46 protein-coding genes, 2 pseudogenes and 4 other annotated features (1 of these 52 cut by a window edge) are annotated in these 56121 nt (G+C 35.5%); of the genes and pseudogenes, 17 read left to right on the top strand and 31 right to left on the bottom strand.

From position 1 onward, the window contains the following. Nucleotides 1-381: the 5' portion of an ABC-F family ATP-binding cassette domain-containing protein gene (locus ACQVV1_RS24535; RefSeq protein ID WP_063225373.1), read on the bottom strand. It extends 1245 nt beyond the left edge of the window; only the first 381 of its 1626 coding nucleotides appear in the window; its start codon is at nt 379-381; its stop codon lies off the left edge, out of view. A 217-nt stretch (nt 382-598) separates the two neighbouring features. Here ACQVV1_RS24535 and ACQVV1_RS24540 point away from each other — a divergent pair, with 217 nt between their 5' ends. Beyond that, nucleotides 599-1054 (top strand): stress protein, encoded by a 456-nt coding sequence (locus ACQVV1_RS24540; RefSeq protein ID WP_396022991.1) that lies wholly within the window; start codon nt 599-601, stop codon nt 1052-1054. A 28-nt stretch (nt 1055-1082) separates the two neighbouring features. Here the strand turns inward: ACQVV1_RS24540 and ACQVV1_RS24545 are convergent, their stop codons facing one another. From ACQVV1_RS24545 to ACQVV1_RS24585, 9 genes are all read right to left on the bottom strand, one after another. Beyond that, complete coding sequence (locus ACQVV1_RS24545) at nt 1083-4199, bottom strand: MMPL family transporter (protein WP_431169639.1); 3117 nt, start codon at nt 4197-4199, stop codon at nt 1083-1085. A gap of 245 nt (nt 4200-4444) precedes the next feature. Further along, nucleotides 4445-5011, bottom strand: coding sequence for a TetR family transcriptional regulator (locus tag ACQVV1_RS24550; protein WP_001107293.1), 567 nt, complete (start codon nt 5009-5011; stop codon nt 4445-4447). 216 nt (nt 5012-5227) lie between these two features. After that, nucleotides 5228-6385 (bottom strand): GNAT family N-acetyltransferase, encoded by a 1158-nt coding sequence (locus tag ACQVV1_RS24555; RefSeq protein WP_242252871.1) that lies wholly within the window; start codon nt 6383-6385, stop codon nt 5228-5230. Nucleotides 6386-6521: 136 nt separating this feature from the next. Then, nucleotides 6522-7811 carry a 3-phosphoshikimate 1-carboxyvinyltransferase gene (gene aroA, locus ACQVV1_RS24560; protein WP_431169640.1) on the bottom strand — a complete coding sequence of 430 codons (1290 nt, stop codon included), beginning with the start codon at nt 7809-7811 and terminating at the stop codon, nt 6522-6524. 16 nt (nt 7812-7827) lie between these two features. Continuing rightward, nucleotides 7828-8928: a prephenate dehydrogenase gene (gene tyrA / locus ACQVV1_RS24565; RefSeq protein WP_098557150.1), complete on the bottom strand. Its 1101-nt coding sequence runs from the start codon at nt 8926-8928 to the stop codon at nt 7828-7830. After that, nucleotides 8921-10021: a histidinol-phosphate transaminase gene (hisC, locus tag ACQVV1_RS24570; protein WP_431169641.1), complete on the bottom strand. Its 1101-nt coding sequence runs from the start codon at nt 10019-10021 to the stop codon at nt 8921-8923. Before hisC ends, tyrA begins: the two co-directional genes overlap by 8 nt. An 18-nt stretch (nt 10022-10039) precedes the next feature. Further along, complete coding sequence (gene aroC, locus ACQVV1_RS24575; RefSeq protein WP_242252868.1) at nt 10040-11212, bottom strand: chorismate synthase; 1173 nt, start codon at nt 11210-11212, stop codon at nt 10040-10042. Between the two features lie 53 nt (nt 11213-11265). Continuing rightward, nucleotides 11266-11485: a binding site (T-box leader), on the bottom strand. Between the two features lie 10 nt (nt 11486-11495). After that, the gene (locus ACQVV1_RS24580; RefSeq protein ID WP_001273580.1) at nt 11496-12572 is read right to left on the bottom strand and encodes a bifunctional 3-deoxy-7-phosphoheptulonate synthase/chorismate mutase; all 1077 of its coding nucleotides are present in this window, start codon (nt 12570-12572) and stop codon (nt 11496-11498) included. Nucleotides 12573-12767: 195 nt separating this feature from the next. Then, nucleotides 12768-13004, bottom strand: a binding site (T-box leader). A gap of 54 nt (nt 13005-13058) precedes the next feature. Further along, nucleotides 13059-13295, bottom strand: a binding site (T-box leader). Between the two features lie 107 nt (nt 13296-13402). Then, complete coding sequence (locus ACQVV1_RS24585) at nt 13403-16915, bottom strand: DUF4020 domain-containing protein (RefSeq protein ID WP_431169642.1); 3513 nt, start codon at nt 16913-16915, stop codon at nt 13403-13405. A gap of 151 nt (nt 16916-17066) precedes the next feature. On the opposite strand from ACQVV1_RS24585, the gene ACQVV1_RS24590 reads away from it, so the two are divergent. After that, nucleotides 17067-17504, top strand: coding sequence for a YndM family protein (locus tag ACQVV1_RS24590; protein ID WP_016717788.1), 438 nt, complete (start codon nt 17067-17069; stop codon nt 17502-17504). 128 nt (nt 17505-17632) lie between these two features. Here ACQVV1_RS24590 and ACQVV1_RS24595 read toward each other — a convergent pair whose 3' ends face one another. Further along, nucleotides 17633-18163 carry a cysteine hydrolase family protein gene (locus ACQVV1_RS24595; RefSeq protein ID WP_431169644.1) on the bottom strand — a complete coding sequence of 177 codons (531 nt, stop codon included), beginning with the start codon at nt 18161-18163 and terminating at the stop codon, nt 17633-17635. A gap of 42 nt (nt 18164-18205) precedes the next feature. Further along, nucleotides 18206-18745: a GNAT family N-acetyltransferase gene (locus tag ACQVV1_RS24600; protein WP_242252865.1), complete on the bottom strand. Its 540-nt coding sequence runs from the start codon at nt 18743-18745 to the stop codon at nt 18206-18208. A 218-nt stretch (nt 18746-18963) separates the two neighbouring features. Between ACQVV1_RS24600 and ACQVV1_RS24605 the strand changes: the two are divergent. Then, a pseudogene (locus ACQVV1_RS24605) lies at nt 18964-19482 on the top strand (kinase). A gap of 51 nt (nt 19483-19533) precedes the next feature. Here the strand turns inward: ACQVV1_RS24605 and entB are convergent. Then, on the bottom strand, nt 19534-20820 hold the full coding sequence (entB, locus tag ACQVV1_RS24610) for a cell wall-binding protein EntB (protein ID WP_431169645.1): 1287 nt from the start codon (nt 20818-20820) through the stop codon (nt 19534-19536). A gap of 277 nt (nt 20821-21097) precedes the next feature. On the opposite strand from entB, the pseudogene ACQVV1_RS24615 reads away from it, so the two are divergent. Together ACQVV1_RS24615 and ACQVV1_RS24620 are read left to right on the top strand one after the other, a co-directional pair. Next, nucleotides 21098-21361: pseudogene (locus ACQVV1_RS24615) on the top strand (GNAT family N-acetyltransferase); the annotation flags it as partial. Beyond that, complete coding sequence (locus ACQVV1_RS24620) at nt 21355-21549, top strand: hypothetical protein (RefSeq protein WP_242252862.1); 195 nt, start codon at nt 21355-21357, stop codon at nt 21547-21549. The pseudogene ACQVV1_RS24615 and the gene ACQVV1_RS24620, both read left to right, overlap by 7 nt. Here ACQVV1_RS24620 and ACQVV1_RS24625 read toward each other — a convergent pair. Next, nucleotides 21546-22592, bottom strand: a complete 1047-nt coding sequence (locus ACQVV1_RS24625) for a DUF2332 domain-containing protein (protein ID WP_431169646.1) — start codon at nt 22590-22592, stop codon at nt 21546-21548. The two genes, ACQVV1_RS24620 and ACQVV1_RS24625, sit on opposite strands and share 4 nt — an antisense overlap. A 380-nt stretch (nt 22593-22972) precedes the next feature. Here ACQVV1_RS24625 and ACQVV1_RS24630 point away from each other — a divergent pair, with 380 nt between their 5' ends. After that, nucleotides 22973-24475 (top strand): malate:quinone oxidoreductase, encoded by a 1503-nt coding sequence (locus ACQVV1_RS24630; RefSeq protein ID WP_242252859.1) that lies wholly within the window; start codon nt 22973-22975, stop codon nt 24473-24475. Nucleotides 24476-24523: 48 nt separating this feature from the next. Here the strand turns inward: ACQVV1_RS24630 and lsrB are convergent, their stop codons facing one another. The 4 genes from lsrB to ACQVV1_RS24650 are packed head-to-tail and all read right to left on the bottom strand — an operon-like array spanning nt 24524 to nt 28987. After that, nucleotides 24524-25567: an autoinducer 2 ABC transporter substrate-binding protein LsrB gene (gene lsrB, locus ACQVV1_RS24635; protein WP_431169648.1), complete on the bottom strand. Its 1044-nt coding sequence runs from the start codon at nt 25565-25567 to the stop codon at nt 24524-24526. Then, entirely contained in the window at nt 25564-26553 is a 990-nt protein-coding gene (locus ACQVV1_RS24640; RefSeq protein WP_242252855.1) for an ABC transporter permease, read from the bottom strand. Before ACQVV1_RS24640 ends, lsrB begins: the two co-directional genes overlap by 4 nt. Continuing rightward, entirely contained in the window at nt 26550-27503 is a 954-nt protein-coding gene (locus ACQVV1_RS24645; RefSeq protein WP_309258956.1) for an ABC transporter permease subunit, read from the bottom strand. Before ACQVV1_RS24645 ends, ACQVV1_RS24640 begins: the two co-directional genes overlap by 4 nt. Continuing rightward, nucleotides 27500-28987 carry a sugar ABC transporter ATP-binding protein gene (locus ACQVV1_RS24650; RefSeq protein WP_309258957.1) on the bottom strand — a complete coding sequence of 496 codons (1488 nt, stop codon included), beginning with the start codon at nt 28985-28987 and terminating at the stop codon, nt 27500-27502. The genes ACQVV1_RS24645 and ACQVV1_RS24650 overlap by 4 nt, the downstream gene beginning before the upstream one ends. Before the next feature lie 349 nt (nt 28988-29336). On the opposite strand from ACQVV1_RS24650, the gene ACQVV1_RS24655 reads away from it, so the two are divergent. The 4 genes from ACQVV1_RS24655 to lsrF are packed head-to-tail and all read left to right on the top strand — an operon-like array spanning nt 29337 to nt 33008. Then, nucleotides 29337-30269 carry a sugar-binding transcriptional regulator gene (locus tag ACQVV1_RS24655; protein WP_242252850.1) on the top strand — a complete coding sequence of 311 codons (933 nt, stop codon included), beginning with the start codon at nt 29337-29339 and terminating at the stop codon, nt 30267-30269. Continuing rightward, complete coding sequence (gene lsrK / locus ACQVV1_RS24660; RefSeq protein ID WP_431169649.1) at nt 30269-31831, top strand: autoinducer-2 kinase; 1563 nt, start codon at nt 30269-30271, stop codon at nt 31829-31831. The genes ACQVV1_RS24655 and lsrK overlap by 1 nt, the downstream gene beginning before the upstream one ends. Nucleotides 31832-31856: 25 nt before the next feature. Then, complete coding sequence (locus tag ACQVV1_RS24665; RefSeq protein ID WP_000909986.1) at nt 31857-32219, top strand: cupin domain-containing protein; 363 nt, start codon at nt 31857-31859, stop codon at nt 32217-32219. A 6-nt stretch (nt 32220-32225) separates the two neighbouring features. Then, a complete protein-coding gene (lsrF, locus tag ACQVV1_RS24670) occupies nt 32226-33008 on the top strand; it encodes a 3-hydroxy-5-phosphonooxypentane-2,4-dione thiolase (RefSeq protein ID WP_309258959.1) in 783 nt (260 codons plus the stop codon). Between the two features lie 125 nt (nt 33009-33133). Here lsrF and ACQVV1_RS24675 read toward each other — a convergent pair whose 3' ends face one another. From ACQVV1_RS24675 to ACQVV1_RS24700, 6 genes are all read right to left on the bottom strand, one after another. Further along, nucleotides 33134-33637 carry a GNAT family N-acetyltransferase gene (locus ACQVV1_RS24675; RefSeq protein ID WP_431169651.1) on the bottom strand — a complete coding sequence of 168 codons (504 nt, stop codon included), beginning with the start codon at nt 33635-33637 and terminating at the stop codon, nt 33134-33136. A 261-nt stretch (nt 33638-33898) separates the two neighbouring features. Beyond that, nucleotides 33899-34591, bottom strand: a complete 693-nt coding sequence (locus ACQVV1_RS24680; RefSeq protein WP_431169652.1) for a DNA polymerase subunit beta — start codon at nt 34589-34591, stop codon at nt 33899-33901. An 82-nt stretch (nt 34592-34673) separates the two neighbouring features. After that, nucleotides 34674-35261, bottom strand: coding sequence for a hypothetical protein (locus ACQVV1_RS24685; RefSeq protein WP_431169653.1), 588 nt, complete (start codon nt 35259-35261; stop codon nt 34674-34676). 106 nt (nt 35262-35367) lie between these two features. Then, a complete protein-coding gene (gene hmoA / locus ACQVV1_RS24690) occupies nt 35368-35694 on the bottom strand; it encodes a heme-degrading monooxygenase HmoA (RefSeq protein ID WP_000469503.1) in 327 nt (108 codons plus the stop codon). A gap of 96 nt (nt 35695-35790) precedes the next feature. Further along, entirely contained in the window at nt 35791-37011 is a 1221-nt protein-coding gene (locus ACQVV1_RS24695) for an MFS transporter (protein ID WP_309258961.1), read from the bottom strand. 51 nt (nt 37012-37062) lie between these two features. Further along, the gene (locus ACQVV1_RS24700; protein WP_309258962.1) at nt 37063-38106 is read right to left on the bottom strand and encodes an ArsR/SmtB family transcription factor; all 1044 of its coding nucleotides are present in this window, start codon (nt 38104-38106) and stop codon (nt 37063-37065) included. A gap of 292 nt (nt 38107-38398) precedes the next feature. Between ACQVV1_RS24700 and ACQVV1_RS24705 the strand changes: the two genes are divergently transcribed. Together ACQVV1_RS24705 and ACQVV1_RS24710 are read left to right on the top strand one after the other, a co-directional pair. Next, entirely contained in the window at nt 38399-38890 is a 492-nt protein-coding gene (locus ACQVV1_RS24705; protein WP_431169654.1) for a DinB family protein, read from the top strand. Nucleotides 38891-39103: 213 nt separating this feature from the next. After that, on the top strand, nt 39104-40297 hold the full coding sequence (locus ACQVV1_RS24710) for a NupC/NupG family nucleoside CNT transporter (protein WP_309258964.1): 1194 nt from the start codon (nt 39104-39106) through the stop codon (nt 40295-40297). Nucleotides 40298-40345: 48 nt separating this feature from the next. Here the strand turns inward: ACQVV1_RS24710 and ACQVV1_RS24715 are convergent, their stop codons facing one another. Beyond that, nucleotides 40346-41593 carry a glutamate-5-semialdehyde dehydrogenase gene (locus ACQVV1_RS24715; RefSeq protein ID WP_309258965.1) on the bottom strand — a complete coding sequence of 416 codons (1248 nt, stop codon included), beginning with the start codon at nt 41591-41593 and terminating at the stop codon, nt 40346-40348. Between the two features lie 30 nt (nt 41594-41623). Continuing rightward, complete coding sequence (gene proB, locus ACQVV1_RS24720) at nt 41624-42727, bottom strand: glutamate 5-kinase (protein WP_242252838.1); 1104 nt, start codon at nt 42725-42727, stop codon at nt 41624-41626. A gap of 146 nt (nt 42728-42873) precedes the next feature. Next, nucleotides 42874-43084, bottom strand: a binding site (T-box leader). 340 nt (nt 43085-43424) lie between these two features. Here proB and proC point away from each other — a divergent pair. After that, nucleotides 43425-44243: a pyrroline-5-carboxylate reductase gene (gene proC, locus ACQVV1_RS24725; protein ID WP_431169656.1), complete on the top strand. Its 819-nt coding sequence runs from the start codon at nt 43425-43427 to the stop codon at nt 44241-44243. A 204-nt stretch (nt 44244-44447) separates the two neighbouring features. On the opposite strand, the gene ACQVV1_RS24730 is transcribed toward proC, so the two are convergent. After that, nucleotides 44448-46088 (bottom strand): M20/M25/M40 family metallo-hydrolase, encoded by a 1641-nt coding sequence (locus tag ACQVV1_RS24730; protein ID WP_431169658.1) that lies wholly within the window; start codon nt 46086-46088, stop codon nt 44448-44450. A gap of 75 nt (nt 46089-46163) precedes the next feature. Continuing rightward, nucleotides 46164-46913 carry an IclR family transcriptional regulator gene (locus ACQVV1_RS24735; RefSeq protein ID WP_431169659.1) on the bottom strand — a complete coding sequence of 250 codons (750 nt, stop codon included), beginning with the start codon at nt 46911-46913 and terminating at the stop codon, nt 46164-46166. 267 nt (nt 46914-47180) lie between these two features. Between ACQVV1_RS24735 and ACQVV1_RS24740 the strand changes: the two genes are divergently transcribed. Together ACQVV1_RS24740 and ACQVV1_RS24745 are read left to right on the top strand one after the other, a co-directional pair. Next, nucleotides 47181-48605, top strand: coding sequence for an amino acid permease (locus tag ACQVV1_RS24740; RefSeq protein WP_063225335.1), 1425 nt, complete (start codon nt 47181-47183; stop codon nt 48603-48605). A 299-nt stretch (nt 48606-48904) separates the two neighbouring features. Beyond that, nucleotides 48905-49252: a VOC family protein gene (locus tag ACQVV1_RS24745; RefSeq protein ID WP_063225334.1), complete on the top strand. Its 348-nt coding sequence runs from the start codon at nt 48905-48907 to the stop codon at nt 49250-49252. A gap of 140 nt (nt 49253-49392) precedes the next feature. Here the strand turns inward: ACQVV1_RS24745 and desA are convergent, their stop codons facing one another. The 3 genes from desA to ACQVV1_RS24760 all read right to left on the bottom strand — a co-directional run bounded on the left by desA (nt 49393) and on the right by ACQVV1_RS24760 (nt 55037). Next, nucleotides 49393-50424: a Delta(5) desaturase DesA gene (gene desA / locus ACQVV1_RS24750; RefSeq protein WP_242252828.1), complete on the bottom strand. Its 1032-nt coding sequence runs from the start codon at nt 50422-50424 to the stop codon at nt 49393-49395. Nucleotides 50425-50720: 296 nt separating this feature from the next. Next, nucleotides 50721-53105, bottom strand: a complete 2385-nt coding sequence (locus ACQVV1_RS24755) for an immune inhibitor A domain-containing protein (RefSeq protein ID WP_431169661.1) — start codon at nt 53103-53105, stop codon at nt 50721-50723. Between the two features lie 258 nt (nt 53106-53363). Next, complete coding sequence (locus tag ACQVV1_RS24760; RefSeq protein WP_309258968.1) at nt 53364-55037, bottom strand: alkaline phosphatase; 1674 nt, start codon at nt 55035-55037, stop codon at nt 53364-53366. Between the two features lie 284 nt (nt 55038-55321). Between ACQVV1_RS24760 and ACQVV1_RS24765 the strand changes: the two genes are divergently transcribed. Both ACQVV1_RS24765 and ACQVV1_RS24770 read left to right on the top strand, forming a co-directional pair. Further along, complete coding sequence (locus tag ACQVV1_RS24765; RefSeq protein WP_063225330.1) at nt 55322-55804, top strand: DUF2975 domain-containing protein; 483 nt, start codon at nt 55322-55324, stop codon at nt 55802-55804. 10 nt (nt 55805-55814) lie between these two features. Further along, the gene (locus tag ACQVV1_RS24770) at nt 55815-56030 is read left to right on the top strand and encodes a helix-turn-helix domain-containing protein (protein WP_000974619.1); all 216 of its coding nucleotides are present in this window, start codon (nt 55815-55817) and stop codon (nt 56028-56030) included. The last annotated feature ends 91 nt before the right edge of the window (nt 56031-56121 follow it).

A 56121-nucleotide genomic window follows, 5' to 3' on the forward strand; every position in this document is an offset into this window, starting at 1 on the left:
GTTAAGCTCAGCGAACTCACCTTCAAGTTCAGCAGCCCGCATACCATCTTCATCACTAAAGTCTTCTTTCATGTAAATGGCATTTTTCTCTTGCATTACTTTGTAAAGTTGCGTGTGACCCATAATTACTGTTTCTAATACTGGAAACTCTTCATATTCGAAGTGGTTCTGTTTTAATACTGCTAGACGCTCACCCGGCGTAATATGTATATCACCTGTTGATGGTTCAATTTCTCCAGATAAAATCTTTAGAAATGTCGATTTACCAGCACCGTTCGCTCCGATTAAACCGTAGCAGTTACCTGGCGTGAATTTTATGTTAACATCTTCAAATAATTTGCGATCCGCGAAACGCAAACTAACGTTACTTACTGTAATCATTTGTGTCCTCCTACTAATACCGCTTATTTCAGCGTTTTCTCACCGATTGTCTTAAAAATCGCATATAACGACTCAATTATTGTAGACTATAGCTATTATATAGTAGAAGCTGGATGAATAGCAACGGTTGATTGCTATTCCTTTCTTTTCAAACTTGAATAAAACCTTTATTTTTAATTATATTAAAGTTACATACACACTTTAAGGTAGTTTTATTTTGAAGAAAATATTTATAATTGGAGCATTATGTTTGTCAATTACTTCCTTAACTGCATGTAGTAGTAACAATACAAAAACACCCACTGAATCAAAACAAGAGAAAAAAGAAACAAAAGTAACTGTCGATTCGATTATCACTGAGTTTAAAAATGCTGGTCTCCAAGTAGAAAATCCAACTGATCTTCCGCAAAAAGAATTTGGTAACCTTCAAAAAGAAGGAAAACGTATTGTCGTACCAGCTCTTGGTGAAGATAAAGGCGGTCGATTATTCGAAATTACAAAGAAAGAAGACCTAGAAAAAGTTAAGAAATATTACGATGAATTAGGAAACTCTGCTCCTATGTTATTCTCTCATACACACGGAAAAGGCAATTTTCTTTTACAAATGAATGGCGATATGAAAGATGAAGAGTTTGCAAAATATAAAGACGTGATGGACAAATTTATTAAATAAAAGAATCCCCTTTTAAAAGGGAATTCTTTTATTTTCTTTTGCTTAATTTCTTTGTATAACTTTTCATTTTACTCGTTAACCCTATTAAAGCAGGTAACAATATTGGCATAACAATTATAGCTAATAGTAACAACGCAACGCCAACTACGGATGCTACTTGTATAAGCGTCAATACACCTGAAGGGATTAATGCAGCAAATGTACCACCTAAAATAAGTGCCGCTGATAATACAACTCCCCCTATGTGACGAGATGCATTTACAATTTTCGTCGCTGGGTCCCCTTCTAACTCATTGTATCTCATCATTACAAAAATACTATAATCCACTCCTAAAGCGACAATCATTATGAAACTAAAGAATGGAACATTCCAGCTTAATGAATCTACATTTAAAATATGCGTACTAATTTGTTCACTTATACCTAGCGATGCAAAGTACGCTAATATTAGCGATCCAATAATAAAGATTGTGTTTAATAATGAACGTGTAATCACGATTAATACGATCGCAATTCCAATTAACATAATTGTAGCTGTACGTAAGAAATCTTGCCCATTTACTTCTTTTAAATCAACGTTTCTAGCTGTTGTTCCTCCGATTGCTGTTTTCGTATTATTTAATTCCGTCCCCTTCAAAGTACCATCTATCGTTTTATTGATTTCTTGAATAATCGGCATCGCTTCTTTTGAATATGGATTTACGTCTAAAATGATTGTCATTTTAGCAGTCTTTCTATCATGTGACATGTACGTATTCAAAGCTTTTTGGAAATCTTCTCCCTCTAAAACTTCTTTTGGAATATAAAACTTCTCAGAGCTTTTTGATTCATTTAGCTCGCCTAAATATTTCTGTGCATCATTCAGGCCGTTACTTACTTTTCCAAGTCCTTCTGTACTTTTAGATAAGCCTGATTGTAATTGCCCCATTTTTTCTTGCAAGTCTTTCAGTCCGGTTAATAGCTGGTCTTGCCCATCATTTATTTTTGTTAATCCGGTTTGTAACTCAAATGACTTGTTCGCAATTTGTTTTGAACCTGAAGCACCTTCATTTAATCCATTTTTAAGCTCAGTTGCTCCTTTTTGTAACTGATTAACTCCATTACTCATTTCTTTTAAGCCGTTATCAACTTTCAATAACGATTGATTCGCTTCTTTAAATGAACCCATAGCTGCTTTATGCTGCGTCGCTAATTCATTTAATTCTTTTGATAGTACACTTAATTGCTTTTGAGCCTCTTTAGCAATTCCTATCGTTTGCAGTATGTTCGGATCATTTACTAATTCCGGTTTCGTTTGAACAAAATTGGTCATTAACATTTCAATTTGTTCGTATCCTTTTTTCGCACCGTCAATCGCTTGAGAAATACTTCCGAAGTATTGATCGTAAGAACTTAAACCTTTTTCTAACTGTGCATAACCAGCATGCAGCTGCGACGTTGCATTAGATAATACACTTATATTTTCATTCACTGAAGTTAACCCGCTCTCAATTTGCTGTGCTCCTTGTGCACCGTCGTTTATACCATTTGATAATTGAGTTAAAGCTGTTCCTAATGCCGATACCCCATTTTTCGCCTCGTTCGTTCCATCAATTAACTTTTGAACATTTGAGAGACCGTCTGAGTCATTACCACCCATTTTATTTTTAGCATCCGTTAATCCATCATTGATTTCTTTTATGCCACCATTGGCATCTCCTAATCCTGTATTTAGTTCTCCTGCTTGTTTATTTATATATAGTTCTTTTATCTTATCTCCAGTTGGACGTGTCGGTGCATATACTTCTGAAACACCTTTAACTTTCGAAATTTTATCAGTTAACTCATCTAAAGTTTGTAGAGACGTTCCTTCATCTAATTTTTGGTTTGATTGAATCACTAACGTACTTGGTGAAGAAAAGCCAGGCGGAAAATGATCTTCTATTACGTTAATCCCCATCTTTGATTCGTACTTATTGTCTACTTCAAATAAGTCATTGTAATTAAGTGTATTAGAATATTTTAATACGAAAGGAATCGATATCACGAATACAATAATTAAAACTACAAATGGTCTTGCTACTGAGTTTTTCGCAAAGAATCCCCATAGGCGACTGTCTTCATGACCTTTAAATGTTTTAACTGGATAAAACATTCCTTTTCCTAAAAGCACCATGAAAAATGGATTTAAAGTGGTTAAAACGAGTAGTAATACTAAAACACCAATTGCTACCGCTGAGGTAGATTGATATAATTTAAAACTCGCTAAAGCAAGTGATGCAAAACCAATAAGTACCGCTATCCCGCTATACAATACAGTTTTACCTGCCGATTTAAATGTTTCTTTCGTAGCTAAAAATGCGTTTTCTTGTTTACTTAATTCTTCTTTAAATCTCGTAAATAATAAAATGTTATAGTCTGTTCCCACTCCAAACAGAACGACTACTACGAAGACTTGCGTAAAGTTTGAAAACGGAAAATTAAATTGATCTACAAGATGAGCAATAATCCCCATTGAAACTAAGTACGATACCCCAACTGTAAGAAGAGAAACAATCGGAACAACAGGTGAACGGAATACAATGATTAATACTACAAGAATGAAAATGATTGAAATAACTTCAGTCTTTTTCACCCCTTCTTGAGAAGATTTAAGAAAATCACCCGCTATTAAGTCACTTCCTGTTAAGTACGCTCTTACCTCTTTCGTTTGCACTTTTTCATGAAGATTATTTGAAATTTTCGATATTTCACCATGTTTTTTATCTATCGATATTTGCGTTAAAATAGTCGTATTATCTTTAGAAACTAATTGTTTCTCCAAGTCTTTATTATCTAAATGTGAAACAACTTCCTTTATTCCTAATTGCTCTTTTTCATTTTGCAGGGCTTCGATTATTTTTGTTATTTCCTCTTTTTGCTTAGTTGTTAAAGCTGTTTTACTTCCACTATTAAAAACAGCTATAATGTCATACTTTTCAGTCCCGTCTTTATCCATTTCTTTTATCATTTTGTCAGCAATACTACTTTGTTCTGTATTAGGAATCGTAATGTGCCCTTTTTCTTTCACTAATTTATCCATATTAGGCATCGTTACGATCATTGTAATAGTAATAACTATCCATAATAGAAAAGATAAACTTCTCCAATTTTTTAGCTTGCTCATTTTAATCATCTCCCGTTATGAAAATTGTAAGGGAATGAATATTCATTCCTACTCTTTTAAAAACACTTTTTTCGGAATGAACGTTCATTCCTATAATTCTATTAAATTATTTTTAGCTCCATTACTCTTGATAATACGGAATGAATATTCATTCCTTCTGTTGTAAAGATTTATCATCACCTGCTTTTCTTTTTCATACCCTTATCGGAATGAATGTTCATTCCTGTCCTTATAACGCTATAGAATCAAATGATTCTAATAGCATTCCAACAACTTTCTTCCAGTTCTTTTACCAACTCTTCTGTATATTCTAATTGCCCTGTTTCCATTACTTTAATTAATTTTTCAATCGGTTGATATACAATGATAATTAAAGCAATTGGTGGTAATGGACGAAGAAAACCTTTTTCGATTCCATCTTCTATCAAGTCCATAAAGAAGCCCATAAAGTCCTCGAATATTTCATTACTATGTTCATCGAGAAAATAACTATCACAGTGAGAATTTGTAAAAAGAAAAGCATCTGCATTTTGTCTCGCAAATTCAAATAAACGGTTGTACGTATGGCTAAACTGTTCACGAATATTTGCGTTGACTGGAAAATCGGTTTTTATTAACTCTGATAGTTGTAAAACACTTTTCGTAAATAAAGAATTAACAAGTGCTTCTTTATTTTCAAAATAGCGATAAATGGTACCTGCACCTACTTTTGCTTTTTCAGCAATCATCGGAATTGTTGTACCATCATAACCTCGTTCTGCAAAAAGTTGTATTGCCGCATCAAAAATATCTTCTTGTTTATTTTTAGCCATTTTTTCACCTCAATTTCAGGAATGAAAATTCATTCCGTTTTTAATTATAAATTAGATGCACTAAAAGTCAAGTGTGTGACAAAGTATAGTTGCTGTTTTTAAATGAAGTTATATCGACGTTTTTCATGATATATCGACTTACCGACAAAATTTCACAATATAAGAGGAAGCTATCCCGAAATTTCACTTGGGATAGCCCACCTTCATACATGCAAATTAAAAGAAATCATAAATAAACGGCTTACGCACTGGTACTACATTCTCTAACACTCGTATTTCCTCTTCGCTTCCACTAATTAATTCTAGTTCTTTAAGTTCTAACGGACGTTTGTAGCCAAACATTATTGTAGATAATGCATTTATATCTAGTTTGATTCCATTATTCATTACTTCTTCTACAATTGTTATTTCATGATTTGCAAGCCTCACTGTTACATTATTCCACGGAGCAAATGAATCTGTAAGATGTAAGATCACTTCTTGCTGTACTTTGTTCCAGTTCAACTCATATTGTTTTAAGAACTGCTCTACATCTACAATTCTTCCCATAAAATATGGTTTTATTTCCGTCTTCACACGTGGCTCTTGCAATGTATATAACAACGGTTCGTTTTCACTTACTGTCATTTCAAGTTCTTTAATCATAGAATCATGCTGGCAAATAAAGTTCCACAGACCATTTCGTGCTTCATTATACAGTGGTACAAATTCTTCTACTGTCATTTTAGAGTCTTCTATTTTATATAACATGTAACCAGCTGCCGTTTTATTTTCATCGTAATAAGTCGCTAATGTTAAGTCATCATAGACCGCTTGTAACCACCAGTTCTTCTCTCGAACTAACATCCCGGAAAAACGTTCTGCGAATGTTTCATAAATCTTCTCCACCTCTTCTGGATGATTTTTTTTATTGAAACGTTTCACAGTTCCATTCACTGGTTTTTTCATAACTAAATCATTCTTTGTCATATGACATACGAGAAGGTTCGCACAAAGTTCCCAGCCATATTTACGGTAAAATGAAACAGCAAATGGATGTAACATCGATACTGTATATCCGTCTTTTTTCATCGTTTGAAGTGAATGTTGAAGCAATTCTTTCACATAACCACTTCTTCTATATTCTGGATACGTCGCTACCCCAGCAACGCCTCCCATTTTAAATTTTTCTTTGCCTATGTATATATGAAACGGAATTAGGTGTAGTTTTGCTGCTAACTTTTCCCCTTCCATAATACCGTATATTTCATGACTTTCCTTCATTCTTGTAAGTTGTTGCTGTAAACGTTCCTCATCTACTTTATATTGAAAAGCGTATTCTGATAAGCTTAATGCTTCTCTAAATTTATCTTCTTTTAATCGTATAACGTTCATATATTTCTCCTCCATTCCTCATTTAAATTGTATCATAATTCTAAAAATTAAAGTTCGATGAATGAAATTATATCGACTTAACGACACGAATCCAATATAAAAAAGCAGATACATTCCGTATCTGCTACTCATTACTTTATTTAGCTAACTTTTGAAGTTCTTCGAAGAATGTAGGGTATGATACACCTACTGCTTCTGCGTCTTCAATTGTTGTTTTTCCTTCTGCGATACATCCAGCAATCGCAAGCATCATTCCGATGCGGTGATCACCATAACTATTAACTGTATTCCCTTTTAGAGCTGATTTCCCGTAAATAATCATCCCGTCGTCAGTTGCTTCTATGCGAGCACCTAGTTTCGTTAATTCTGCAACAACTGTATCAATACGGTTTGTTTCTTTAACTTTTAATTCGTGCGCATCTTTAATTACTGTAATTCCTTCTGCTTGCGTTGCCGCTAAAGCGATAACAGGAATTTCATCGATTAATCTTGGAATAATATCTCCACCAATTTCGATTCCCTTTAATGAAGATGTTTCAATTGTAATATTTGCAGCTGGTTCTGATGCACCTTCGTTAATTGCTTCTACAGTAAATGTGGCACCCATTTTTTCTAATACATCAATGATGCCTGTACGTGTTGGATTCATCCCTACATTTTCTAATACTAGTTTACTATTTGGAATGATCGCACCTGCCACTAAGAAAAATGCAGCTGATGATACGTCACCTGGTACTTGAACATCTGTCGCTGTTAACTTCTGGCCACCTGCTAGTTTCACTGTTTTTCCTTCGCGAGTTACTTTAACGCCAAATGCTTCAAGCATTCTTTCCGTATGGTCGCGGGAAATATGTGGTTCTGTAACAGTTGTTACACCTTCTGCACGAATTCCTGCAAGTAAAATAGCTGACTTAACTTGTGCGCTTGCGACAGGAGAAGTATATTCAATTGCTTTTAAATCTCCGCCACGTATTGTTAATGGAGTAAATGTTCCTTCTTCGCGGCCATCAATGTTTACACCCATTTGTTTTAACGGATTTGTTACACGTTTCATCGGTCTTTTTGCGATAGATGCATCACCTTGTACGCAAGAGAAAAATGGTGTATTTGCCAAAATCCCTGACATTAAACGTATCGTTGTGCCAGAATTACCAACATCTAATACAGCTTTCGGTTCTTGTAAACCTTCTAATCCTTTACCAACTACAGTGACTTCATCACCGTTTTGCTTAATGTCTACTCCCATTTCTTTAAAACAAGAAATTGTACTTAAACAGTCTGCACCGGGCAAGAAACCTTTAATTGTCGTTTTTCCTTCTGCAATCGCGCCGAACATAACAGCGCGGTGTGAAATAGACTTATCACCCGGGATTGTAATATTGCCATTCAATCCGCTATTTACAGGTTGTATTATTCTTTCCTTCACATTTTCACCTTCTCATTTAAATTGTTTCATAAGTTTGGTATTTTTCTTCTCCAAGCGCTAGCTTTGCTTTCATACGATCTTCTTCTCTTTGGAAGCTAATACGTAATACCCCAAGTAATCCTTCACGTGCTTCTAATATTTGCAAGTTCGTAATACTAATTTCCTCGCGGGCTAAAATACTCGTAATATGAGCTAATGCCCCTACTTTATCTAAAACATCGACGTATAAGTCGTGATAGGCAGGAATTGCCCCTCTCTTTCGTACTGGTAAAGAATCACGGTATTCTTTCGCATCTGCAAAATAGTTTTGAATCTCGCCCGCATCTCCGGTAGAGACTGTATGATATAAACCTTCCATCTCAGAGATCCACTCTTTTAATAATACCATTAAATGCTCACGATTTTGCTTTACAATATCACTCCACATTTTCGGACTACTAGATGCAATGCGTGTAATGTCTTTAAAACCTCCCGCAGCAAGTTGATGAATGAGCGGATTATCTCCTGCATGTTTCTCTACTTGCTTTACTAATCCTGCCGCGATAAGGTGCGGAAAATGGCTAACAATCCCTGTTACATAATCATGTTCTTCTGTATTTAAAACAAGAAAATGCGATCCTGTTCCTTTTAACCAACACTTTAGTTCTTCCACTTGTTCACTTGGCACATGATTCATCGGTGTTAAAATGTAAAATGCATTTTCAAATAAATGCGCTTTTGCACTTTCAACTCCCGTTTTATGAGAACCTGCCATTGGATGTCCACCAATGAAAGAAACTTCCTTTGAAAACAATGCTTCCGCTTCATTCATAATCGTGCCTTTTGTACTACCAACATCAGTTACAATAACATCTTCTCGTAAACTAAATAACGCTAATTTGTGTAATAACTTCTTCGTTTCTTCAACAGGAGAAGCAAAAACAATTAAATGTGCCTCTTCACATGCATGCTGTAAATCTACTGCTATTTCATCTACTACATGTAATTCTTTTGCACGCTCTACTTGTTCTTGAAATATATCATAACCTGTTATCGTTACATCGTGCTCTTTTTTAATTGCTAATGCAAGAGAGCCTCCTATTAAACCTGTTCCAATTAATACTACATTTTTACGCATTTGCCTCATCTCGAGACTTTCTTTTTTTATTTTCAAAGTGTTGTTTTAACACTGAAATCACTCCTTCATTTTGCTCCCTTGTTCCGACTGTAATACGGACACCATTTGGGAACGGACGAATAATAAACCCTGCGTGTGCGCAAGCTTCATAAATCTCTCCACCATTTTCTACTGGCAAGAAAATGAAATTTGTTTGTGACTGATAAAATGGAATTTCATTTTCCTTACAGAAACTCTCGTATTGTCGTAAACCTTCTGTATTCACACGAACTATTTCTTCAATAAACTCGTCATCACCAAAAGCAATCGTCGCTGCTTTTTGCGCTAATGAAGATACGTTAAATGGCAAACGTACGACATTTAATTTCTCGATTAGCTCTTCCTGTCCAATCGCATATCCAACGCGGAAAGAAGCTAATCCGTACGCTTTAGAAAATGTTCTAAGTACAAGAATGTTTTTATGTTTTTCTAAAAGCGGTAATGTCTCTGGGAAATCTTTTGCTGTTACGTATTCACAGTACGCTTCATCAATGACAATTAACGTATTTTCACTAATCCCTTCAATGAATTGAGTCAATTTTCGGTCATTCACATATGTGCCTGTTGGATTGTTCGGGTTACAAATCCATACGATTTTTGTATTGTTATCTACTACTGAAGAAATTTTGTCTAAGTCGTATACACCGTTATTTAACGCAACTTCCTTCACTTCGCAACCTTCTATAATTGCATGATGGCGGTACTGCGGGAATGTTGCACCAGCCGTTATGATGTTATCTCCTGCTTTGAGTACTGCTCTGCTTATCATTTGAATGACTTCATCTAAACCACTACCGCAAAGTACTTGTTCCATTTTCACATGTAACTTATTTGCAATTGTTTGACGGAGCGTTGTAGCACCTCCGTCAGGGTATAATGCATGTTCCAACCACGATTTTTGCAACTCATCTAAAACACGTGGTGAGCAGCCGAATGGATTTTCATTCGATGCTAATTTAACAAACGAATGATCTCCGTACACTTCTTTCATTTGTTCAGGTGATTTACCTGGTTTATATGGTTGTAATGATGATAGTTGATCTTTTACTTGCATGTTAAAACCACCTTTTTATTAAAATTCTTTTGCGTATTTGTTATGTTGCGTAATGTTCTGCTGAATTAAATCCATACGATCTTTTCCGAACTGTTCGACAAGGGCATGTGCAAGTTCCCATGCTACAACAGATTCAGCTACTACACCTGCTGCTGGTACTGCGCAACTATCAGATCTTTCAATACTCGCTTGGAATGCTTCTTTCGTATCAATGTCAACGCTTGCTAACGGTTTATATAATGTAGGTATTGGCTTCATTACACCTCTTACAACAATTGGCATACCTGTTGTCATACCGCCTTCTAAACCGCCGGCATTATTCGTTTTTCTCGTATATCCTTGTTCCTCATCCCATAAAATTTCATCATGCACTTTACTGCCTGGCTGTCTTGCCGCTTCAAAGCCAACGCCAATTTCAGCACCTTTAAATGCATTAATACTCATAATCGCACCAGCAAGTTTTGCATCTAGTTTACGGTCGTAATGAACGTAGCTACCAACGCCAATTGGCATACCTTCTGCAATGACTTCAACTATACCACCGATTGAATCTCCACTACTTTTTGCGTTATCAATCGCATCCATCATCTCTTGTTCTACTTCTTTATCTAAACATCGAACTGGTGAGTTTTCAGTAATTGTTTGAATTTCTTCAATTGCTAAGTTTGAAATATGTTTTGCTTGTACTCCACCAATTTCAAGTACATGCCCTGCAATTTCTACGCCTAATTCTTTTAAAATTTGTTTCGCAACCGCACCAGCAGCTACACGAACTGTCGTTTCTCTTGCCGATGAGCGCTCTAGTACGTTTCTTATATCACGATGTCCGTATTTAATTGCTCCGTTTAAATCCGCATGTCCTGGACGTGGTTTTGTAATTGTGCGTTTCATTTCTTTACTTTCTTTTTCCGAAATTGGCTCTGCACCCATTACTTTCGTCCAATGTTTGAAATCATCATTTTTTACGATTAACGTTATCGGCGAGCCAAGTGTCACCCCATGACGAACACCACTTACAATTTCAACAGTATCGGTTTCAATTTGCATGCGTCTTCCGCGTCCATGCCCTTTTTGTCTTCTTAATAATTCTTTATTAATATGTTCCGCTGTTAATGTTAAACCTGCTGGTACACCTTCTAAAATAACTGTTAACTGCGGCCCATGTGATTCTCCAGCTGTAATGTATCTCATTTCTCTTGCCCCTTTACTATTTTTTTGTACAAAAAAGTCCCTACTGAGCGCTCAGTAGGGACGATGTTTATCGCGGTACCACCCTAGTTGTAGACTTCTTTCGTCTACCTCTCTTCTTCTTTAACGATCGTTTGACCGTCTTTCCCTCCAAAAGTTGGCGGAAAAGATGCTCCAAGGCTGTAATTCATACTTACCTTTGTACTGATTCACACCGACCATCAGCTCTCTTTAACAGGGAGATAAGCACTACTGTTTCCTCTTCAGCGCATATAATAATATGGAATTAAGATAATTTATTTTTGAATCCTTTTAACTCATCCATGAATCTATGGAATTCGGGAATATCCATTTGCTGTGCAGAATCTGATAATGCAACTGCTGGATCTGGATGTACTTCAGCCATTACTGCATCTGCACCAATTGCAAGTGCTGCTTTCGCTGTTGGTAATAATAAATCTCTACGTCCAGTTGAATGCGTAACGTCAACTATAACTGGTAAATGTGTTTCTTTCTTTAAAATCGGTACTGCTGAAATATCTAATGTGTTACGTGTTGCTCTTTCGTATGTGCGAATACCGCGCTCACATAGAATAATTTGGTCGTTACCTTGTGCAATGATGTATTCCGCTGCGTTAATGAATTCATCAATTGTTGCTGCTAAACCACGTTTTAGTAATACTGGCTTGTTAACTTTACCTACAGCTCGTAGTAAATCGAAGTTTTGCATATTACGTGCACCAACTTGAATTACATCAACGTAGTCTAATGCCATTTCAACATCGTTCGGATTTAAAATTTCACTAATGATCGCTAAGTCGAACTCATCTGCTACTTGGCGTAAAATTTGTAATCCTTCTACTCCTAAACCTTGGAAATCGTATGGAGATGTTCTCGGTTTGAAAGCACCACCGCGCATTAATTTTAATCCTTGGTCTTTCATCGCTTGCCCTACTTGGCGAACTTGCTCTAAACTTTCAACTGCACAAGGTCCCATGATGAACGTTTGTGTTCCGTTACCAATCAATTCACCTTTTACATCAACGATTGTATTTTCTTGTTTCTTTTTACGTGAAACTAGTAATGCTTTACGGTTATCATCTTCTTGTAATTCTAAGCTAGCTTTGAAGATTGTTTTGAAAATATGTTGAACTGTTGACGTTTCGAATGGTCCTTCGTTATTCTCTGCGATCATATCAAGTACTTCACGCTCACGTACTGGATCAAAACGTTTCGTACCTTGTACTTGCTTTTGTTCCCCAATTTTTTGAACGATTTCACCACGTTTGTTTAAAAGGTGTAATAGTTGTAAGTTAATTTCATCTACCTGTTTACGTAATTGATCTAATTCATGATTTGCCATTTGGAAATCCTCCTCTAATGTTTTAAAAGTATAGTAAGAGAATGAAAAATTCTCTATTTTCTGAACTGGTTAATTATACAAATTTAAAGTGGAATCGATACCTCTTCTTATTTTAAACTAATAATTAGTACAAAGACACTATCTACTAGCTAAAAAACCACTTTTTTTGTACAAAAAAGCCCTACTGAATAAATCAGTAGGGACGATATTTATCGCGGTACCACCCTAGTTGTAGACTTCTTTCGTCTACCTCTCTTCATTGTTAACGATCATCTGACCGTCTTTCCCTTCATAAAGACAAATAGTATCTTTACTACGAAAAAGATGCTCTAGGACTGTAATTCGCTCTTGTTTTTGTACTGGTTCGCACCAACCACCAGCTCTCTGTTACAGGGAAACAACAACTACTGCTTTTCCTTTCAACGCATGAATATTTAATTTTCAAGTTGGACCACTAAAATACAAAAAGTCCCTACTGAATAAATCAGTAGGGACGATATTTATCGCGGTACCACCCTAGTTGTAGACTAACTTTCCGTCTACCTCTCTTCACTGTTAACGATCAATTGACCGCTTTTTCTTCATAAAGACGAAACTATCTTTACTACGAAAAAGATGCTCCAAGACTGTAATTCATGATTATCCCTGTACTGGTTCACACCAACCACCAGCTCTCTGTTACAGTAAGACTAACCACTACTGTGATCTCTTCATTGCACTTTGTTTATTCAAATGTTTTTGAAATTGAATAAGTATGATTCGTATTATAGAACGCTTTTCAAAACACTGTCAACAACTTTTTATATATTTTTTAAAATTCCACTTTTGTCCTACATTTCTTCTTGTAAATTCTCCATAACAATTCCGATGCGAATTATCTCATTATCTATTGCATTTAATACACATTTTTCTACTCCATACCGGATTAATACTTCTTTTATTTGAATGATTTCAGCTTCAAGTAAATCGGCTTCCTGAAGCGTTTGCAGTAAAGTGAAAAAGACATTTGCATACAATTCTTTATACATTTTTATACTCTTTGTCTTTTGAAGTATTTCATTAAATAACTGTTTTAACTCTATTTGATTTCCTTTTCCATCCACGTCTGAAAACGTTTTACATATGATAGATAATCCTCTTTCTACTATTTCATCCATAAATAAAATAATACGTAAAAGCATTACATATTCTCTAGCTGTGATTTCACCCATTTTCGGTCGTTCTCGCAAAAATATACTAAGCCAAGCTGCCCAAAATTTTTGTTGTTCTTTTGCACTTAACGTTTTGACGTAATAGCATAAAAACTGCATAAATTTAATTTTATTTTCTTCATTTTCTCGTATCAGTAAAGGGTATAACCAATCTGTTTTTTGCTCCCAATACAGTACACATTTAATAAATACAAAACTAAGCCATTTCAAGAAAGCTTCCCTCGTATGCGGATGTAATACTTCCAAATGTTCTACCGCATACTTAATAAATCGCTTCATTTCTGTAAATAAAGGTAAATTTATTTGCGTGTAACATAAGCCTGCCCATGCATATTTCGTAATTTCATTTTCCTTCTTTAAATCTAAATACGGTAACAAATATTTTCGGCACCATTGCTTCTCAATATGATAAAGAAATGTAATATCTGCTACTAAACGAGCTAACATAAAATTTGTCCGTTCTGAACTAACTCTTACTTGTTCTTCAAATAAAAATAAATATTCATACACATTACGATCGTATAAATGATCATATGATAACAATTTTAATAATACAGCTGTCATTTTCCCAACAGGATGCTGGATTGATTCATTGTAAAAATCTTGTTTTCCCAGCTTAAAATCTGTATCACCTTTCATTACTTGAGGGAATACCGAAAACGCAAACCGTTTCACATTGCGTATACTATTTTCCTCTAACTCTTCTAATCGATTACTAATTTCATATAAAAAACTACTAATTAACCAATGAAAAGAAGTATTCCTAACAAATTTCTGCAATAGCGGAATAATTTTTTGGATTTGTTCATTTGTCAGTCCTCGGTTATTTCGCCACTCTCTAATACAAACAAACCATACTTCATTATTTATTTCGTGCATTCCAACTAATTGATAAGCAAATGAAATACTCCATTCTGTATTCAATTTACATGCTTTCGATAACATCTCTAAAAAATGACGTTGTTCAAAAACACCATCATGAGAAAATTGACGAACTTGTTTCATAATTTCTTCGTCTTTCAGCTGCAATAATCCATCAGCAGTTACATTACAAGTAATACTTTGTTCTGTAGTCTCTTTCTTTTGTACACTGTATCGCTCAGAATGAAAGTGAGGATGTTTTTGCTTCATTAACTCATAACCTTTCGCCGTAGATGGACTATTCGAATCGCAAGTGAATAATAAATCTAAGACTAAACAAACATCAAATGTCCTCTCCTCTGCAAGGTCCTTCAGTATAATTTGAACGACTTCTTCCTTTGTTTTTTCTAAAGAGAGTGCGAAATGATTTTTTATTAGTTGAAAAACTTCGTGTTTATACGTGACATCTAAAAGAATACCTTCCTGTAACAACCATTTCATTTTCTCATCGGCGCCAACAAATATATTTTTATTCATCGCATCAATTGCAATTCGTTTTTGAAGTATGCTGCTTGCTTCTATCATTTCTGTAATATAATAATTTGCTTTTTGCTCATTGTTTTCACATAAATAGGCTAAACATTCTTTTACAATTTGAATTAAAAATGCAAGATCATTTTGCTGGAATTCTTTTTCCACATTTTCCTTATCCCTTTTCTTCAGTGCCATTTGCCTTAGTGATAACATTCGCATCTTCTCTATTCCCATCATCATAATTGGAACGGCGTAATAGGAAATATGCGGTTTCATCTTCTCATTCCAAATTTGCTCCACATAAGAAAAGGTAGACACTGGTAAACGACTCGATTCCTCAAGTTCTATTGATTCTTGCGTATCATTTCCCCATCTTCTTTCTCGCTTCAATTTAAGTTTTCCGTCCAAAATAAACGTTAGTAACAATAAAGCAATCTCTTTATGCTCAGGGAAAGAACATTTTTGCAGTAAGTTAGATATTTTTTCAATTGATTTACTATCTTTTTCAGCTGTTTCTAATAAAAGGAGTGTCCATCTTGCAAACAATAACGGATCCATTTTCATTTTCGTTTCGTTTAAGTAGCTACAAATTGTCCTCCATAATAAAGGAGATATTTTAGAATGATTTTTAAAAATTAATTGAAATAATTCTTTTTGATGACTAAAAAGAAATTGTTCCACTAACCATTCTGCAAGTAATTCATCTACCTCATTATAGTTTGATGTAACTAAGAATAAATTTTGTAATTTCCCTTCTGCTTCAAGCCATTCCACCCATTCATAATCGTGAGCAAATTCAACAAAGTAGCGGACCGTTTCAATTTTTTTAATTGACTGTTTTATGTATGATAATTGTTCCTGCTCTACTGAAGGTGGAACTGTTACAATGTCACGAATTCGCATTCGTTTTGTAATATAGTTATCCCCCATTAATTCCGCCCATCGCTTCACTGCTTTAACAAGAGATTGATGATTATTACCTTTATTCGGATATACAATCGGCCGTATTCCCAAATGCTCCCAGTGGTACGTATTTTCCCCTTGTGCGACAAATGCATAACGCCTTGTACTTGGTGGTAAACCAGTCGCTAAATATTTCATTACTGGATCATTATGACTATACCCAACGAATAAAACGGTATAATTCGAGAATAAATCAACTAAAAATCTTCTTGCCCACCCTTCCGTTAAGTAAGCCCTTCCAAAATCACCATCTGTTAAAATTAACGCTTCTTTCTCTTGTTCTATATTGCCATGTATGTAAGCGAGTCCTTTAAACGCTCTACCTGTAGGTAACGCAGGTGCGTAATATACGTTTAATTCTCTATTCATTTCTTTCATCGCAGTTGTAAAATGTCGATCAAAATTTGTCGTTACAATGCGGACTTCTGTATCTACAGGAAACAACCTCGGAATTGCATAATGAAGCGGATTCGGTTTTGACTTTTCTATATGAACTAGGTCTCTTGCAACTTGATGTACATCTTTTGTTTTCGCTATTTTACCAAGATAATAATCATGCGGTTCTGTTATTTCACGCGTTTCTACATATAACGTTTTCGCAATTTCATCAACAAGATCATCAAAATTCGGTAAGTTTGATTTCCCTTTCATAGAAACTCCCGCTCCAACAAATAATACTAACTTTCCTTGTTCAAGATGATCAATTAACTCATCTGGAATTTCTACTTCTGAAGTAATCCACACCCAGGATTCCCCCTTACCTAAAAATGTCATATACTCTCATTTTACTATAACATTTTTTCTTTGTTTTTTTAATATTTAGACAAAAAATCAAACGTGAAAAAATTTTATATAATTATATTCGTTACAATGTATGAACTCCTGATTTTATTGTAAAACTATGTATAAATCGGAGGTGTAAATATTGAATGGTTTTACTGTAGTACTAATCAAGTTTATATCGTGCATTATCGCATTTAGTATTGGACTCGCTTTATTTTTCCCAGCAACTTTCGTCCAAATTATTTCGTTCAGTCTCTTCGTTACAATCGTATCTTATATGTTCGTTGATAAAATTATTTTAAATCGAATTGGCAATACTGGTGCCATTATGTCGGATTTTTTACTAACATATTTAAGCGTATGGATTTTCGGTAATATTTTATTAGACAACTATATGCAAATTGCATGGGGAAGCATCCTTTCCGCGATTGTCTTCACATTATCAGAAGTAATCGTTCATCGCTTCTCTGGCTCCCACACAAGGCACCACAACGATAATATTCATATTAATCGACGATTTGCATATGGTACGGAGTTTGCGGAAGAACAGAATATATTGGATAAAGATAAGAAGAAGTAAAATTTTGATGCAGGAGCGCCCTTTTTAATTATGTGGTGCTCCTGTTTTACGTTATCATTATGATATGTGAAATAATATCGACTTGCCGACATTATTTCACATTATTGCTTCTAATAAAAAACTGCCTCTTATTTAGAGACAGTCACATTCAAATCTTTTAACGCAACAACATCAACAAACGCTCCAAACACTACGTTATGATGTTTCACAATGTCTTCAGCTCGTAGCACTTCTGTATTAAACGTACTATGTGCATCACTCACTAACGTTACTTTATACCCTTCACTAAACGCTCTTCGCGTTGTCGTATCCACACAGTACTCTGTTTGCATTCCTGAAATAATAACCTGTTCAATTCCTTTTTCTTGTAACACCTCGTTTAAGTTTGTATTATGGAATGAATCTGGTGTTGTCTTTTCAACAACGAGATCCCCTTCTTGCGGTGCAATTGCCGCATGAACCTTCCAGCCATCTGTACCTTTTTCTAACGGGTGATCTTTTGGTCCGTTATGTTGGACATAAATAACTGGAATATCCTTTGAACGACATTCCCCAATAAGTCCTTGCAATATTTCTAAAAACTTCTCCCCATTATGTACTGGCATTCCTGCTGTATACATACCTGCTTGCACATCGATTACGATTAATGCTTTTTTCATTTTACACAACTCCCTTTGTTTGTATAAGCCATTGCATAATCATTATAAGTGTTTAAATTCCACCATCCAACAATCTTCTAATATCCCCTCATACAGTTCATGTTCCTTTAAAATCTTTACTTTTTTAAATCCGCATTTTTCATAACACTTTATCGCACGTTCATTATTAACTTTCGGGTCCATTGCGATTACTTCTGCTCCCTCATTCTCCATAATATATGTAATTGCTGCCTGAACGAGTTTAGTTCCAATTCCTTTCCCCCAACAGGCCGGTTCTCCAATAAATTGGTCCCTTCCCCATACATTTTGTGATTCTTTATAGCCATATAACGCTTTCCACTCTGAATCAACTGGGTACATTTGTATGTAACCAATCGGAACGGTATCAAATTCTAGTAAACATCTTTTTTCATTACTGTTTGGACTATGTATAAAATGATCAAGCACTTTTTCTACAGATTGCAGGTTATCTCGCCCTTCGTAATACTGCAGTACTTCTGGGTCTGTTAACCATTTTGAAATGATTGGTGCATCCTCTTCTATTACGTACCTAACCGATACATTATCTTTTTGAAATAGCATATAGTACCTCTTTTTAATTATTTATATTTTTTCTTGTTGTGAAATCTTTAATTGCCCCTAGATAGCGCAAACCATGTCCGTTTCCATATAGATTGTGCATTTTTTATGTATCAGCCATCTAGCATGCTACTTTAAATATCCATCATATTGATTATACACTTTCTTCGTTTTATTTGTTAAAATTTTCTATATAATCAATATTGTTTGGGGAATACATTATGTCTAATCCTATACTTAAATCAACTTTAATCATTCTTAGAGGAAACTCGGCAAGTGGTAAAACAACAATCGCAAAGCAACTACAAGAACATTTCGGACAAGGCACACTTTTAGTATCTCAGGATGTTGTCCGTAGAGATATGCTTAGAGTACACGACACGATGGGTAATTTATCACATGATTTACTATTTGAAATTACGAAGTACGGAAAAGGAAAATGTGAGTTTGTTATTTTAGAAGGTATTTTAAACAGTCGTAGATACGGAGAAATGTTGAAAGAATTAATACATTATTTTGAAGGAAACGCTTATACATACTACTTCGATTTATCATTAGAGGAAACTATTCGACGACATAATACAAGAGAAAAACGGCATGAATTCAGTGAGGATTCATTACTAAAATGGTATAATCCGCACGATATAATTTAAGTTGCTAGAGAAACTATTTTTACAGATAACTTCACGCAAAAAGATATATTTGATGCGATTCTTAATGATGTTATGGTACGAAAATAAGACCGACAGAATATGTCAGTCTTATTTTCATTATGTTATATACTATATTTATTATAGAATTTTCACTTTAACAGTTTGTCTTCCCCAATTCATAGCTTTACTTTTTGACCCCATTAAAACATCAATACGATTACCTTTAATTGCACTTCCGGTATCTCCAGCGATTGCTTCTCCATAACCTTCTACCCATACTTTAGATCCTAATGGAATTACTTTCGGGTCAACTGCGATAATTCTCATATTCGGATTATCCGTTAAATCATGCCCCATCGCAGTTAAAACGCGTCCACCATATGTACCATTTTCACTTGGATCAGCAGTATAAGCTGTCGCTACTACCGTTAATTCACGTTTACCAGACTGCGTGTTATTTTTAGACTGTTCTTTTTCCTTTATCGCTTCTCGTTCTTTCTCTTCTTCCTTTGCTTTGGCTATCTCTTGTGCTTTTGCTTCTTCCTTAGCCTTGGCTATTTCTCGTGCCTTTGCTTCTTCCTTAGCCTTTGCTATTTCTTGCGCTTTCACTTCTTCCTTAGGCTTTGCTACTTCTTGTACTTTTACTTCTTCCTTAGGCTTTGCTACTTCTTGTACTTTTACTTCTTCCTTAGGCTTTGCTACTTCTTGTACTTTCACTTCTTCCTTAGGCTTTGCTATTTCTTGCGCTTTCACTTCTTCCTTAGGCTTTGCTACTTCTTGTACTTTCACTTCTTCCTTAGGCTTTGCTACTTCTTGTACTTTCACTTCTTCCTTAGGCTTTGTTACTTCTTGTACTTTCACTTCTTCCTTAGGTTTTATTGTTTCTTTTGCCTTTGTTATCTTCTGTGTTTTAGCTTCTTCCTTAGCTTTAACCGTTTTTTGTACTTTCGTTACTTGCTTCGTTTTCTCGTCAGCCTTTTTTTCAATTGGTGCTTTACTTGATAAGAACGAAACATTTACATAAGCTGTTTTTCCCTTATACTCAAATTGTAGCCATCCATCTTTTACTTGGTTCGTTGATTCAATTACATCATCTTTTTTCAGTCTGCCAAGAATTTTTGATTCTGTGTTTGATTCAGAACGTACATTTAACAAATCTGCTGTTACATGGTAAATATCTTTTGTAAACTCCGAGCTTACAAATACTTCTTTACCATTCAACTCAATTTTTGACCAGCCATCTTCAGTATTTATGACTTTTAATTCTTCCCCGTTTTTTACTTTTTCGACAACTTTTGATTCCGTAGTCGGTTTTTCACGTACGTTGAGTACATCTGCTGTTACGATTGTTTCTGCAGTAGCAGTTGTAGTAAATGCTCCCAATCCGAAAACAGTTGCTGTTGCTGCGCCAATTACTTTTTTCATATTAGCCTCCATTATATTTTTTTGAATTCTATCAAATGCTTTCGTAAAAATAATAAAATTTAATATCATACCAAAACATTTGCAACAGATATATTAATACGACTTAATATACTGTTATTAAAACTCCTTACTCCAATACTATCAAATTCTTATTTTTAATTCTATATATTATAACTTTCCATATCTCCTATAAACGTTCTATCCCCCTCTTCACAATTAATAGTTGTCTTATAATTCCTAAAACGAATGTAACCTTAATAAAATCAGCAATGCACATATGACATATTTCAATTTATATTTTCAGCTTGTTTCAAATAAAAAAGTGATGGCACAAATTACTGAACGGGCTATTTCGTTAGAAGAAGCGCAAACTGACTTTAAAAAATTGATAAACCGTAGTGAAAAGCATCAACTATTCGGTTCTTATAAAGTGTATGATTCTATTACAAATATATATATTGGACTCGGCCACATTACATTAAGTGAGGAGAATGAAAAAGAAGCTGAAATTGAATATATGATTTTGCCAGAACATTGGGGAACGGGCAAATTATTTACGTAAATGGTTTACATGAAGATTATGAATGTTGGCAAGCTAGTGTTCAATGTGAGGATTGGCTTGTTGTTGCTACACCTCGTAATGAAATTTCCACTTGGATTCCCGATGGATTTAAAAAAATAGCTAATGGCGTATTCCCATTAGCTATTTTTATTTTGAAGAAACACTAGCAAAGCCTCTCATTTCCAATCTTCCAGCTAAACCATCTCCCATGCCCTTCTGTTTCTCCAACCGTTTCACGATATTCGTTTCCGTTAATATAATAATTAATATGCAGGTCCCGGTCCCACATGTTGTTATATAGGTGGAATATATCACGTTTTGCACCGATTTCTTGGATTTGTTTTTCTAACTTATGTTTTACTTGTTCAGGTATTTGATTTGCGACGTGTGTATGGAAAATACAGATAATAGCATCGCTACTTATTCGTTCAATAATAGATGGTAATAGCTCTACACCGTCTCCTTCTATTAATTGAACAGATTTATTTTTTACTAAAGATGCAGCTTGGTCAAACAGTTCAAGCCTTTCTTTATGTTCTGGCCAAATAAGTGCACGTAGCCATAAATAATCTTCGTTACTATGTAAATCATTTACATGTAAATCTAGTCCGATTCTTTCTACAACAGGTGGACTTTCTTTTAATAAATGAGGCACATTCTTCCCTCTTATTTCAGAAGTTACATGTACATTCGAATTTATATTTCCGTATGTTTCATCTGTTCCGTACGAATAGCTATATTGATCCCAGAATAGTTGTAATCCAGAACTTGTCCCAATTTCAATTAACGCTAACGGTTTGTTCACTTTATTAAATATGTAACTGAAACTTGGATATAAATATGCACATCTTCTTACTTCATTCGTTTGAACAAGTTTCGTTTGTAATAACGTAATAATTTCTTCTCTGTACATTTTACAGAAATCTTTAAAATGATGAAAAGCTTGGTCTAAATCCGTATTAGCATGTTCAACTAAGCTACTATAATACGTTTTTAAATGATGTTCTTTTCCTGCTAGTAATAAATGGTGTACTGCACCTAATAATAAGTTTGGGACTGGTTGACCTGCTTGAGCGTAGGAAGATAGTGTAAGTACTTCCTCATCTTCAGCTATTTTTATCGCTAAGTATTCATATAAGTCACTTGATCCTTTACATTCCTTTATTGAAAAATTTCGAAATAAGTTTGCGATTTGTTCTTGTGTACGCATCTGTATCCCTCCTTTTAATTTTACAGAATAATCATACAATTAAAGGGGCAAAAATCCCATAAAAAGGTATCCTTTCTACCCATTTTTGGATATGTAAGCTTTTTCGAGATAATTTCAAACTATAATTTTTTTCTATTTACCACCTTAAAAGAGCTTGTTAAATCAGATTTTTGGCGAATAAAACGTTAAATAGTTTAAAATTATCAGATAACACTAGATATTTTAGTCTATTAATTATTATAATAGAGTATGAGATGGTTATACAATTGAGACAAAAAAGGTAAATACCTAGGTGGGGCCTAGGCGGTGTTTTCTTTTTACGGCTTAGATACAGTAAACACCTACTCTTTTTTGCCAATATAGGGGATGGAGAGATTATCATGAGCAACATGCAGCAAAAAACAGACGTTATCTTAATTGGTGCAGGAATTATGAGTGCAACGTTAGGCTCATTACTAAAAGAATTAGCACCTGAATGGGAAATTAAAGTTTTTGAAAAACTCGCAAGTGCCGGGGAAGAAAGCTCTAATGAATGGAATAATGCAGGTACAGGGCATTCTGCGCTATGCGAACTGAACTATACTTCCGAAAAATCTGACGGATCTATAGATATTAGTAAGGCTGTAAAAGTGAATGAGCAATTCCAGCTTTCAAGACAATTTTGGGCATATCTTGTAAAAAGTAAATTAATTCGTAATCCACAAGATTTTATTATGCCTCTACCTCATATGAGTTTAGTACAAGGTGAAAAAAATGTTGAGTTTCTAAAAAACCGTTTTGAAGCGCTTTCAAAAAACCCACTGTTTCAAGGTATGGAATTTTCCGATGCTCCTGAAACATTAAAAAAATGGCTTCCACTCATTATGGAAGGACGTACATCTAATGAATTGATGGCTGCAACGAAGATTGACTCTGGAACAGATGTTAACTTCGGTGCATTAACACGTATGTTGTTTGAGTACTTACAAACGAAAAATGTCGAGCTAAACTACAAACATAGTGTCGAAAATATTAAACGCACGAAGAATGGTTTGTGGGAAGTAAAAGTACACGATATGAATAGTGGTAAAATCGAACATCATACTGCAAAATTTGTCTTTATCGGCGGCGGTGGCGGTAGCCTACCTCTACTACAAAAGACTGGCATTCCTGAATCAAAACATATCGGTGGATTCCCAGTAAGTGGACTATTTATGGTATGTAAAAACCAAAAAGTTGTAGAACAACATCATGCGAAAGTATATGGTAAAGCTAAAGTTGGTGCTCCACCAATGTCTGTACCTCACCTTGATACGAGATATATAGACAATAAAAAAGCTTTACTATTTGGACCGTTCGCAGGGTTCTCACCTAAATTCTTAAAAACTGGCTCAAACCTTGACTTAATTGGTTCTGTAAAACCGAATAACGTCTTAACGATGTTAGCTGCTGGTGTAAAAGAAATGGGACTAACAAAATACTTAATTCAACAAGTTATGTTATCACATGAAAAACGTATGGAAGAATTACGCGAATTCATTCCGAACGCAAAAAGTGAAGATTGGGACATTGTAGTTGCTGGGCAACGTGTGCAAGTAATTAAAGATACTGATGCCGGTGGTAAAGGTACACTTCAATTCGGTACAGAAGTTGTAAGTGCAGCTGACGGCTCAATCGCTGCATTACTAGGTGCTTCACCAGGTGCATCTACTGCCGTACACGTCATGCTTGAAGTATTAGAAAAATGTTTCCCAAGCCGTATGGTAGAATGGGAAGAAAAGATTAAAGAAATGATTCCTTCTTACGGCATTTCACTAACAGAAAATCCAAGATTGTTCCAAGACCTTCACACTTCGACTGGTCGTACGCTTGGATTAAACGAAAAAGAAACTGTTCATAATTAATGCAGAAATAAAAAACGTCCGATATATTCGGACGTTTTTATTTGTCTATTAAAAATTATACTTATCAATATTATCTTTCGTAAATACAACTCTTTCTGGTAACACGATAATTCCATTCCCTTCTGCCTCATAATCATATCCTTGAATGGAGTTCGGCTCTACTTTCACTTTTCCGATTCCTTTTACTTCAAAGCTATCTCCTACTTTTAACTTCTTCCCTTTTACTACAATTTCATTTGATACATACGTTGCGAGTGCCCCTTGTTGTTTTACATCCCATAATCCGAATTGTTGTACTGTTCCTCGTTTGACATAATCACGCATAACGTTTGGTGTAGAGAAACCAGTTACAACGACTTTTTTATCCATTTTCAAGTTTTCAGCTGCTTGTGCCATTGCCGGAAGTGCCGTTGCATCTGGGCAAATGACTGCATTAATATCTGGATACGTTTTTAAAATGTTCTCCCCTACTGACAAAGACTTTTGCGCATTATTTTCACCATACTGCGTCGTTACAATTTCCCAGTTCGGATATTTCTTTTTAATAATTTCTTTCGCTTTCGTTACCCATTGGTTTTGATCCGTTACTGTTGGACTTGAATAAAAGAAGGCTACTTTTCCTTTATCTCCAATTTGTTTGGAAGTCATTTCAATTAATAAGTTAGCAAGTTGGTCTGGTGTTCCTTGGCTTATATAAAAGGAACGGTCTTTCGGATTCACATCAGAATCCCATGTTAAAACAGTCATCCCTTTTTTCTTAGCACGTTGCAGTGATTGGGATAAACCATCTACTGAAGTAGAAGAGACCATAAGTGCATCATAGTTTTGGTTAATAAAATTGTTTATATATTTTACCTGCCCTGATACGCTTGCTTCAGACGGTCCATCATATTTCACTTGTACGCCTAGTTTATCTCCCATCTCTTTTGCCCCTTCACCACCCGATGTAAAGAAGCCAACTCCAGTTAGTTTCGGAATGAATGCAAATTTCACATCATCCGCTTTTTTCTTATCTGCCGTTTGACTAGAACAAGCGATTAAACCGATTAAACAAATGCATACAATGAATACAATCCCTAGTTTTCTCTTCATGACATTTCCCCCTTATGCAAGTTCTTTCTTTTCCCCAGTGTGAATTGATGTAATTTGAAATGTCTCATAATAACTGAAAGAATAAGAATAATACCAATTACTACGTTGGATTGTTCATTTGTTAAACCCGTCATTTGCAAGCCATACTGCATGAGCCCAATAAAAATACTCGCCAGTACAGTACCGATAATGCTTCCTTTTCCCCCTGTAATAAGTGTCCCGCCTAATACGACTGCTGTAATGATTGGTAAAATTGTTTCACTTCCCATATCAGCACGTGCGGAACCGAAATAGGCAGTTAAGAAAGTTCCCCCTAATCCACCTCCAAACCCAGAAAGTATATAAGCGATAATCACTACTTTCTTCGTTTTAATCCCGGTATATTTCGCTGCATTTTCATTCGCCCCCGTTAATTTTACGTGGCGCCCATATATTGTTCGGTGAAACAATGTAGTAAATAGCATTGTTAATACGATAAGTAGCCATAATAAATTAGGTATTCCTATAAAACTACCATTTGCCAGTTGTACAAAATCCCCAGGTAAACCACTTATCCCTTCGTATCCGGAAGCGCCTGCCCCTCCTGAAATGACGAGTGCAATCCCGCCGTATAAAAACATCGTTCCGAGTGTAATGACGAGTGGTTCTACATCCGTCATTTTTATAATGAGTCCGTTTAAACCGCCTGCTAAACAACTGAATATAAGAGCAAGTATAACAGCAAACAAAATAGGTATCCCGTTCCTCCAAAGTACACCGATCAAAATCGAAGTTAGCCCCATTATTGAGCCAACCGATACGTCAATTCCTCCTGTTACAATAACGAAAGTCATTGAAATTGCTGCGATTGCTATAAACAGAAAATCATTTGTACTAAAAAGGAGATTACTAACGTTTAAGAAATCACTATTTATAAAACTAAAGAAAATGAATTCTATTAGAAGTAATACGATTAGAACACCTTCCCATCTGTAAAAATACTTCATAGATTCATTCTCCTTTCTGCTTTCCACTTTTTCATTACACTATCCAATATGATAATAAGTAGTAGTAAAAAACCTGAAATAGCATTATTCCAAAATGCTGGTATTTTTAAAAAGACGAGTGAACTACTTATCGCCTCTAAAAATAACGCTCCTAATGCAGCTCCAAATATAGAACCCGTTCCTCCTTTTAAATGAATTCCCCCTAGTACAGCAGCTGCGATAACCTGTAGTTCTATTCCGGTGCCTGTTTGATTCGGAACGAACCCAATATTCATAACAAATATACAACCAGCGAGTGCAGCACTTATGCCCGATATAATAAACGCATATATCTTCACCTTATTTACTGGTATCCCAATAAGTCTCGCACCATCTTCATTATCACCTACTGCATAGAAATATCTTCCGTATGGTACTTTCATTAAAAAGAAATATAGTAGTAGTAAAATAATAAGAACAAACCATACAGTTATCGGCAAGCCAAGAATGACGATAGATGACAGCTGCTTAAAATCGTTTGGAATATCTTCAATCCACTTCCCACCTGTGAAAATTAACATCGCACCTCTAATAATTCCTAACATGCCTAATGTCATAATAATAGCTGGTACTCGAAACTTCGCAACTCCAATACCATTTACGAAACCGATAATGGCGCCAAGTGTAATAGCAGCAAATATCGACAAGGATGCACTATATTCATTCGTTAGCAACATTCCGCAAACTGCTGCACTTAACCCCATGCTTGAACCAACTGATACATCTATATTTTTTGTAAATAGGACGAACGATTGGCCGATTGCTAACACGACTAAAATAACGCTAGATTTCATCATTAAAGATAACGAGTTAAATTGAATAAAACTAGGATTTATCATTCCTACAATAGCTATATAAATTAGTAGTAACGTTATGATAGACGTTTCGTGCATTTTTAACATGCGTTTCATTCCGCTACACCTCCGTATGCAAGGCGTGTAACTTCATCTACACTCATTTGTCCTTTTTCCAAATGAGAAATAAATTTTCCGTTTCGCATTACATATACACGATTTGCCAATTGAACAATTTCCTCAACATCTGAAGAGATTAATATTATTGCGAGTCCTTCCCTCTTCATTTTTTCTATCGTCTCATACACTTCAAGCCTTGCTTTCGCATCAATTCCACGGGTCGGCTCATCAAGAATAATAACTTTAGGATTACATGCGAGATACTTTGCAAGCACGACCTTCTGCTGATTACCTCCTGATAAAGATGCCAGTTCTTTATTCATATTCTGTACAACAATTCGGAACTGTTCTATAAACGAATTAACTAAAGCGCTTTCTTTTTCTTGATTTATAAAAAAGCGATTATTTTGCTGTAAACTTGCTGCTGCGATATTTTCTTTAACAGAAGCAATTGAGAAAATTCCATTCCTCGCCCTATCCTCTGGCACATAAACTAGTCCTTCGTCTAGTCTTTTATGCAAAGAGCATGTATCAATTGATTTTCCATCTAATAAAATAGACCCTGATTTTATAGTTTTCAACCCAAAAATCGCTTCTGCTAATTCCGTTCTGCCCGATCCAATAATTCCAGCAACACCTACAATCTCACCAGCATGTACAGTGAATGATATATTTTCGAATGCGTGACCATTTATATCAATCACTTCTAATATTTTTTTCATCCTTGTGGTCTCTTGAACTACTTCTATTTTCTCTTTCTGTTTATACCCTTTTGGTAATAGTCCCTCCATCAGCATGTCATATGTATAGTCACATACATCTCCTTGACTTACAATCATTCCATCTCGTAATATTGCTACTTTGTTAGCAATTTCAAAGATTTCTGGAAAGCGATGCGTAATATAAATCATCCCAATTCCTTTTTCTTGTAAACTTTTCATCAACACAAAAAGACTCTTAATTTCGTGAGTTGTTAATGTCGATGTTGGCTCATCTAGAATAAGAATCTCGGCTTCTCGTATTAATCCTCTAACAATTTCTACTAACTGTTGTTGCGCAATCGATAATGATCCTCCTAGTTCATTAAGGTCAATACCCCATCCTAGGCTGCTAATCAATTGCTGAATCTGTACTCTTAATTTCTTTTTCTTTTTCTTTTCTTTTAACCCGATACATATATTTTCTTCAATAGTCATATGCGGAAAAATGAGCGGTTCTTGCGGTATTAAATAAATACCTTTTCGGTGTGCTTCTGACGGATTTGAAAACTGTTGCTTCGTTCCTTGTACATACATTTCTCCATCATCATACGAATATAACCCCGTTAATATTTTCATTAATGTTGATTTCCCGGCACCATTCCCTCCAACTAAAGCGTATATATCTCCGCGCTCTACTTGAATGTTCACTTCTTTTAATACAAGTTGATTTAAAAACGCCTTATTCATTTTTTTTACTTGTAATAAAGGTGCGTTCTCCACATGATGTCACCTGCCTTTATCCCGCATTAACTGGCAGTAAAGCTCCCACCTAAAAATTCAGCTGGAGCAAAGAAGTTTGGTGGGAGATAAACTGCCAGTAAATGCCCGATTGGTTCAACTAATAATCAGTGGGGGATGAACAAAATCCCCACTGATTAAAGTTTCACTTTATCCAGAACATTTTTTGAGAAAATGATTATTTGTTCTACTTGTTTTGTAGCATTGTATATTCCTTTTTTTATATCTAGAACACTTTTTTCTAGGCATTATTAATCGTTTCAACTGGAATAAACAAAATATACAGCACATATGTTTAAGCAGTGGTCAATTGTTGAAAGGGATGAAGAGTATGACACAGCTGAACTTTGAAGAGAATTTATTAACAAAAGTAGCTTGGTACTATTATAAAGACCAATTAACACAACAGGAGATCGCTTCACTTCTTCATATTTCAAGAAATAAAGTCGTCCGGTTATTAGATAAGGCGCGAAGTGAAGGCATCGTTACATTTCATGTAAAAGGGACTGGTTTACACTGTTTGAGCATTGAACGTGACTTAATAAAAAAATTCCACTTAAAAGATGCATTCATTATCCCTACTCCAATAGACAATTATGCTACTTCCCTCGGCAAAGCTGCTGCACAGTATTTAGAAACTCAGCTCCAACAAGGCGATCTACTCGGCATAGGCTGGGGCGAAACAATTAGCAAAATGCTAGAAAACATTCATTTTGAAAGCTCTATTAACCTTTCAATCGTAACGCTAACAGGTGGAGTAAATCACTATCTCCCTAGAAAACAAAACTATTTACACTACATGCAAGGCGATCTTCACATTATTCCTACGCCGTTTCTAGCGTCTACAACCGAAATGGCACAAAGTATTCTATCAGAACCGGGTGTAAAAGATATGCTTCATGTCGCTTCACTTGCTCAAACAGCAGTTGTTGGTATTGGCGGTTTATCTCAAGATGCCACTATTGTGAAAGAAGAAAAACTTACACTACGTGAAATGACATATATTCGTAACCAAAATGGTGCTGGAGATATTTTAGGTCAGTTTTATAATACGAATGGCGATTTATTAGAGCTCCCACATCACAATCGCCTAATTGGCACGCCTCTCTCTATTCTGCGCAATATGAATCATGTCATCGGTGTTGCTGGAGGTACAGAAAAGATAGATGCAATTTATGGTGCCTTAAAAGGAAAGTTCATTCATACCTTAATTACCGATGAGGAAACTGCCCTCTCCTTATTACGAAAGGATGGTGATTGTTAATGTCCAATTTATTAGCTTTCGATGCTGGTACAGGAAGCATTCGAGCAGTTCTTTTTGATTTACATGGTAATCAAATTGCAGTAAGTCAAAAAGAATGGATTCACAAATCTGACCCTCGTTACCCAGGCTCTATGAACTTTGATGTAATAGAAAATTGGAAGCTTGTACAAGTATGCACAAAAGAGGTTCTTCAAAAAAGTAACACTCCTGCCTCTTCTATTCTTGCTATTAGCGCGACAAGTATGCGAGAAGGTTTTGTTCTATACGATCAAGATGGGCAAGAAATATGGGCTTGTGCAAATGTTGATGGACGCGCATCTGCCGAGGTTAGTGAACTAAAAGAAATTCGGTCACATCTTGAAAAAGATTTATATACAAAGTCTGGTCAAACTTTTTCATTAGGTGCTTTACCCCGCCTACTTTGGATTAAAAAACATGAACCCGACGTCTATAATAATATTCATTCTTTTACAATGTTAAACGATTGGATTTTATATAAATTAAGCGGCGTACTGCAAATTGATCCCTCAAACGGATGTACGTCTGGTATTTTTGACTTACAAAATAGAGTGTGGGATAACGATGTCGCTAAGGAGTGCGGTCTATCTTTACCATTTTCACCAACAGTAAATGAAGCTGGTACAGTAATTGGCAACGTTACAAAAGAGTGTGCAGCATTAACTGGATTACGTGAAGGAATTCCTGTCGTAGCCGGGGGTGGAGATGCTCAAATGGCATCGCTCGGAACTGGAGTCGTGAAACCGCATCAAACGTTAATATGCGGAGGTAGTTTTTGGCAACAAGAAGTGAATGTTACTGAGCCAATAACGGATCCATGTGCTGCAATTCGTATAAATTGTCACGTCGTACCTAACCTATGGCAATATGAAACGATTGCCTTTTTCCCAGGACTTGTTATGCGCTGGTTTAGAGACGCTTTTTGCCAAGAGGAAAAGAAACTTGCTGACAAACTTGGTGTAGATGCTTATGAATTATTAGAAGAACAAGCGAATGATGTACCTGTCGGCTCATATGGCATTATCCCTACTTTTTCAAACGTAATGAACTACATTTCTTGGCGTCATGCCGCACCTTCCTTTTTAAATTTAAGTTTAGACGCTGACAAATGTGGAAAAAAAGAACTGTTCCGTGCTATTGAAGAAAATGCCGCCTTTGTTACACTTGGCAACTTAAAATTAATAGAAAATCTCACAGGGACATTCCCTTCTGAAGTCGTTTTTGCTGGGGGTGCCGCTAAAGGGAAACTATGGCCACAAATTCTATCAGACGTACTCGGTATCCCTGTAAAAGTACCAGTTGTGAAAGAAGCAGCTGCTTTAGGAACTGCGATTGCTGCTGGAGTTGGTGCTGGAATATATAATTCAATGGAAGAAACCGCTGAACAGTTTGTACAGTGGGAGCACACATTCGAACCAGTTACTGAAAATCACGAACTATATAAAGAATTCTATGAAACATGGAAAACTGTATATGACAGTCAGCTCGCTTTAGCTGATAAAAGGCTCACCTCACATATGTGGATTGCGCCTGGTGCACTGTAACACATTACATAAAGGAGTGAACTGTATGTTAAAAGCGAATGAAAACGACTTCTCCTATCGCTTCGGTGATAACGGGCCGAAATATTTAATACAAGGTCCGAATATCGATCTTGGTCTTGTTGTCATTCAACCTGGACAGGAGTTTCAAAACCATTATCATACTACTTGCGAAGAGGTCTTTTATGCATTAGAAGGTGAAATAGATTTCTATGTGAATAATGAAAGAGTTCCGATTAAACAAGGTGATGTCCTGCAAGTTCGCCCTCATGAATCTCACTATCTGATTAACCATTCTGACAAACCTTTTAAAGCTGTTTTTATTAAGTCACCACATTTACCAAATAAAGATACGGTTCAAACGGAAAATCCAACATTAACGAAGGAGTGATTTCAAATGACTTGGGGATTTAAAAATCGATTAAATACTATTTTACCTGATGGCAGAGCGGTTATGTTAGCGATAGATCACGGCTACTTTTTAGGACCAATTCACGGGCTTGAACAGCCACTTGAGACCGTCAAAAACTTACTTCCTTATACAGATTCCCTCTTTTTAACGCGAGGTGTACTTAGCTCCTGTATTCCTGAAAACTGCAGCACACCGATGGTAATGCGTGTATCAGGAGGATCTACTGTCGTCGGTAAAGACTTAGCGAATGAAACAATCGTTACCCCTGTAAAAGAAGCAGTGAAACAAAATGCAATTGGCGTCGGCGTTTCTGTTTTCGTGGGATCAGACTATGAAACACAAACAGTTACAAATCTCGCAAATGTAGTTTCAGAAGCTCACGATTATGGTCTGCCAGTACTCGGCATTACCGCAGTTGCAAAAGAACTACAAAAACGAGAAGCGCGCTTTCTTGCACTCGCTTCCCGTGTATGCGTTGAAATGGGCGCTGACATTATTAAAACGTACTACTGCGAAGGATTCGAAAAAATCACAAGCACTTGCCCTGCCCCAGTCGTAATCGCTGGTGGACCAAAACTAGATTCCATTGAAGACGCATTAAACATTACGTACAATGCACTGCAAGAAGGCGCAATCGGGGTAGATATGGGCCGAAACATATGGCAATCTGAACATCCTGCTGCGATGATTCAAGCGATTCATGGTATTGTGAAGAATGGATTGAATGTGAAAGAGGCGCTGGAATTATATGATGATGTAAAAAACTAAGGTAATAGATAGACTATTACACTTAAATAAATACAAAATCAATATTTACCATAATAAGGAAAAGCCCATATGTAACATATGGGCTTTCTTTTACATTTCTTATTATTTCAAATTTGGTCAGGTCTCTACAGATCGCGTACATTCCAAACAATCTCACCGCGTTCACCAAACGTACTGTGATGCCGCTTAAATCCTATCTTCTCTAATACCCGGAAAGATGCAGTATTCCAAGCACCTACAGTTGACCAAAGTCTTTGGCGTCCCGTAGCAATCGCAGCCTCTAGCACCGCTGATGCTGCCTCTGTCGCATATCCCATGCGATGAGCACTGCGGAACAACTCGTATGCAATCTCCGGCTCTTCAAGCGTAGAACGACCGATAATTAAGCCACAGTAACCGATGAAATCGCCTTCGTCTCGTCTACGAATAGTGAGAAGAGAAATACCATTTTCAGCTGCTTTCTTGCGCTTCTCAATAAGATCGTTACGAACAGATTCAACGGTTGGCATTTCCACTCCACGTTCACCAATTAGTTCTCTAAGCCAGGCTGCATCGGATTCCTCCCACATATTCAGGTCGAGTCGTTCCGTTCTCAGCTGGAACGCCATATCTTTAAATACAGATGTCATAGCGGTAACCTCCTATTTATATCACTGTACTACTTATAATAGTTTCGTACTGTACCATATGAGAAACCTGCTAGATTCTCTAGATTTTCTTGCATCAAGATACATTATTGTTATTTTATGCATAAGTAATTCCTCTGCAAAATAGACCTTGTTATCAAACTTCATTTTAATATCAATCGTAACTTGAATTATATCAATGGTTTTCTAAATATATCGACGATTCGACACAGGATATCGATTTACCGACAATATTAGACAGCATTATTTATGAAGCACCCACTCAATTAACTCAATTGCTGCTTTAATACGGTCCTTCGTATCACCTAAAAATATTTTATTAAGTAACTCATCTAAATGAATTGGCTTATTCGGCAACGTTTGAATATACCTTAAAACAGACTCAGCTGGAGGTACTGGCTTATTATTAACAGCCCATATCCCTTCTAACAATGTCCAAGTTGACGTATGAACTATGTATGAAGCCTTTAACTCATCATTTGCTTTCAAAGCAGATTGAATTTTAATTAATGAACTATGCAACCAATGAGAAATGCCTTTCACTTTGTCGTTAGAAACACGATAGTTTTCAAATTCATATGTAGCTATTTCCTTTAACTTTTTCAACTCACCGCTTTTATCAAACAAAATTTCCCCTTCTAAAAATGAGTATAGTTCCATCGGATTGTTTTTAAAGTTTACTTGTATTAGATTAAAATCCGCACTCTTATATTCAACTAAAATATCTTCTCTCGTTTCAGAATGAAATTTCTTCTTTTGTCCGTCTTCTAAAAGAATATAGAAATCTAAATCCGAATCAGGATATGCGTCACCTCTTGCGACAAATCCGATGAGCATACATCCAGTTATCTTATCTATAGATAAGATTTCAGCTACTATTGTTTTCACTAATTTTTTATGTTGTTCATGTTTAATAAATATTTGTGCTTCTAACATTTTTAACCTCCAAACACATTATTATAGAGTTATCCGTTACCTATATATATTACTTCTCTTATCCCTTTAATCTTCTACATACTTATTCAACAATTGTCAGTTCATATACAATTGCGTCTTCACTGCTTTTTGTTTTATCTTGAATCGTTACAATATCTCCCGCTTTTATTTTCGAAGCGTTCACTACTTTTACCATCTCTGGCGGAACATATCCTCCATTGTTCTCTTTATTTAGCGGAAACCACTTTACCGATTTACTAGTTGCTTCTAAAATTTTATATTTAATTGTACCATCATATTTTATTTCACCAACAAGATCTTTTACTACTGTAGGTGTATATTTACCCTCTTCTTTTTTCAAAGAGATATGATCACCTATATCTAGGATACCGTTTCTTTTAGGCGCCTTCCATTTTGTTGAGTTTAAATCATTTAAACTTACTTTCACACTGTCTTCTTTATTTGAGCTAGCATCTTTTAGAAATATATCATTATGTTTCTTATCAATAATGATATACTCCTTCTGCTCTACTATTTTTGCACTGCTTTCACGTTTTTCTTCCTCATTCTTAGATACTTCTTCTTTCACATTATTATTACTACACGCTGATAATAATGTCGTTACTAAAGCTGCCATTATTAATATTCTTTTCACTTCATTTACCTCCATTTATAACTAAACAAATAAACATATATCACATCCATATTTTACTATAAATCAAAAAAGAGGATATTTGTTTATTAATAAACAAATATCCTCTACCTTTACATATATATTACGACTGCTGATAAGCCGCTTTCGATGATTTCACATAATAAACCGCATGATCCACATTAATAATATGATCTGGTTTTGGTTTACCACGGCTTGCTCTATGTCCAGCTAAGTGTTCTTCACTAGTTTCCCAGTTTTTCCAAGCCTCTTCAGATTCCCAGCGAATCATAACGACTACTTCTTCGTCGCCGCGTCTTACTTTTTTCACGAGAACACTTAAATCGATGAAGCCTTCAAATTTTTCAATAATTCCTTCTCCAGTGAAACGTTCTACAACTATATTTGATGTACCTTCTTTTACTGTAAATGTTTTCGTTTCAATAAACATATAATCCACTCCCTCTTTGTAATACGAATACTAGTATTCTTCTATTATAGTTGATTATGATAATTATTTTCAATTATAAAGTTTAAATTTTTTGAATCATGCTGATTTCTCTTCAATTGCCTCATCTAAAAATTTGAAATACGGAAGTAATATTCCTATTAAAGAAGTAACACATATTATTGAACCGATAATAAAGTATAGTGCTCTAACTCCCCACACCTCACTCAATATTCCTCCTAATAACACACCTAACGGCATAGCGGATCGTATGAAAAATAATCGCACTGAAAATACTTGTCCGATCATATTGTTCGGGACTGATTGTTGGCATATCGTTGTGTTATGAACATTGAAAAATGCAATACAAACACCTGCTATTACTTCAATTATTATCGCTATAACAATACTATGATTAAACCCTAAAGAAATGTATGTGAGTCCCCCTATAAACAATCCTCCAAGCATAAGTACACGCCGGCTTTTATATATTACTTTACCAACTAGTATGGATCCAACTACATAGCCAAGTGGGAATCCGGCCATAAAATAACCAAACTCCGCGTATCCAGCGGACAACTCGACTTTTATATAGGGAAGATTTGTAACCATCGTTACCCCTACTCCAAATTGCACGAAAGTCAAAAATATACAGAGCCAAACGATAATTGGTTTTGTGAAAAAATATGTAAAACCGTGAAGAAATTGTTCTAGCCACGTTTTCCGAATGGGTTGCGACGTTCTATTTTCTTTTATATAAAGTAAGAAAATGCCACTAACAAATAGACACATGCATACGAAAGCTAATGTAAGTTCTGTTCCAATTAAATGAATGACTACTCCGCCTAATACCGGCGCAAGAAACATCATAAGGCGAGTCATTCCATCAATGTACGCATTTGCATCTTGAAGTTGTTCTTTCCTTACAATGCTCGGTGTAATTGCTTGACTTGCAGGTGTATAAAGCGGTGTAATAAGTCCCACTACAATTTGAACAACATAAATGTGCCAAACTTCTATACTACCTGAAACTAGCATCACCAAAGGTAATAAGAATACGGACGCTCGTATCCATTGTGAAAAAATCATAATCCACTTCCGACTCCATTTATCAATAAATGGGCCACTTAATAATTGCAGTATGAGTGATGGGATGAAATATAATAGCCACATACTACTTAAAGCCATTTCCGATTCTGTTAACTCATATACTAGAATTGAATTACATAACGTTCCGAAACCCCCTCCTAATTCTGAGATTGCACTACCAATCCACATAAAAAAGAACGAACGATTTCTCAATACATTTTTCAATTTCATACACCAACTTTTCTCTTAAATTCCTCCCTTTATGTACATTCTTGTTGCATATTATCTATTTAAAAACGCATCTAATTCTTTCGCTAACGACTGTACTGCTTTCTTTCTTAATACATATTTCCCGTCATGTATATCCACTAACTTCGCTGCACGTAAAAGTTTCAAATGATGATGTACTGTCGATTTACCAAGTTGCAATCTTTCTGTAATTTCCTGCAATGTACGTTCTTTTTCAAACAACATTTTTACAATGCGTAATCTTGCTTCATCCCCAAGTGCTTTATGCTTTTGAACTAAAAAATAATTTGGTTCAAACGGATCTTCAGGATGAATGCTTTCATTCGCAACTGGATAATGAAGCACTTTCGTATCTTCAATATCTGCTTCAATATTCCACGGTCTATACGTCACTTGTGGAATAAGAAGTACGTGATGAACACTTGGCTCTGACATATAGTTCACTCCACCAGTGGCCCACTCGACAAACTCTTCCGGTTTCATTTTTTTATTCATTTCATTCTTTGCTTCATAGTCGCGTTTGAATATAGCAAGTATTTCTTCTTCCTCTTTCTTAATAACGCTCTCATACCAACCTGTCATAACAGCGATTAAATGGGCTTTCAGCATTCGTACATCAACATCACATATAAAACGAATATATGTAGAGAAAAACTGATGTTCTTGTGTTAGTTTCATTAGTTCATGTATTGCGGTTACGTTTCCACTTGCCGCTAAAGTTCTTTTTTCTTGGTACTTCTCTCCTAAAAACGGTAAACATATATACTTGAAATCTTCTTCTGAAAGCGAATCGATTTTAGCATGAAATTGCGATAAATCCCGAAAATCCTCTTCATACAACAACTGAAGCAACGCTTTCCACGTATTATGTTCTTCTACAAACTGTAATTGCTCTCTCATCTCTTTTGTTAATGATTGTTTAATCTCTTCCCATTCACTTTGAGACTTTTCAAGTGTATCAATTAACCTTTTATGAGTAATCGCTGCAATGCCAAGCGCGCATTCGAAAAATATCGAATATCTCATTTGAACGTTGTATGTCTCCCTCTTTCTACTCGTTACGTGAAAGACTTCCATTCCATCCCCTCCTTGTTTGTTATATATTAAATTCTATTTTTATCGAATTTATCCTTCTATATTTTTAGAATTATATTGCAACTTTAAAAAATACTTTAATCAATGAGCAAATAGAAAAAGGTTTATACTCTTTTTCATTCTGACTCAATTAAAACCTTGATTATTAAAAATAAAGTTTTTTAATGGCTCTGTTATACGTGGCATTTCCTTCTCTTGTTCAGCTATAGAGAAGGTTTATTGAAGAGAAAAGAGAATTGATTTTATTAAGAAAAATGAACAGGAGGCTATACGAATGGGAAGAAAAGAAATGTTGCAAAATGGAGTCCAACAAGTTTTTTACGAAGAAGAATGGTACCCACCAATATCAGAAGCTTTAAAGAATCTTACCGCTGAACAAGCATGTTGGCAACCAGAAGGTGCTGCCAGTAATACGATTTGGGAAAATGTGAACCATTTATTAATCTTTAAAGAGCGCCTACTTTTCCGCTTACATGAAGATGACACATTTGTTGCTCCACAAAATAATGATGAGACGTTTATCCAAGGTGGATCTAATGATGATGACGCTTGGCAGCAAACAGTGAAACGAACGCTTCAAGTACATGATGCCTTACAATCTTCATTAACATCCTTTCAAGAAGCAGAACTAGATCAACCAAAGCCTTCTCTACCAATTTGGCAACAATATATGAATATTCTTTTACACGATGCTTATCATACAGGACAAATTATACAGCTTCGGAAACTCCAAGGTTCATGGCCAACTCATCGTTCTTATTTATAAGCGATGTTTAAATTTGCTTACGCTTAACATGCAACAAAACAATTGAAAATAGCTAATTGTTTTGTAATTACTGCGATTGCTCAAAATAAAGCAAATTAAAATACATGGATCCCAAACATAATTTACATTCTTCATAACTTCTGATCATAATCCAAATTTGGAAGAATAGAGGCTTTTTTATATACAAATAATAAGCCTCAAGGAGTTGTTGACATGCATTTTATATTAAATATGTTAGGGATTTTCGTTGTCATATTAATCGTTTTTCTATGTTCGCCTAATAAAAAACAAATAAAATGGAGACCAATCGTTATTCTCATCATATTGGAGCTTTTTATTACGTGGTTTATGTTAGGCACGAAGCTCGGCAGTATTATCATTAATAAAATTGCGTCATTTTTCAGTTGGCTACTATCATGTGCGAATGAAGGTATTCGATTTGCATTTCCTTCAGCTATGGACAGTCCACACATTGATTTCTTCTTTAGTGCATTACTTCCTATCATCTTTGTTATTACTTTTTTCGATATTCTATCTTATTTCGGAATCTTAACTTGGATTATTGATAAAGTAGGTGCAATTATTTCAAAGATTTCTCGTTTACCAAAGCTAGAAAGCTTCTTTTCCATTCAAATGATGTTTTTAGGAAATACGGAAGCACTTGCGGTTGTTCGTGATCAATTATCTGTGTTAAAAGAAAATCGTTTGTTGACTTTTGGAATTATGAGTATGAGTAGCGTCAGCGGATCCATTCTCGGTGCTTATTTATCTATGGTGCCGGCAACATATATTTTCAGTGCCATTCCTTTAAACTGTATTAATGCATTAATTTTAGCCAATGTTTTAAATCCTGTCGAAGTGACGAAAGAAGATGATGTTGTATATACACCTTCAAAACATGAAAAAAAGGATTTCTTTTCTACTATTTCAAACAGTATGTTAGTCGGGATGAATATGGTTATCGTTATTTTAGCTATGGTAATTGGATATGTAGCTTTAACAGCATGTTTAAATGGGATTTTAGGATTTTTTGTAACAGGTTTAACAATTCAAAAAATCTTCTCCATTATCTTTAGTCCTTTCGCTTTTTTACTCGGTTTATCTGGCAGTGATGCTATGTATGTAGCTGAACTAATGGGGATCAAAATAACGACGAATGAATTTGTTGCAATGATGGATTTAAAATCAAACTTAAAGTCTTTACAACCGCATACGGTTGCGGTTGCAACAACATTTTTAGCTTCTTTTGCTAACTTTAGTACAGTAGGTATGATTTATGGAACTTACAATTCATTATTTGGCGGCGAAAAATCATCAGTCATCGGGAAAAATGTTTGGAAGCTTCTTGTGAGCGGAATGGCTGTTTCCTTATTAAGCGCTATGCTTGTTGGGCTATTTGTATGGTAAATAATTTTAAAATAAAAGACACCCAACCTAATTGAGTGTCTTTTATTTTTATTTTCGAATTTGTCCATTTCCACGAATCACATATTTTGCGGAAGTTAATGCTGGAAGCCCCATTGGTCCTCTTACGTGTAGCTTTTGTGTACTGATGCCAATTTCTGCTCCAAATCCGAATTCAGATCCATCAGTAAAACGAGTTGATGCATTATGATACAGCGCTGCAGCATCAACAGCTGTGAAAAATTTGCTGACGTTTTCCTCGTTTTCTGAAATAATCGCTTCAGAATGCATAGATCCATACGTATTTATGTGATGAATCGCTTCTTCTATAGAAGAAACTACTTTCACTGCCAGCGTGAGAGATAAAAATTCTGTCCCCCAGTCTTCTTCTGAAGCAAGTACAATTGAAGAATCCATTGCCAATGCTTTTTGATCACCACGTAGCTCCACGCCTCTTTCCTTCAAAGAAGAAAACAACTCGCTACCATATTGCTGTGCCCACTTCTCATGAAGTACAATCGTTTCAATCGCATTACATACAGATGGTCTCTGCGTTTTTGCATTTATAATAATATCAATTGCCATTTGCATATTCGCTGTTTCATCAATGAAAATATGACAATTTCCCGCCCCTGTTTCAAGTACTGGAACAGACGCTTCTCTCACAACAGTATCGATTAATTGTTTGCCACCTCTTGGAATAAGAACGTCTAGATAATCATTCATTGTAAACAACTGCTTTGCGCTATCTCGCATTGTATCTTCTATAAGCTGTACGCTTTCTTGAGGTAAGCTTGTTTGTTTGAGCGCCCTATGAATAACGGCAACGATCGCTTTATTAGAATGAATAGCAGAAGAACTACCACGTAATATGACTGCGTTTCCAGTTTTCAAACAAATTGTAGCAGCATCCACCGTCACATTTGGCCTTGCCTCGTAAATCATCCCGACAACACCAAGTGGTACGCGCATCTCCTGAATAGATAATCCATTTGGCCTTTCCCATGCACTTATACATTCTCCAACAGGATCACGTAATTCAATGAGCTGCTTAATCCCCTCTGTCATATCAATAATACGATTTTCAGTTAGCATAAGACGATCAAGGAGTGAATCAGAAAATCCTTTTGCCTTACCTTCTTCTATATCCCGTTTGTTTTCCTCTAAAATATAAGCTGTTTCACTTATTAATTGATTTGCAATTGCAGCAAGTGCTTCGTTTTTTTGCTCTGTAGATTTAAGCACAAGTTCTCTAGCGACTTCTTTCGCCTTCATTCCCTTTGCCAACACTTCATTCATTTTTATTTCCTCCTTTTTTGATCCCTATTCTTAAAATGAAACCCAATAATCCCTATGGATGACTTCATAACTATGCCTTTCGCCTTTTGCTTGAATATCTTGGCTTTGCATACCTTTTACATCGCTTAGTTCCTCTGCGCTATATGTGCATTGTCCTTTTCCAATCACGCGCCCTTGTTGCGTAATTACTTCCACGACTTCACCTACTCGGAAAAAGCCTGACACATTCGTAACACCTGCCGGCAGAAGACTCTTACCATGCTGAATGATAGCTGTAGCTGCTCCGGCGTCTACTTCAATTTGTCCACTAACAAGCGAATGCAAAGCGATCCATTGCTTATTCATCTTCATTTCTTTTTGAGGGGCATTTCCGACATACGTTCCATCACCTTTACCCTTCAAAACATCTATAAATTTCTCTTGTCCACGTCCTGTTCCGATAAATACACTCACACCAAGAGAGAGCGCTGTCTTTGCAGCATCGATTTTTGATTTCATACCGCCAGTCCCAAGTTTTGAGCCCGCATCCCCAGCAAGAGAAGCGATTTCTTTTGTAACTTCAGGAAGGAAATAATATTTTTTTGCATCCGTATTTTTCTGAGGATTTTTGTCATATAAACCGTTCACATCCGTAAAAATCATAAGCATATCAGCCGAAACAAGTCCGCTTACTAAAGCTGACAGCATATCATTATCACCAAACGTTAGCTCCTCTAAAGAGATAGAATCATTTTCATTAATGATTGGAAGAGCAGAACGGTTTAGTAACTCTCCTAAAGTAGCGTAAGCGTTACTATATTGTTCTTTTCTAGAAAAATCACTTCTCGTCAGCAATAGTTGCGCAGTAACGATACCATATTTACGGAATTCCTCTGTGTACGCCTGCATTAACAAACTTTGTCCGACAGCAGCAGCTGCCTGTTTTCCTTTAATTGTTACAGGTCTGCTAGGATACCCTAGGGAAGAAAAACCTGCAGCAACGGCCCCAGATGTAATTAACAAAACTTCATGCCCTTCCTCTTTCAATCGCGCCAATGCAGAAACATGATCTGAAAGTTGTTCTTTAGAAATGCCTCCGTGACTATCTGCCAAAGAACTGCTCCCAATCTTTACAACAATTCGTTGTTTTTTCACTTTTATATCCCCCAAGTCTAAAATCAAAGTTTTTTATACATTACACTTCTATTCATTCAGCTTGCAACGATTTCTATACTCATCAGTGCTGCACCTAGCCTATTTTAAGAGCAAAATAAAAATGACCGCTTCGCCCTTAATAAAATAAAAAGGACGAAACGGTCATTGTTCCGCGGTACCACCTTAATTGATATACATAGATATCCACTTGGTGCCTATAACGCAGGCGGACGCCTAAACTTTCATTTAAGACTCAGGGATAGGTTCGATACATTCTATACGAGGAATCTTTCAGCCGGTGAATTCCACTCTCTTTCGCAAGAAGACATATGTACTATTTCCCTTCAACGATTTTCAATCTAATTTTTTTATATTATGCGATATAGTTCGATTTGGTGTCAAGTGGTATTTTATAAAATAAATAGAGCGACGAGTTACTTGTATGAAATTATTGTCCAAATTAATAAAAATACAAATTGATATAACTGCAACTCATATTCATAAACATAAAACCTTAAATTATAGTGTATATATTTACAGAATGTCGAATATAATTGATTTTTATCTTTTGGTATTGCAAAAAGGAATATATTCTCTTAGAATGTTTCTTTATATTGCATGGAGATGTTATTGTTATTTTAAGATAACAATTTCAAATTGATATAATTTATTATAAAAGGAGCAAGATTGAGTTATTATGGATAAACAAATTGGATTTATCGGATGCGGAAATATGGGTATGGCCATAGTTGGCGGGATGCTAAATAAAAATATAGTGTCTTCAAATAATATCATTTGTTCAGATTTAAACACGACGAATTTAGAAAATGCTAGTGAAAAGTACGGACTAACTATAACTACTGACAACAATGAAGTCGCTAAAAATGCTGATATTTTAATTTTATCAATTAAACCAGACTTATACCCATCAGTAATTAATGAAATTAAAGAAGGGATCAAAAACGATGTTATTATCGTAACGATCGCTGCTGGAAAAAGCATCAAAAGTACAGAGGATTCTTTTGATAAGAAGTTAAAAGTTGTACGAGTAATGCCTAATACCCCTGCTCTTGTTGGAGAAGGAATGTCTGCATTATGTCCTAATGAAATGGTGACAGAAAAAGATTTAGAAGATGTGCTAAACATTTTCAATAGTTTTGGTCAATCAGAGATTGTAAGTGAAAAATTAATGGATGTTGTAACATCTGTAAGTGGTTCTTCACCAGCATACGTATATATGATTATAGAAGCGATGGCAGATGCTGCTGTACTAGATGGTATGCCAAGAAATCAAGCATATAAATTCGCTGCTCAAGCTGTGTTAGGCTCTGCAAAAATGGTACTAGAAACAGGAATACATCCAGGTGAATTAAAAGACATGGTTTGTTCTCCTGGCGGAACAACGATAGAAGCTGTAGCAACTTTAGAGGAAAAAGGCTTACGAACAGCCATCATTTCAGCTATGCAACGTTGTACACAAAAGTCTGTTGAACTATCTGGTCAAACTAAAAAATAATATTATAAAAGAGATCACGTTAGCTATAAATTCACATGAATTTAATTAGAAAATAGTGGACTACATACTACCCCATTTTCACTAAATGATAAACGGACAAACTCAAAGATACTTGAGTTTGTCCGTTTTACTTTTAATTATTTTAAAAAAATTTCATTCAAATTTTCTTTTGATTTTCTAGTTTTATCCCTTCCCTATTCCCTACTATGATTGTGCAATTTTATTAGAAATAAGTAGTTTTTCAATGCATAATGGTAACATGTCTAATAGCGTTTCAAATGCGTAATTTACATCTAGACGTTCTGTCCATTGATGTGCATCTTTTCCTACCGGTCCCATATTTAATACTGGAACGTCAAACTCTTCTAGTTCCTGAAGTGGAATGGAGTAACCTTTATCCCATAATGGCATATTGTCTACAAGTGAACTCATTGAATCTAATGGGTTCTGTAAGCCCACATAGCTCAAATCTGAAATTCCTCCAAAATAGTTTTGGTTTTCAAATGTAATATTATGATTGAAGTGTGCATACTTTTCCATTTCTCCAACTACTTCTTTAATTAACTGGTTATTGCGTGAACTTACAGCTGGATAATATGGCGGAGCAAAGAAAAGTACAATCATCGGCGCCTTTTCTTTACATAAAATAGCTAGTTTATCTACTAAATCAATCGTTACCGCACGATCATCTTTATCTTCTCTATTTTTAATAATGCTAGATTGAATTTCATCTATTTTCTTTTGTCCATGTTGTTCAATTGCATAAGCGATAAGCTCTTCATACGTTAATACATTTACTTTGAGGTTAGGTGGTATAAACGGATTATATTTAGAAAAACGATATGCATGTTTTTCATACGATTCTTCTATTTTCTCAGCTACTTTCGTTACTTTTTGACGCAGCAATGAAACGACATCTGTCATTGATTTTTCTAATAAAAACAAATTAAATAATGTGACTGCACGATGCGGAATTTGTACAGAATAATCTTCCTTTAAATCCCTCTGAAGTAAGTTAGTTGGCGGAGGACTCGCTTCCCCTTCTACAATATCACAAAGGTCTGTATTCAACTCTAATTCTGCTGTTATTAATGAAGCCATATAACTCCCATTTAAGCCTGCAAAAGGTTCACCTACATGTGTCTCTTTTCCGTAGCAAAGAAAACCAGGTAACACCTTACCAATAGAACCAGTATAAATATATTTCTTTTGGTCACCAGGATGCCTTGAAAACATAGGCTCTGAATTTAGTACCGTTTTATAATCCAAGTCATATTCTCTTGCTAAATCTAACAATCTCGGAACAGCAGCTCTCATCCCTACCGAGTTCACTTCTTCATCTGGAACAGCTAGTAAAAGAACATTCCCATCAAATCTTCCTTCACAAGCTTGCTCAATCATCGCCATTTGTAAAGCTAGACCACATTTCATGTCCATTGTTCCTCTACCAAACAGCCAATCTCCATGTTCTATATCTTCACGTACATGTTCTGGAAGTTCATCTTTATGAGCATAAAACATAGATGTTAACTTTTTAGGATTAAATGCATCTTCTTTCCACACCCCGTAATCTTGTACATCTACAACATCAAAGTGACTTACTAGAACTACAGTATTTTTCGTACTATCGCTTTTCTTTACTAGTGCTGTAACAAAATATCGTCCGTCCCCCGTCGGATTTTTTTGCAAATGATGCGTGTTTTCTTTAAAATACTGTAAATCAGATAATTGTTCCACAACAAAGTCTGGCAATATCACTTCAGCTTCTGTACCTGTAATACTAGGAATTTCAACAAGACCGCTTAATAATTGAATCAATTGTTCTTTTGATTGCCACTTTGACATATAAATCCCCCTATTTTTCCGCATTATGAAAATGAATTCCAGTATATGAATAAAAAATGACGGCAGTTATCAAAATTATAGTTCTGATGTACTGCCGATTTTTATTGATATTTCATGAGCTGCTTGTTTTACCTTACTAATAAGAAAAGATAGTCGATCATCATTAATGCGATGACTAATTAACCCAACACTTAATGCTCCTACTACTTTATGATTAAATCCGATAATAGGTGCAGCTACTGAAGCTGTCCCTTCTGTTTTTTCACCATAACTGACCGCATATCCTTCATTTCTTATCTGCTCGATTTGATTAAAAAGACTTTGCTTTTGTTCTGGTACAGAAGAAAGTAGCTGTTCTACAATATATTCCATTTCATTCTGTTTCATATTGGCAAGCATCGTTTTGTTTGCTGCGCCAATAGAAAGAGGAATTTGTTCCCCTAAGTTATCAATAACTCGAATTTTTAAAGGGCTATCAATTCTTTCAATGATAATAGAATGTGTTCCATTTGGAATGTTCAAATAAACACTTTCTTCCACTTCATAGGCCAATCGCTTCATAACTTCTCTTGCGACTGATCTGTAGTCTACCTTCTCCAATTGTCGTAATCCTATTTCCATCCACATTGGTCCAATTTTGTACTGTTTCGTCTCTGAAATTTGCGTAACTAGCCCATGCTCGATTAGAGAGTTAAGTAATCTATGCACTGTACTAACTGGGAGATGTGTTCTGTCCGCTATATCAGAAATGGCCCAATACTCTTTTTCATTAGTAGAATTTAATAACTTTATAATACTTATCGCTCGATCAATGGACTGTACCATAACTCACCTCAACTTGACTTGTAATATGTTAGTGCGCTCAATTACCTATCAATTTAACAAAAATTCAAAATGAAATCAATCTATTTATTTAATTTTCTAAAAATAAAAATATGCCACCGATAATAATTTGAAAGCGCAATCAAAAAAATATTGACTTTTCTTTTTAATTATCTGAAAATTAAAACAAGATTTCACATCACGGAATACATTCCATAATACGGAAAAACAGCAAACTTTATTCTATCAACTACGAAAGTGAGGAAAACAATGGCGCAAGTAAACAATACAAACAATGAATTAAAACGTACGATGAAAAGTAGACACTTATTCATGATTGCACTCGGTGGTGTGATTGGAACGGGGTTATTTAACGGATCTGGCTTTATTATAAGTAAAGCTGGGCCTGGTGGATCCGTACTTGCCTTTATGGCCGGTGGATTATTAATGTATCTCGTTATGCTATGTCTTGGTGAGCTTGCTGTAGCAATGCCTGTTTCTGGTTCTTTCCAGGAATATGCCACTAAGTTTATCAATCCTGCAACTGGGTTTACAATCGGATGGTTGTATTGGTTAAGCTGGGCGAATACGACCGGTCTTGAATTTACAACTGCCGGTATTACAATGCAGCGCTGGTTTCCTGATATTCCTGTATGGGTTTGGTGTTTAATATTTGGCGTTACAATATTCACTATTAACGCACTATCTGCTCGTAGTTATGCAGAAACAGAATTTTGGTTTTCAAGTATAAAAGTATCTGCCATTATTGCTTTTATTATTCTTGGTGGCGCTGCTATGTTCGGTTTTATTGATTTAAAAGGCGACGAACCAGCTCCGCTATTATCAAATTTCGTAAATCATGGTGGTTTATTCCCAAATGGACTTGCAGCTATCCTATTAACAATGGTTACAGTCAATTATTCCTTCCAAGGTACAGAACTTGTCGGAATCGCTGCAGGTGAAAGTGAAGATCCAGCAAAAACTTTACCTCGTTCTATTAGAAATATTATATGGCGAACAATGTTTTTCTTCGTCTTAGCAATTTTTGTTCTCGTTGCTTTAATTCCTTGGGAAGAAGCAGGATTAACAAAGAGCCCATTCGTTGCTGTTTTTGATAATATCGGTATTCCATATGCAGCTGATATTATGAACTTTGTTATTCTTACTGCTGTTCTTTCTGTCGCAAACTCTGGACTATACGCAGCAACTCGCATGCTTTGGTCATTATCAAAAAATGAAATGGCCCCAGCCTTTTTAAAGAAATTATCATCACGAGGAATACCTCTAAACGCTTTAATTATGACAATTGCTATTTCTGCTTTTTCTCTTTTGACAAGCGTTGTAGCTGCTGAAACAGTTTACTTATGGTTAATTTCCATTTCTGGAGTCATAACAATCATTGTTTGGATGTCAATTTGTGTTTCTCAATTCTTTTTCCGTAAACATTATTTAGCCGAAGGTGGAAAATTAGCAGACTTAAAATTCAAAACTCCACTTTATCCTCTTGTACCAATTCTTGGTTTTGGACTGTATGGCATTATATTAATAAGTCTTATCTTTATCCCAGATCAAAGACTAGGAATCTATTGCACTGTACCATTTATCATCTTTTGCTACACTTACTATCACTTTAAAGTTAAGAAAAGAATTTCTACTAACACTCATAGTGAAACTAAAACTAGCGAGACTATGTAATACCCTACTTATATAAAAGACCGCACATGGATTTCACCTCATGTGCGGTCTTTTATCATTTATCATTTTCACCTATTTTGTCGTTCCTTTATTTTCCTATACTTTTTAGAAGACGAGTCAGTGTTGCTATACTCTTTATACAAAGGATGATATCTGTATCGTTTCAACAGTAAATGCTACAATATTAGCAATTATGATTTTTTACTTTTTATAAGTTAATGATTTTCCTTACTATTACTGTTTTGATATATTGAATATATATTACTGAAAAATTTTGAAATAGACAGGAGTTATATACGATGATAAAGGGTTTCGGGGGAATATTTTGGAGAACTAAAAATATGGATGTTATAAAAAAATGGTATAGCGAAGTATTAAAAATTGAAATAGAAAATTGGAATGGGACAATAATTAAGCCCCAATTAGGAAATGAAACTATTTTTTCTTTCTTTACCGAAAATGACAATTATTTCCCGATAGAACAGCAAGTGATGTTAAATTTTGAAGTACATAATCTAAGCGAGACTATTCAGCATCTTGAGAAAATTGGCGTACCTCTTGAAAAGAAAGAAGAAATGAGTGAATTTGGAAAGTTTATTTGGATTAAAGATCCTGAAGGCCGACTAATCGAACTTTGGGAGAAATAATCGGTTATAGTCATTTTTGCTTTCATTCAACAAAGTAAGTAAAATAGCAATTCCCTGTCAGGATCAGACAACTATTATTTATACAAAGACACCCCTTTAATCAAAAATGATTAAAGGGGCGTCTTTTATATACGATTAAATTATAGTTCCGATTTCACCCGAACAGAAACATTATTTTTAATTATATTTTTGACATCTTTAAAGCTAACAAAATTGTTACTTTTCTCATCCCAAAGACGGAAACGTAGTGATTGTAAGCTTGTAGCAAGAGTAATTGTTGGTACATTTTTTAACGGAAGCGTATTATTGTGTGCCTCTTCTAGTTTATAGTTAGGTACTCTTGGGCTTAAATGGTGAACATGATGGAATCCAATATTACCAGTTAAGAATTGCAAGATTTTTGGAAGTTTATAAAATGAACTTCCTTCCACTGCCGCTTTCACATATTCCCAATCTTTATCCTCTTCAAAATAAGAATCCTCAAATGTGTGCTGTACGTAAAACAGCCAAATCCCTACTGAACCCGCTATTAAGAATATAGTACCATGTACTAACAGAAACGATTGCCACCCAATTGCCCAGCAAAGTATAGCTACTACAGCAACGATAATAATATTCGTCAAATACGTATTCATACGTTCTTTCTGTCTAGCACCTTTTCGGTTAAATCTATTTTTAAGCAAGAAAACATAAATCGGGCCTAATCCAAACATAACGAATGGATTGCGATATAAACGATATGCTAAACGAAGTCTAAATGGTGCAGCTACATATTCATCCACTGTAAGCGTCCAAATATCTCCTGTACCTCTCTTATCTAAATTACCACTTGTAGCGTGATGAATCGCATGCTCATGCCCCCATTGATCAAATGGGAATAACGTTAACACACCCATACATGTCCCTACTATTCTATTTGCACGTCGACTTTTAAAGAATGAATAATGGGTACAATCATGAAAAATAATGAAAATTCGTGTCATAAAACCAGCGGCTAACAGAGATGGAACTAATGATAACCAATAAGAAACAGACAAACTTTTATAAGCGAGGTACCATAAAATAATAAATGGCACGACTGTGTTAATAAGTTGCCACACACTTTTTTTAATCGTTGATTTTTCATACGGAGCAACTTGTTTTTTTAAATTTTTAGTATTTTCTAATGTCATTTTTCTAATTCCTTTCCTTTTTGTTGCTAATTCACATTATAGCACACTATTAGTAGTAGGTGTTAAAAGTAGATGTAATAAATATTATATACTATAAAAATCTCTTTTTTCTTACTCAATACTTACAAATTACTTACGCCCAAAATAGCGCTATAATTGGACAGTTGAAGCATTTCATTTATCAAATAAATTTCCAGTCTTTACAATTAAAACAGCGAACTTTTTTACAAGCAGAAAAGAGCTGCCATAAGTCAGTTTCACCGGCTTATGGCAGCTCCTCTTCATTTCATTTTATTTTATCGATGGATCCAAACTGCACCTGCTGACTTATCTTCAGCTTGACCTACTACTTCAAACTTCAATCCTAGTTTCGGCAACTTACGTCCTGCATCTGGAATAACACTGTTGATATACTGCTTAGAATCATCAAATTTCGAAACGCCTGGTAATCCTTTATAGTCAAAGATACCGCGAGTTGGCGAATTTACTTTCCATGCTGGCGTTTGATCAAATGAGAATGCCGCATCGGCAATTTGATAACGGGTACTGCTCTTCACAGTAGGTTGTCCGTTTAATGTTCCTACGATTGCATCTGGATGAGAATCTACTACTCCAAGGAATCCTTCGCCTGGATGAACGCCTACCCAGTTATCTGTAAAGCTTTGATCCGCATACCATACAACCATTCCTGTATTAAATACTGGACCACGTGCATATTGTAATGCAGTATCAGACCCAGCGTAATTACGCCACTCGATATAGTAGTTATGTTTTTTCTGTTCCAATCCGTTAGACACAGTAAATCCTTTTAACACCATTGCTGGCTGGCCTTCTGCATCATCAGAGAAAACAACTTTTCCATCTACAGTTAATGCTGCATTGTCTAACGCAAATCCTTTATAAGCTACTGCAATATCTGTTACATACTCAAATTGCAGTTTTACTTTCTTTCCTTTGAATTGACTTAAATCGTATGATTTATCAACCCACTTACCATCCGTTGTATCTATACCACCTTTTACATCTTTTTCGCCCATTCGATCGATACGTGTCTTCGTTCCATCTTCTGTAATCGCATTTACGTCAAGGAAATCATACTTTGCTTCCAGTTCATAAAATGTCTTATAATCAAACTTAGCATCCGTTGCAGTCGTTAAGTCAAATACTGGTGTCTCAAGTGTTGTATGAATGTCATTTCCTTTAGTGCTGTAATAAAACTTCTTACCAAATGCTGATTCGATATTTTTTATATCTTTGTCTGGCAAGTTAACACGAACGATTCCTGGTCGTTTAGATTTTGTAACACTTTGATCTAGATATGTTGCAGTACCGACTCCAGTACGAAGTTTATCATAATCTACCTCAACGATATTCGCCCAGTTCCCCTTCATATTCTTTTGGAAAAACTCTTTATTTTGTGGTGAGAAACTTGTTGGCTCTGTTCCTGCAATTTTTCCAGCCCAGCTGCCGCCGCTCATAAGGGACCATGATTCAACTGGTTCACCTTGCCCTGAGTACTTTGTATCATACTCATCTGGTAAGCCTAAATCATGACCGTACTCATGTGCAAACACACCAACCGCTCCGTCTTCAGGCTCAATTGTATAATCGTATGCAGCCATCTTTCCGCCCCAATTTGAAACAGAAGATTTTGTACCATCAATCGCATATGGCTTCGATCCTAGTTTTGAACGATGAGACCAAATTGCATCATCTTTCAATTTACCGCCGCCAGCCTCTTGGCCCACGCCAGCATGTACAACCATTAAGTGGTCAATAATTCCATCTGGCTCGTTTTTATTTCCATCACCATCTTGATCGTATTGATCAAATTGGTCATAGTCTGCTAAATTGATACCTTTTGCTACAGCTGCTTTTAATGCTTCTTTTACAAAATCCTTCGGGCCTAGGGGACCTTTGTTATCATGACCAGTTCCGGCATCCGCACCATAATCTGACGCTTTTCCTGGAACAGTAAGCCATTCCGTTACAGTTCCATCAACTGTGTAGCTTCCGCCAGATTGTTCTTCATAATACTGTTTAAATGTATTAATCTTCGATCCATCAAATAACGTAAATGGCTCATCACCAAATAACATTTTTTGATAATGTTCACGATTAAAGTCTTTAGAATACATATAACCTGGTTCTTGATCAATATTATTATGCTTAAAATCGCTAAATTCTACGAGTAAAACAAGTACTTCATCTTTTCGAACAGCTCCATTGTACTCAGCTTGTTTCGCTGGTGTAGTAGGTACTTTTCCATTTAATTTTCCTGGGTTCAATCCTACACCTTGTCCAGTTATCGGTCCTAATTCGGGCTGCTGCGCCTGTTCATTTTCCTTCATTTTTGTATCTTTTATTTTTTTCATAAAATCTGAAGCTTCTTGCGTAAGATTATCTCCGGTCAAGATTTCTTTTCCAGGGTTTTCCCCTTTCTTTTTCTCAACATATTTTTCGACAGCCTTTGATGTCTCAGCTTGTGATGCAGATTGATCAATTACTCCCCGTTGCTTCAGCGCTTCTGCCAAACGCTCCTCTGGTATTAAATGCTCATCAATTGGTGGAGATGATGGCGTCTCAGCATACGCTGCATGACTTCCAAAAGCAAACGTACTACTTAGCACTGCTGCTGATGCTAAAACTAATACAGGTTTTAACTTCTTATTCTTATTCAATGTGTTTCCTCCCCGATGGTTGCAAATTATCGTTTTTTGCCGATAGTAACATAATATTCGTTATAATACGAATATTCAATCTTTTTAAAGCGCTAAAATGTTGAGAAATATTTTTTGTAGGCTGAAAAAAATAAAATAAGTAAATTTACAGGAAGTCCACTCTAGAATTTTTGTTCCTCTTTCCTCTTTTGTTCGAGTGAAATCTCATCTACACAAAAAAAGCCAATTCCTAAGTACTAACTAAGGAATTGACATTTTTTAATGAGAATGCTTTATGAATAAACGGGTTGCTTCTTCTGGTACATAGAACTTGCCATTGCTTTCTACAACAACACTACCTAATTCATAATCTTTATTCTTAATACGAATTATATTTTTGTTAATAAATAATTGAGCTGTTACATTATTACGTTTTACTATGAGCACGGAATTTACTGCATCGGTTTTATCTATTGTTACTGTTGCCCCTTTTCGCTTAAAAGCTGATTCACTCTCTACAAATAATTTGTTTGTTATTTCTTCTAAGTTAAAACCCATTGCTTTCGCCATCGTCTTCCCAATGTCCGTGTTTTGAATCAAACCGTATGGCTTTTTAGGACCGTAAGAATATAAAAACACATCCTCACCTGTATGGCCTCCTGTTGTGAAGCCTATGTTCGCACGATTGGCCAATAATGTAGTAAGTATTGGACCTACATCCGATTTCTTTTTTGCTACTTTTACTCTTTCTTTTTCATCATAAGTTAAATTATCCAAACCGTATAATTTAGCTACATCTGCTACATTTGATAAATCAGATTTCAAATTATTTATAGTCCCCTCAAGTGTCATTTTCGATTTTTTCAATGGATCAATGTATGCAGAGACCGGCGTAGTATTATATCCTTTCGTCGTATTCATATTCCCAATAGAAATACCGCTGTTACCATGGTCAGTTAAAGCGATGAGCAGTGTATTCCCATCATTTTTTGCAAATTGCAACGCTTTTGCTACCGCTCCATCAAATGCTAATACATCACTAATCATCCCAATTGGATCATTCACATGAGCTGCCCAGTCTGGCTTACTTCCCTCTATAAATAAAAAGAAGCCATCTTTATCTTTTGATAACGTTTGAATCGCTTTTTCCGTCATTTGTGAAAGTGTTGGTTGCTCCGGATTTGTTTCTTCACGATCCATATCGAAAGCTAAGGCATTATGTGAAAAAGAACCCCAAATTTTATTAGATTTGGATTTCAATAATGCCTCTTTCGTTTCAACAAAGTCATATCCTTTATTTTGAATTACTTTTACTAAATCTTCTCCATCTTTTCGGATTCCACTATTTTTTATAGGTAGCAGTGCCGCTTTTCCCCCGCCTAATACGACATCTATATTTTGATACACTTGCTGCTCCGCAATTATGTCAAAACGCTTTCGATTGACATGATGAGCAGAAAATCCGGCCGGAGTAGCATGCTGAATTTCAGCTGTAGCAACAATTCCAGTTGCGCGACCAGTACGTTTGGCACCTTCTAAAACGTTGGCAACTGGCCGTAACTTATCCTCTTCTTTTATTGGTTTTAGGCCAGGTAAACTCATAATAGAAGGTAATACACCTACATATCCTGAATTCGATTTATTCCCCGTCGCTAAAGCTGTTGCTGCCGGGGCTGAGTCTGTTATAGCTGATTCCGCCGAATATGTATGAACTCCTCCTGTTACAATTTCATCTAATACAAGTGGTTTCCCTTTATACAAGCGAGCTAATGTGGTTGCTGAAGAACTCGTTCCGTCCATAACCATCATGATTACATTTTTCGGTTGTCGTTCTGCTTTTTTCTCTTTAGCTTCCACCGTATGATAATTCATCATACTTTCAGTACCTAACATACTTAGTGTGATTGTTCCTACTAACAGTAACTTCTTCATCTTTAAACCCAATTCCGACATTATTGCGCCTCCATTAGTTTCACATTCATTTACATACAAAGTTCTGATTTCCCTTTACTTTTCACTACCTATATATGCTTTATTAATTCCCAATTCTTATAAAGCTAACAGTAGTAACTTTCTCATTCATTTAATGTCGGTATAGTTCATCTATCTTATATAGAAGATTTTTCATTATTAACTTGTTTAACAACAAATCGCCAATCAAAATAAATAAAAATTTATTGTTAAACAATAAATTTCATGGTAAATTAATAAGATATTAAATAAATGAGGTGCTTTTTATGAAACAAGGATCAACACTCTTCTTAAAGACAGCTGTGATTCTAATGGGTATCCCTGTTCTTGCTATGTGCATTTTTTTAGTCCCTAAAATAGGAAATTTCGCTGCAGAACTATATCCTGATATTGCATATATTAAATATCTTGTATTTATCAACTTATACGCAACAGCAATACCATATTATTTTGCGCTGTATCAAACATTTAAGCTTTTAAACTATATTGACAAAAACAACGCATTCTCAGAGTTGTCTGTTACAGCTTTAAAAAATATTAAGTACAGTGCACTAGCAATTAGTGTATTATATGTATTAGGTATGCCACTTTTCTATCTTGTGGCAGAGAGAGATGATGCCCCTGGCATTATTATTATCGGAATGATTATGATTTTTGCTTCAATGGTAATCGCGGTCTTTGCTGCCGTTCTCCAAAGACTATTAAAAGATGCTATAGATATAAAATCAGAAAATGATTTAACGGTCTGAGGTGAATAATATGGCAATTATTATTAATATTGATGTAATGTTAGCGAAAAGAAAAATGAGTGTAACAGAGCTTTCGGAGAAGGTTGGAATTACAATGGCTAACCTTTCTATTTTGAAAAACGGAAAAGCAAAAGCAGTTCGTTTTTCAACTTTAGAAGCCATTTGTAAAGCATTAGAATGCCAACCTGGGGATATTTTAGAATATCAACCTGAAGATACTGAATAAAAAGAGTCCTTCATACTGGAGTGACCCCTGTCAAGTAGACAGTATTTAAAAAGCGCAACTAAGCAACCTGAGTTCTATATTTATATGGACT

The organism is Bacillus basilensis, assembly GCF_050630465.1.
Lineage (GTDB): Bacteria > Bacillota > Bacilli > Bacillales > Bacillaceae_G > Bacillus_A > Bacillus_A basilensis.

Bases quoted from the DNA above. Each gene is read 5' to 3' on its own strand.
- ACQVV1_RS24770 (WP_000974619.1), top strand. From the start codon at position 55,815: ATGGCAATTATTATTAATATTGATGTAATGTTAGCGAAAAGAAAAATG.
- ACQVV1_RS24700 (WP_309258962.1), bottom strand. From the start codon at position 38,106: ATGGAAGTCTTTCACGTAACGAGTAGAAAGAGGGAGACATACAACGTT.
- ACQVV1_RS24680 (WP_431169652.1), bottom strand. From the start codon at position 34,591: ATGTTAGAAGCACAAATATTTATTAAACATGAACAACATAAAAAATTA.
- tyrA (WP_098557150.1), bottom strand. From the start codon at position 8,928: ATGCGTAAAAATGTAGTATTAATTGGAACAGGTTTAATAGGAGGCTCT.
- ACQVV1_RS24685 (WP_431169653.1), bottom strand. From the start codon at position 35,261: ATGGAGGTAAATGAAGTGAAAAGAATATTAATAATGGCAGCTTTAGTA.
- ACQVV1_RS24735 (WP_431169659.1), bottom strand. From the start codon at position 46,913: ATGGTACAGTCCATTGATCGAGCGATAAGTATTATAAAGTTATTAAAT.
- ACQVV1_RS24665 (WP_000909986.1), top strand. From the start codon at position 31,857: ATGTTAAAAGCGAATGAAAACGACTTCTCCTATCGCTTCGGTGATAAC.
- entB (WP_431169645.1), bottom strand. From the start codon at position 20,820: ATGAAAAAAGTAATTGGCGCAGCAACAGCAACTGTTTTCGGATTGGGA.
- lsrF (WP_309258959.1), top strand. From the start codon at position 32,226: ATGACTTGGGGATTTAAAAATCGATTAAATACTATTTTACCTGATGGC.
- ACQVV1_RS24730 (WP_431169658.1), bottom strand. From the start codon at position 46,088: ATGTCAAAGTGGCAATCAAAAGAACAATTGATTCAATTATTAAGCGGT.
- ACQVV1_RS24745 (WP_063225334.1), top strand. From the start codon at position 48,905: ATGATAAAGGGTTTCGGGGGAATATTTTGGAGAACTAAAAATATGGAT.
- ACQVV1_RS24580 (WP_001273580.1), bottom strand. From the start codon at position 12,572: ATGGCAAATCATGAATTAGATCAATTACGTAAACAGGTAGATGAAATT.
- proC (WP_431169656.1), top strand. From the start codon at position 43,425: ATGGATAAACAAATTGGATTTATCGGATGCGGAAATATGGGTATGGCC.
- ACQVV1_RS24760 (WP_309258968.1), bottom strand. From the start codon at position 55,037: ATGTCGGAATTGGGTTTAAAGATGAAGAAGTTACTGTTAGTAGGAACA.
- lsrB (WP_431169648.1), bottom strand. From the start codon at position 25,567: ATGAAGAGAAAACTAGGGATTGTATTCATTGTATGCATTTGTTTAATC.
- ACQVV1_RS24595 (WP_431169644.1), bottom strand. From the start codon at position 18,163: ATGAAAAAAGCATTAATCGTAATCGATGTGCAAGCAGGTATGTATACA.
- ACQVV1_RS24740 (WP_063225335.1), top strand. From the start codon at position 47,181: ATGGCGCAAGTAAACAATACAAACAATGAATTAAAACGTACGATGAAA.
- hmoA (WP_000469503.1), bottom strand. From the start codon at position 35,694: ATGTTTATTGAAACGAAAACATTTACAGTAAAAGAAGGTACATCAAAT.
- ACQVV1_RS24585 (WP_431169642.1), bottom strand. From the start codon at position 16,915: ATGACATTTTTAGGTAAGGGGGAATCCTGGGTGTGGATTACTTCAGAA.
- ACQVV1_RS24545 (WP_431169639.1), bottom strand. From the start codon at position 4,199: ATGAGCAAGCTAAAAAATTGGAGAAGTTTATCTTTTCTATTATGGATA.
- aroC (WP_242252868.1), bottom strand. From the start codon at position 11,212: ATGAGATACATTACAGCTGGAGAATCACATGGGCCGCAGTTAACAGTT.
- lsrK (WP_431169649.1), top strand. From the start codon at position 30,269: ATGTCCAATTTATTAGCTTTCGATGCTGGTACAGGAAGCATTCGAGCA.
- ACQVV1_RS24645 (WP_309258956.1), bottom strand. From the start codon at position 27,503: ATGAAACGCATGTTAAAAATGCACGAAACGTCTATCATAACGTTACTA.
- desA (WP_242252828.1), bottom strand. From the start codon at position 50,424: ATGACATTAGAAAATACTAAAAATTTAAAAAAACAAGTTGCTCCGTAT.
- ACQVV1_RS24765 (WP_063225330.1), top strand. From the start codon at position 55,322: ATGAAACAAGGATCAACACTCTTCTTAAAGACAGCTGTGATTCTAATG.
- ACQVV1_RS24695 (WP_309258961.1), bottom strand. From the start codon at position 37,011: ATGAAATTGAAAAATGTATTGAGAAATCGTTCGTTCTTTTTTATGTGG.
- ACQVV1_RS24705 (WP_431169654.1), top strand. From the start codon at position 38,399: ATGGGAAGAAAAGAAATGTTGCAAAATGGAGTCCAACAAGTTTTTTAC.
- ACQVV1_RS24675 (WP_431169651.1), bottom strand. From the start codon at position 33,637: ATGACATCTGTATTTAAAGATATGGCGTTCCAGCTGAGAACGGAACGA.
- ACQVV1_RS24625 (WP_431169646.1), bottom strand. From the start codon at position 22,592: ATGCGTACACAAGAACAAATCGCAAACTTATTTCGAAATTTTTCAATA.
- ACQVV1_RS24715 (WP_309258965.1), bottom strand. From the start codon at position 41,593: ATGAATGAAGTGTTGGCAAAGGGAATGAAGGCGAAAGAAGTCGCTAGA.
- ACQVV1_RS24630 (WP_242252859.1), top strand. From the start codon at position 22,973: ATGAGCAACATGCAGCAAAAAACAGACGTTATCTTAATTGGTGCAGGA.
- ACQVV1_RS24550 (WP_001107293.1), bottom strand. From the start codon at position 5,011: ATGGCTAAAAATAAACAAGAAGATATTTTTGATGCGGCAATACAACTT.
- ACQVV1_RS24555 (WP_242252871.1), bottom strand. From the start codon at position 6,385: ATGAACGTTATACGATTAAAAGAAGATAAATTTAGAGAAGCATTAAGC.
- ACQVV1_RS24600 (WP_242252865.1), bottom strand. From the start codon at position 18,745: ATGCTATTTCAAAAAGATAATGTATCGGTTAGGTACGTAATAGAAGAG.
- ACQVV1_RS24710 (WP_309258964.1), top strand. From the start codon at position 39,104: ATGCATTTTATATTAAATATGTTAGGGATTTTCGTTGTCATATTAATC.
- ACQVV1_RS24655 (WP_242252850.1), top strand. From the start codon at position 29,337: ATGACACAGCTGAACTTTGAAGAGAATTTATTAACAAAAGTAGCTTGG.
- ACQVV1_RS24640 (WP_242252855.1), bottom strand. From the start codon at position 26,553: ATGAAGTATTTTTACAGATGGGAAGGTGTTCTAATCGTATTACTTCTA.
- hisC (WP_431169641.1), bottom strand. From the start codon at position 10,021: ATGCAAGTAAAAGATCAACTATCATCATTACAACCATATAAACCAGGT.